Source organism: Shewanella sp. 5S214, from assembly GCF_041439795.1.
GTDB lineage: Bacteria > Pseudomonadota > Gammaproteobacteria > Enterobacterales > Shewanellaceae > Shewanella > Shewanella vesiculosa.
Genome location: NZ_JBGOOV010000009.1, coordinates 1 through 57,671 on the forward strand (window position 1 = coordinate 1; position 57,671 = coordinate 57,671).

42 protein-coding genes, 3 tRNA genes and 1 other RNA gene (1 of these 46 running past the window's edge) are annotated in these 57,671 nt (G+C 41.0%); 28 read left to right on the plus strand and 18 right to left on the minus strand.

All coding sequences use genetic code 11. The features are described from left to right. Positions 1-214 precede the first annotated feature (214 nt). From panP to ACED29_RS07860, 8 genes are all read right to left on the minus strand, one after another. Positions 215-1,855 (minus strand): pyridoxal-dependent aspartate 1-decarboxylase PanP, encoded by a 1,641-nt coding sequence (gene panP, locus ACED29_RS07825; RefSeq protein ID WP_371697407.1) that lies wholly within the window; start codon positions 1,853-1,855, stop codon positions 215-217. A gap of 370 nt (positions 1,856-2,225) precedes the next feature. Further along, on the minus strand, positions 2,226-3,395 hold the full coding sequence (locus ACED29_RS07830; protein WP_371697408.1) for a glycerate kinase: 1,170 nt from the start codon (positions 3,393-3,395) through the stop codon (positions 2,226-2,228). A gap of 20 nt (positions 3,396-3,415) precedes the next feature. Continuing rightward, a complete protein-coding gene (locus ACED29_RS07835; protein WP_182722111.1) occupies positions 3,416-4,774 on the minus strand; it encodes a GntP family permease in 1,359 nt (452 codons plus the stop codon). Positions 4,775-4,904: 130 nt separating this feature from the next. Next, positions 4,905-6,062 (minus strand): sugar diacid recognition domain-containing protein, encoded by a 1,158-nt coding sequence (locus ACED29_RS07840; RefSeq protein ID WP_124016375.1) that lies wholly within the window; start codon positions 6,060-6,062, stop codon positions 4,905-4,907. 472 nt (positions 6,063-6,534) lie between these two features. Next, positions 6,535-8,622, minus strand: a complete 2,088-nt coding sequence (locus tag ACED29_RS07845; RefSeq protein WP_371697409.1) for an MtrB/PioB family decaheme-associated outer membrane protein — start codon at positions 8,620-8,622, stop codon at positions 6,535-6,537. A gap of 12 nt (positions 8,623-8,634) precedes the next feature. Next, positions 8,635-9,624, minus strand: coding sequence for a DmsE family decaheme c-type cytochrome (locus tag ACED29_RS07850; protein WP_124016377.1), 990 nt, complete (start codon positions 9,622-9,624; stop codon positions 8,635-8,637). Between the two features lie 96 nt (positions 9,625-9,720). After that, entirely contained in the window at positions 9,721-11,682 is a 1,962-nt protein-coding gene (locus ACED29_RS07855; RefSeq protein WP_371697410.1) for an OmcA/MtrC family decaheme c-type cytochrome, read from the minus strand. A 289-nt stretch (positions 11,683-11,971) separates the two neighbouring features. After that, positions 11,972-14,146, minus strand: a complete 2,175-nt coding sequence (locus ACED29_RS07860; RefSeq protein WP_371697411.1) for an OmcA/MtrC family decaheme c-type cytochrome — start codon at positions 14,144-14,146, stop codon at positions 11,972-11,974. Positions 14,147-14,737: 591 nt separating this feature from the next. Here ACED29_RS07860 and ffs point away from each other — a divergent pair. Then, an RNA gene (gene ffs, locus ACED29_RS07865) (signal recognition particle sRNA small type) lies at positions 14,738-14,834 on the plus strand. 170 nt (positions 14,835-15,004) lie between these two features. On the opposite strand, the gene ACED29_RS07870 is transcribed toward ffs, so the two are convergent. The 6 genes from ACED29_RS07870 to dinG all read right to left on the minus strand — a co-directional run bounded on the left by ACED29_RS07870 (position 15,005) and on the right by dinG (position 20,514). Beyond that, positions 15,005-15,301 (minus strand): late competence development ComFB family protein, encoded by a 297-nt coding sequence (locus ACED29_RS07870; RefSeq protein ID WP_124016380.1) that lies wholly within the window; start codon positions 15,299-15,301, stop codon positions 15,005-15,007. Between the two features lie 71 nt (positions 15,302-15,372). Then, positions 15,373-16,284, minus strand: a complete 912-nt coding sequence (locus tag ACED29_RS07875) for a histone deacetylase (RefSeq protein WP_124016381.1) — start codon at positions 16,282-16,284, stop codon at positions 15,373-15,375. A gap of 2 nt (positions 16,285-16,286) precedes the next feature. Continuing rightward, on the minus strand, positions 16,287-16,988 hold the full coding sequence (locus ACED29_RS07880) for a DUF2057 domain-containing protein (RefSeq protein ID WP_124016382.1): 702 nt from the start codon (positions 16,986-16,988) through the stop codon (positions 16,287-16,289). Positions 16,989-16,997: 9 nt separating this feature from the next. Further along, positions 16,998-17,660 (minus strand): primosomal replication protein, encoded by a 663-nt coding sequence (locus ACED29_RS07885; RefSeq protein WP_124016383.1) that lies wholly within the window; start codon positions 17,658-17,660, stop codon positions 16,998-17,000. Then, positions 17,657-18,430: a TSUP family transporter gene (locus tag ACED29_RS07890; protein WP_182722120.1), complete on the minus strand. Its 774-nt coding sequence runs from the start codon at positions 18,428-18,430 to the stop codon at positions 17,657-17,659. The genes ACED29_RS07885 and ACED29_RS07890 overlap by 4 nt, the downstream gene beginning before the upstream one ends. 8 nt (positions 18,431-18,438) lie before the next feature. Next, positions 18,439-20,514, minus strand: a complete 2,076-nt coding sequence (dinG, locus tag ACED29_RS07895; RefSeq protein ID WP_124016385.1) for an ATP-dependent DNA helicase DinG — start codon at positions 20,512-20,514, stop codon at positions 18,439-18,441. 93 nt (positions 20,515-20,607) lie between these two features. On the opposite strand from dinG, the gene ACED29_RS07900 reads away from it, so the two are divergent. From ACED29_RS07900 to glnS, 14 genes are all read left to right on the plus strand, one after another. Continuing rightward, positions 20,608-23,028: a DNA polymerase II gene (locus tag ACED29_RS07900; protein WP_371697412.1), complete on the plus strand. Its 2,421-nt coding sequence runs from the start codon at positions 20,608-20,610 to the stop codon at positions 23,026-23,028. Positions 23,029-23,565: 537 nt separating this feature from the next. After that, positions 23,566-26,541: a TonB-dependent receptor domain-containing protein gene (locus ACED29_RS07905; protein ID WP_371697413.1), complete on the plus strand. Its 2,976-nt coding sequence runs from the start codon at positions 23,566-23,568 to the stop codon at positions 26,539-26,541. 1,913 nt (positions 26,542-28,454) lie between these two features. Continuing rightward, on the plus strand, positions 28,455-29,237 hold the full coding sequence (locus ACED29_RS07910; RefSeq protein ID WP_124016389.1) for a DUF3450 domain-containing protein: 783 nt from the start codon (positions 28,455-28,457) through the stop codon (positions 29,235-29,237). Next, entirely contained in the window at positions 29,237-30,592 is a 1,356-nt protein-coding gene (locus tag ACED29_RS07915) for a MotA/TolQ/ExbB proton channel family protein (RefSeq protein WP_371697414.1), read from the plus strand. The genes ACED29_RS07910 and ACED29_RS07915 overlap by 1 nt, the downstream gene beginning before the upstream one ends. Further along, positions 30,592-31,119, plus strand: a complete 528-nt coding sequence (locus ACED29_RS07920) for a MotA/TolQ/ExbB proton channel family protein (protein WP_124016391.1) — start codon at positions 30,592-30,594, stop codon at positions 31,117-31,119. Before ACED29_RS07915 ends, ACED29_RS07920 begins: the two co-directional genes overlap by 1 nt. A gap of 13 nt (positions 31,120-31,132) precedes the next feature. Continuing rightward, complete coding sequence (locus ACED29_RS07925) at positions 31,133-31,537, plus strand: biopolymer transporter ExbD (RefSeq protein ID WP_124016392.1); 405 nt, start codon at positions 31,133-31,135, stop codon at positions 31,535-31,537. A 1-nt stretch (position 31,538) separates the two neighbouring features. Next, the gene (locus ACED29_RS07930) at positions 31,539-32,156 is read left to right on the plus strand and encodes an energy transducer TonB (protein ID WP_371697460.1); all 618 of its coding nucleotides are present in this window, start codon (positions 31,539-31,541) and stop codon (positions 32,154-32,156) included. Positions 32,157-32,159: 3 nt separating this feature from the next. Continuing rightward, positions 32,160-33,407 (plus strand): tetratricopeptide repeat protein, encoded by a 1,248-nt coding sequence (locus ACED29_RS07935; RefSeq protein ID WP_371697415.1) that lies wholly within the window; start codon positions 32,160-32,162, stop codon positions 33,405-33,407. A gap of 356 nt (positions 33,408-33,763) precedes the next feature. Continuing rightward, complete coding sequence (locus tag ACED29_RS07940; RefSeq protein ID WP_182697036.1) at positions 33,764-35,593, plus strand: DUF885 family protein; 1,830 nt, start codon at positions 33,764-33,766, stop codon at positions 35,591-35,593. Positions 35,594-35,686: 93 nt separating this feature from the next. Continuing rightward, entirely contained in the window at positions 35,687-35,965 is a 279-nt protein-coding gene (locus ACED29_RS07945) for a peptidylprolyl isomerase (RefSeq protein ID WP_124016395.1), read from the plus strand. Between the two features lie 69 nt (positions 35,966-36,034). After that, positions 36,035-36,571 (plus strand): GNAT family N-acetyltransferase, encoded by a 537-nt coding sequence (locus ACED29_RS07950; protein WP_182722124.1) that lies wholly within the window; start codon positions 36,035-36,037, stop codon positions 36,569-36,571. Positions 36,572-36,767: 196 nt separating this feature from the next. Further along, on the plus strand, positions 36,768-37,007 hold the full coding sequence (locus ACED29_RS07955) for a FeoA family protein (protein ID WP_011638067.1): 240 nt from the start codon (positions 36,768-36,770) through the stop codon (positions 37,005-37,007). Next, a complete protein-coding gene (gene feoB / locus ACED29_RS07960) occupies positions 37,000-39,312 on the plus strand; it encodes a Fe(2+) transporter permease subunit FeoB (RefSeq protein WP_182754664.1) in 2,313 nt (770 codons plus the stop codon). Before ACED29_RS07955 ends, feoB begins: the two co-directional genes overlap by 8 nt. Before the next feature lie 158 nt (positions 39,313-39,470). Beyond that, positions 39,471-41,141, plus strand: a complete 1,671-nt coding sequence (gene glnS, locus ACED29_RS07965; protein WP_371697416.1) for a glutamine--tRNA ligase — start codon at positions 39,471-39,473, stop codon at positions 41,139-41,141. A gap of 65 nt (positions 41,142-41,206) precedes the next feature. Here the strand turns inward: glnS and ACED29_RS07970 are convergent, their stop codons facing one another. Next, complete coding sequence (locus tag ACED29_RS07970; protein ID WP_124016399.1) at positions 41,207-41,803, minus strand: Yip1 family protein; 597 nt, start codon at positions 41,801-41,803, stop codon at positions 41,207-41,209. Between the two features lie 355 nt (positions 41,804-42,158). Here ACED29_RS07970 and miaE point away from each other — a divergent pair, with 355 nt between their 5' ends. Next, the gene (miaE, locus tag ACED29_RS07975; protein ID WP_371697417.1) at positions 42,159-42,926 is read left to right on the plus strand and encodes a tRNA isopentenyl-2-thiomethyl-A-37 hydroxylase MiaE; all 768 of its coding nucleotides are present in this window, start codon (positions 42,159-42,161) and stop codon (positions 42,924-42,926) included. Positions 42,927-42,990: 64 nt separating this feature from the next. On the opposite strand, the gene ACED29_RS07980 is transcribed toward miaE, so the two are convergent. Then, entirely contained in the window at positions 42,991-43,716 is a 726-nt protein-coding gene (locus ACED29_RS07980; RefSeq protein ID WP_182697031.1) for a UDP-2,3-diacylglucosamine diphosphatase, read from the minus strand. Positions 43,717-43,718: 2 nt separating this feature from the next. Continuing rightward, on the minus strand, positions 43,719-44,213 hold the full coding sequence (locus ACED29_RS07985) for a peptidylprolyl isomerase (protein WP_124016402.1): 495 nt from the start codon (positions 44,211-44,213) through the stop codon (positions 43,719-43,721). A gap of 143 nt (positions 44,214-44,356) precedes the next feature. On the opposite strand from ACED29_RS07985, the gene cysS reads away from it, so the two are divergent. After that, entirely contained in the window at positions 44,357-45,736 is a 1,380-nt protein-coding gene (cysS, locus tag ACED29_RS07990) for a cysteine--tRNA ligase (protein WP_124016403.1), read from the plus strand. A 71-nt stretch (positions 45,737-45,807) separates the two neighbouring features. On the opposite strand, the gene folD is transcribed toward cysS, so the two are convergent. Further along, positions 45,808-46,662, minus strand: a complete 855-nt coding sequence (gene folD / locus ACED29_RS07995; RefSeq protein ID WP_182697030.1) for a bifunctional methylenetetrahydrofolate dehydrogenase/methenyltetrahydrofolate cyclohydrolase FolD — start codon at positions 46,660-46,662, stop codon at positions 45,808-45,810. Positions 46,663-46,952: 290 nt separating this feature from the next. On the opposite strand from folD, the gene ACED29_RS08000 reads away from it, so the two are divergent. The 11 genes from ACED29_RS08000 to ACED29_RS08050 all read left to right on the plus strand — a co-directional run. Then, a tRNA-Pro gene (locus ACED29_RS08000) sits at positions 46,953-47,029 on the plus strand. 87 nt (positions 47,030-47,116) lie between these two features. Continuing rightward, positions 47,117-47,193: transfer RNA gene (locus tag ACED29_RS08005), tRNA-Arg, on the plus strand. Between the two features lie 8 nt (positions 47,194-47,201). Further along, positions 47,202-47,277, plus strand: a tRNA-His gene (locus tag ACED29_RS08010). A 392-nt stretch (positions 47,278-47,669) separates the two neighbouring features. Next, complete coding sequence (gene tig, locus ACED29_RS08015; protein ID WP_124016531.1) at positions 47,670-48,974, plus strand: trigger factor; 1,305 nt, start codon at positions 47,670-47,672, stop codon at positions 48,972-48,974. Between the two features lie 91 nt (positions 48,975-49,065). Beyond that, entirely contained in the window at positions 49,066-49,677 is a 612-nt protein-coding gene (clpP, locus tag ACED29_RS08020) for an ATP-dependent Clp endopeptidase proteolytic subunit ClpP (protein ID WP_124016405.1), read from the plus strand. 130 nt (positions 49,678-49,807) lie between these two features. Then, positions 49,808-51,088 (plus strand): ATP-dependent protease ATP-binding subunit ClpX, encoded by a 1,281-nt coding sequence (clpX, locus tag ACED29_RS08025; protein WP_124016406.1) that lies wholly within the window; start codon positions 49,808-49,810, stop codon positions 51,086-51,088. A gap of 131 nt (positions 51,089-51,219) precedes the next feature. Beyond that, positions 51,220-53,571 carry an endopeptidase La gene (gene lon / locus ACED29_RS08030; protein ID WP_124016407.1) on the plus strand — a complete coding sequence of 784 codons (2,352 nt, stop codon included), beginning with the start codon at positions 51,220-51,222 and terminating at the stop codon, positions 53,569-53,571. Positions 53,572-53,832: 261 nt separating this feature from the next. Continuing rightward, positions 53,833-54,108, plus strand: a complete 276-nt coding sequence (locus ACED29_RS08035) for an HU family DNA-binding protein (RefSeq protein WP_124016408.1) — start codon at positions 53,833-53,835, stop codon at positions 54,106-54,108. A gap of 216 nt (positions 54,109-54,324) precedes the next feature. Continuing rightward, positions 54,325-56,202, plus strand: a complete 1,878-nt coding sequence (locus tag ACED29_RS08040) for a SurA N-terminal domain-containing protein (protein ID WP_124016409.1) — start codon at positions 54,325-54,327, stop codon at positions 56,200-56,202. Positions 56,203-56,280: 78 nt separating this feature from the next. Next, a complete protein-coding gene (locus ACED29_RS08045) occupies positions 56,281-56,904 on the plus strand; it encodes a pentapeptide repeat-containing protein (RefSeq protein ID WP_371697418.1) in 624 nt (207 codons plus the stop codon). Between the two features lie 125 nt (positions 56,905-57,029). Next, on the plus strand, positions 57,030-57,671 hold the 5' portion of the coding sequence (locus tag ACED29_RS08050) for a GyrI-like domain-containing protein (RefSeq protein ID WP_371697419.1). It continues 288 nt past the right edge of the window; the window shows 642 of its 930 coding nt (coding positions 1-642); it begins with the start codon at positions 57,030-57,032; its stop codon lies off the right edge, out of view.

Below are 57,671 nucleotides of genomic sequence, written 5' to 3' on the forward strand. Positions count from 1 at the left end.
AGCCGTTGGTTTCCTCTTGGTCTGGTGTGGGCGAAGCGCCACGACGTTAGTGGCCGTAGGCCATGAGTACAAAAGTACAAAAGTACAAAAGTACAAAAGTACAAAAGTACAAAAGTACAAAGAAAACACCGGGATCACGGCTTAAAAACACTGCCGGGATGACGAGAAGGTCGCTAATAAGCTATAAACATCGAAGTTATTATGAGTCGGTGCTCTACAACGCCAACAGTTGTGGTAAATATTCATTGTCTAATGCGGCAATCTCAACTTGCTCGCTCAGGACATCATGTAATATTTGATGACTGGTCAACGGATTAGCGAGTACCACACGAAATACTGTGGTTTGTTGGCGCAAGTATTTTGCCGGTTTGATCCGTGTTCGTGACACAAATGATTTGCCTTGTTCACGTTGATGTTTTTGAATGAATTGAGTTAATCCATCCAGTAGTTCGTTGATTGTTGCAACTAACTCTGTGTCTTGATTCGATATGGCTGTTGTTAGTATTGCTTGTACCGATGCGGGGACGTAGCGATAGGTTAGTAAACATAACTCAGGCGCAGTGACTAATTCAAAATCCTTATGTTGCTCAATAATCGTTGCAAAATAACGGGCTTTTTCTAGGCTGTTATTAATGAGTATTTCATAGCCATCGCGACCAATTATCTGTAGGCAAGCGTGCACTAACATCGCCATACCTGGGCGCGAACCTTCCAGCGTTTGACTGCCTAAATCTTTTGAACCCACGCGTAAAATATATTCAGCATGATGCACAATGGCTTTGGCCAATTCTGGGTCTTTAAATAGCACCATACCGGCGCCCATTGGCACGTACATTTGCTTATGGGCGTCGATAGTGACTGAGTCAGCTAGCTCGATGCCTTTTAGTAAGTGGCGATATTTGTTGGATAATAAACTCGCGCCGCCCCAAGCTGCATCGACATGAAAGTGACAATTTAACTCGCAGGCTAAAGCGGCTAACTCAGTTAATGGATCGACATTACCGGTTTCGGTTGTGCCAGCCACGCCGACAATCGCCATCACTTTGATATTTTGTTGTGCTAGTTTAGCCGCGGTTGCACGCATGGCAGCAACATCGACTTTATGATGTTCATCCGTAGGGATACTAATGATGTTATCTCGGCCAATACCTAATAAATCGGCCGTTTTACCTAATGAGTAATGACCCCGATCAGACACTAATATGGCAAGGTCATCATAACCATAAAATCGTAATGCTTTGGTCATGCCTTCACGAGTAATACCTTTAAATTCGCCGCTAGGTTGCAATAATCGGTTTCGGGCTATCCACAGGGCGGTAATGTTGGCTACCGTGCCACCTGAACAAAATGCGCCTAGCGAATGATTTGCGCTGTGCATCCATTGGTCATAAAAGTCGTTTGATTGTTGATAAACCAAGTGGTGCATCATGCCTAATACTTGGCGCTCAAGAGGCGTAAAGGCTTTCGATGTTTCGATTTTAACCAAGTTTTGGTTCAGTCCCACCATCATCTTCGACAGCGGTAACACAAAATAAGGCAATGCTGATGTCATATGACCAATAAAACTCGGTGCAGCGGTATGAACTGAGTGCGCCACTAAATTTTGCATGATTTCGTCGGCATAATCAGAAACGAACTTAGGATCGGTGGGGATCTGATAAGCATTAAAATCGGTTTCTATTTCTGATAGCGGCTTTTCTAGTGCGGCGATGCTGTTACCTAAAAACCCTGCAAGGTCTTGTGACAACTTCTGTTCAATAATGCTCAACGTCGAGGTTGAATCTTCAGGTGCGGTAAAAATACGCAGTAAGCTGTCTTCTGAAGCGTATGCTTGACGGGTGATTTTCGAGGTCATTTTGCTTGCCGTAATGATGAAAACTCCATCCTGTTAGCATTGACTGATGCATTACGATTAACGCTGCACCTTCAGGACGAAATGAGGGTGCTAACTTTACTGTATGGCTGGTTAGGCTTCAAGTATTTATCGTGTTAATGCTGATGGTTAGGGTAGAAAAAATACTGATGACTGCTTATCTGTTGTGGTCAGAATACTCTTGGTGATAATGCAGATGACATTGTGGTTATTGGTCGGCGCATGTATGACTCGAGATCAATACTAGGTTATTCATCTAAAATGGATATCAATAGGGGATCCATACTGCGATAAATGCTGCTTAGCATTGTAAAGTCAGCATAAATATCAATTGATATTTATGCTGACAGGATTACTTTTTCACTAATGATAATGACAACATTGCCGCAATATTACGGGCGGTATTGGTGAGATTCACCTGTGCTTCAGACAACACTTGTTCTAATGGCTGTAGTGCCGGAATAATAGCGAAAATAGCGTGCATGCCTTCGGCTAAAATCGCATCTGCATTTGGGCCTAGGCATCCAGAAATGCCAATCACTGGGATATTGAGCTGTTTAGCGACATGTAATACGCCCATGGGGGTTTTACCAAACACAGTTTGACCATCAATACGACCTTCACCTGTGATGACTAAATCGGCATTGTGGCAATACTCTGCTAATTTTACACTGTTAGTGACAATATCGACTCCAGGTTTTAAGGAGGCATTTAATATTGTCATCACGCCAAACCCCATACCTCCAGCTGCGCCAGCCCCAGGGTGCAGTTGGCAGTGAGTATCAACAGATTGATAAAGTTGTTGATTAACCGTGTGAGCAAAATGGCCTAGAGCATGATCGAGCTGTTCAATCATCTCGGTTGTGGCCCCTTTTTGTGGACCAAAAATCGCACTGGCACCGCGAGGACCACACAATGGGTTATCGACATCGCAAGCGACCTCAATAACACACTCTTTTATGGCAGGATGGCACGACTGAACATCAATATGATGCAATGCGGCAAGGGCTGCGCCACCAAAAGGCAGTGGCTCATTAGCCATATTGCTCAGTGTTACCCCTAAGGCTTGCATCATTCCTGCGCCTGCATCATTGGTGGCACTGCCACCTAAACCTAAGATGATATGACGGATGCCGCGATTTAACGCATCGGCAATTAATTCACCTGTGCCAAAGCTGGTGGTCATTAACGGATTGCGTTGATTGACGGGCACCAGATGTAGCCCAGATGCCGCAGCCATTTCAATCACTGCAGTTTGCTTACCGTCTTCATCGAGTTGCCCCAACACACCGTAAAAAGCGTCAACAGGTAACCCCAGCGGGCCAGTAACAGTAAGATTAATGATTTGCCCTTGAGTAGCATCAACCATGGCTTGTACTGTACCTTCACCGCCGTCAGCCATCGGCACTTTGCAATATTGTGCATCAGGAAACACCTGTTTAAAGCCATCTTCAATGGCATTAGCCACTTCAAGGGCGCTTAAGCTTTCTTTAAATGAATCTGGAGCAATAACGATTTTCATATAAGACTCTGAATAATAAATTACAGTAAAATTAAGCTCAGTAGATAAACGGTGATCATCGCCGTGATACCTTGAATTAATGTCGCCATAGTTTGCGCGCGGTAAGCTTGTTTGACGCTCATGCGGCTAAACTGAGTCACAACCCAGAAGAAACTGTCGTTGGCATGTGACACTGTCATTGCCCCTGCGCCAATGGCCATAACGGTAAGGACGCGGCCCATTTCTGAGGCTAAGCCTATATCGCCTAATAATGGAGCCACTAAGGCCGAGGTGGCGACTAAGGCAACGGTTGATGATCCTTGTGCCGATTTGAGCGCGGCCGCGACGATAAATGGCATAAAAATACCCACGCCCAATGCCGATAAACTGCTACCCAAAAATGCACCAATTTCAGTGGCTTTTAACACTGCACCGAAGGCACCACCAGCACCGGTGATCAATAGAATTGGCGCCGAAACTACTAAGCCTTGGCTAATACGTTCACTAAACTCTTTAATTTTTTCAGTCCCTTTAAGTAAAAATAATGATAAAAATAAGCCAATCATTAAGGCGTTTACCGGTTGGCCTAAAAAGACTAATAAATCGAATAAACCTTGTTCACCAAGCGGTTTTGAAGGGAAATTGGCAATAGAACCTAAACAAATGAAGATAATAGGCACAAAAATTGGCGCAAAGGCTTTTAGCGGGCTAGGTAATTCGCCGTATGCCTTTTTCAGATCGTCAAAGTCTGGTAGTTGTGCATTAAGTTCTTCAGCCCCTTCGCCGTCAGGTTGTTCGTTGGCAAAACGGTTGGCCCATAACATACCTGCAAAAGCGGCAATCGCGGCAACAAACACACCGACGGCAATAACTAACCCCAGTTGTGATTCAAGGCCTAAGTTACCTGCAGCTGCAATTGGGCCTGGCGTTGGCGGTACAAAGGTATGAGTAGCATATAACCCAGTTGCTAAGGCGACACTCATGGCAACCTGAGACACTTTCATGCGGTTAGCCATTGATTGCTTTAATGAGTTTAAAATCACAAACCCTGAATCACAAAACACAGGGATAGACACCAAATAGCCAATCATTGACATGGTTAAGGTTGGAAAGCGTTGACCAAACAATTTAATGACAACATCTGCCATGGTGATTGCTGCGCCGCTTTTTTCAAGGATAGTGCCAATAATGGTTCCTAATACAATGACTAGGCCTATATAACCTAAAATTCCACCAAAACCACCTGTGATGGTTTTAGCGATTTCGTTACTGGGTAAGCCATAAGCAAATGCGGTGAGAAACGACGCTAAGATAAGGGTTAAAAAAGGGTGAAGTTTGAATCTGGAGGTGGCGATGACGATGAAGGCGATCACGCCGAGTAAGATCAAGATTAGTCCCATAGAGTACTCGTTATTTATTGTTATTGGAGTGGTTTAGTTATTCATCATAGTAAACCTTTAGTGATAAATTACTTTGTTCATCCGCACTAATAACAATACTCAAATAGACTATTTTTGTACTAATGCACAACTAAGCGCTGGGCTGGTGGATGAGCTGACCTAAATACAAACTCAGTAATCCATTAAAGCTGTGCAAATCAATATTGGTGATGGTTTGAATTTTATCTAATCGATAACGTAATGTGTTTCTATGGATAAATAGACTGTTAGCACAGGTTTGTATATCACCCATATGTTCAAGATACGCGGCGAGTGTTTTTTGTAATTGTTGGTTTTTATCTACTTCAATCAGTTTCATATAGGGACTTGCCAGTGCGTTACCGCGCCAGTGATGACGTAAGCCGGATAACAGCACCTGTAAGCTGTAATCTTGGTATAAATATTTGCTTTTTTGCGGATGCAGTTTCTTGCCAATGTCCATGGTTTCTTTGGCCGTACGGTAAGAGTAACTGATGCCTAAATCACCACTGAAATAATGGCCTAAGGAAATGTGCAAACTAAGTTGCATGTTCGCGGGCAAGCGTTTGAGTAATTTATTGATGCGTTGATTTTCAAGTTCAGGATCAAATTGTTTACCGTCTAAAAAAGCGGGTTTCAAAATAACCAGCTGAGTGAGCGACGTCATGGCAATTAAGTTATCTCGTACCGGATTTTGTAATAAATACAGAACTTGTTTCAATGCCTGGTTGTCTTGCTGATACAAAGGGTTATGACTGTCGAGTTCAATAATCGCCGCCACTCTAGGTACGCTAAAATCGATACCTAATTGCAGCGCCCATTGTTTTAATGAGGGTAAGTCTTGCTCATTTGCATGAATCAACTGAGCAATAAACTCTTCTTTTTGACGGTTTTGCCATTGTAATTGTTCTTGTAGGTTAGCTTGTTCAACAATCATTTCGGCAGTCATTTTAAGTAGCTCACCATAGTGGCTCAATGTGTCTGGTTCACCCGTGATGCCAATCACACCAACAACTTGACCTTGATAATGTAATGGCAAATTAAGCCCGGGCTTCACCCCTTGTAAATTTGAAGCGATGGTTTGATTGATTTCAACATTGCGATTTTGGCTAATAGCCAATAATGCGCCCTCATGTATGGTGCCAATTCGCTCGACTTCGCCTGAACCGAGTATGACGGCTTGCGCATTCATGACATTGATATTATGACCAATAATTTTCATGGTCCGGTTGACAATTTTAGCGGCAATTTGGGTATCAATCTGAAACATGAATTTCTCTGAGTCATCAATATCGGTATTGAATGATACCTGATGTTGCTTAAGTAGTGGGAGTTGGTTGATGTGAATGTGGACTTGATGAGTAAAAAGTCCGTTACTGTTAATCCTAAACAATACGCCTATAAAGCACCTGATCATAACCGATAAGATAATAAAGATTAGCAGAGCTAATTTTGACGGGGGAGGCGAGACATAAAACAATTAAAAATAAAATGGGGGGCAAAATCCTTTTGCCCAATTTTCAATCACAAGCAATTCACTTTGTTAATATAATGTTAAATGCGTGTGGGTTGCAAGTTTTTTATACAGTGAAGCTCTAAAATTAATCGATGAGCTTAAGCGTTAGACGAGAAAGCTATTTACGCGATAGCTAATGTCAAACCGACAGATAGCAAAACGCCAACCTAAAGAGGTTGGCGTTTTCTGTAATATGACTGACTTTGTCACATCATTATTATTTTACTTACAGTTTATAACTGACGTTGAGCATAATCATGTGTGCTGTGTAGTCATGCTGTAAATTGCCGAAACTCATCACATTCCAAATGGTATCGGGTTCGATATCATTGGCGTCGTCATTATCAAGATACTTTTCCATTTTGTAGTCTATTCGCAAGGCTACTTTTTCGGTTGCTTGATACTGTGCATAAACATTAATGTTATGTACTTTGGCAAAATAGTCGCCGTAATCACCACTAATACCTTGTCTGACTTGGGTCGTGCTGTCTGAGTCTGAGTAAGTATAATCTACGCCTAAGCGTAAACGACTGTCCATTAAGTTGTTATAACTTAGGCCAGCACCAACCACATCAACAGTATCTTCTATCTCGGCTTGCCAAGTTGCAATATTCAAATTAGCACTGCCAGATTGAGCGGATGTTATGATTTGATGGTTATAAAATGTGCTCGCATTGATATCGTCATTAATCATGTAGTTAATATTGATATCGTAGTTAGTGTCTTTGGACTCAGTCAAGCCTATCTGGGTGTTGGTATAGTCATCTAGAGCATAACGAACTCCAAAATCGACATTCAAATTATCCATAGGACTATGATTAACGCGGGCCTCAAATTGAGTGCGGTCGCGATCAGCTAAGTAGTAGCGGCGCAATAATGGATTCTGCTCCGCTGATGATGACTCTGATGCTTTATATTCAGAACCATCTCTTTTGCTGAAACTGCCTTTAAGCCACATGTCCCACATATCAAAATTATTAAGGCGTAAACGAGCCCAAACGTTATTGTCGTCAGTGGTTTCTCGCCCTTGATTACTGCGCTCATCGCGCCTGAAATCATAACCAGCATCGAGTTTGATACCATGGCTGATACGGTAGTCAGTTGATAATTTAGCTCTATGAGTGGTGAGATCGTATGGGGTGTTATCCCTTACTTTGCCGGTAACATCGCTAATGCTAATTTGGGTCCATTGTTCAATTTGGGTATTATTTTCACGGTCGTTATAATCATAGCTACCAGTGAGGCGCCATGCACGACTGAGTTTAGTTACCGCTTTAAGTGTCATGCCAGTAATATCGACTTTGGCATCAATACTGTCTGCAGGTAATGAGTAGCTATACCCTAATTGGGTCAATTGCTGATCTTGCGTCATTTGGCCTAAGAGTAAACGACCACTTAGACTGGTAATGGAATCGTTATATTGACCTAACAACGAAATGGTATGAGCTTCGTTATCGGGGTCTAATGCAATGTAACCTCTATTTTGTGCGCCAAAGGTTGGATTAAAAGCACTGTCAAAGCCGAGTTGCTGGTTATTATTACTAAACACTGAACCATTGTAGTTAATACTAGTAAACCAGTTGTCACCGCGGAGTTTAATCCCAGCGTTTAAAATGTCGGTAGTGTAATCAACAGGCTCTGGCAACATCATCGATTGAGTGAAGAAACTGCCTGAGGTGATCTTAGTGCCCGTTTTTTCTTCGCGCTGAAAATTAACATAAGTGGTGAACATTGATTCAGTTTGATATTCAAACCCAAGTCCAGCACGTTCACGTTTAAGCGACAATTCAAATGGGTTTAAACTGCTATACAACATTGGCATGTCTGAACTTGCACCTGCGGTAATCCAGTTACTGGCTAAAGTTAGGTTATCGCTACCGATATTTTGGTAAGGGCTTAATGCATTGTTACTTTGATAGGTCGCAATGGATCGATAGCCAAGGTTAATTCGATACAACCCTAGTTTACCAACATCAATTTCCATGCGGCCGTTGTCCATACCTAAGTTATTGGCTGCCACGTTTGCTTGATAGCCATCACTCCCGCGATAGCGAATATCAGCATCTACTTTGCCTGCAGTTTGATTGCTGCTATGAAATGCATTCGCGGATTGAACATCATCTTCACTGTTGTATCCAATACCCACACCAACAGTGCCAGTGGTACCGGTTGCGATAACACAGCCTTTACATTTCCAGGCATCATATTTGATGTTGTCAGTTTTAGCATTTGCTAGGCCATACCCATCAGCCATAAGACTAAAGCTGGTGCTAGTGAGTAACGCTAAGGTAATGAGGTTTAATTTAGTATTCATAATATTATCTCCTTAGCGCTGCAGTAATTTACCAGAAGGATGGTTTGAACCATGTATCTGAGTATGACAATTTAAGCAGCTGCGACCACCCGTAAAGGTATTGCCATTGACAGTTGAACCCATATCCGTGTTACCGAGATAAGCGTTGCTGGTATGGTTGTCACTTGCATGACATTGCTGGCATAACTGTGGCGCGCGAGTTTTAAGCATAGCGTCGTTGACCGAACCGTGTGGGTTGTGGCAATTGACGCAATTTTCGGTAACGGGTGCATGTTCCCAAAGCTTTGGTCCCCGTTTTTCAGCATGACATGAGTAACAGGTTTCATTAACCGTTGGTTGAACCAGATCTGAGTCACTCAAACTGCCATGTGGATTATGGCAATCACTACAGGTCATTTGGTTCCATTTCATAGGATGACTTGAGCGCTTGTTCATATCGGCTTTTTGTTTGGTATGGCAGCTAGTACACACTTCCATTTCAGTTTGCTTTGACAATACAGGGTCGTGAGCGGCATGGACGCTATGACAAGATGCACAAGCTACATCAGCATTGGCATGATGGCTGCTGTCCCATGCTACTCGCTTATCATCTTGGTGACAGCTCATACACACACTATTTTGCTTATCTGCAGCGAGTGTAGAGGTAGGGCCAAAGGTGATCATGGGTTCTTTACCACCACGATTATGTGAACCTAGTGGGCCGTGACACGCTTCGCACTGCAAGCCTGCCATTGGGCTTTTTGAAGAGTCGATAGCGCCATGAACGCCTTTAAATAAGTCCATCACTTTTTCAGACTTTTTATGGCACATCAGGCATGAGTCGGCGCCTTTAGGCGAGTATTTGCCTTCGGCGAATTTTTTATCTAACGTGGCTTCAACTTCTGCCGGCGTCATGCTGGCATCCCACTTTGCCGCCTGTACGTGAGTCGACACAAAAACAGTCGAAGCTGTTAGACACAGTAGAGCGAAAAATAAGGTATTGATTGAGTTTGTGGTCTTCATAAGTAGACTTCCTAATTTGTCCATTTTGATGATCAACATTTGATGAAGTAAGTCATAGCATGAGAGAGAAGCTGTGCTTCTCTCTCAATGAACAAATTAAAATTTCACTTGTGTGTGATTTTCAATGGTAGGTGCATGGCAGAATAAACAGGTTTCTAACTGCGCAGCATCATTGGCTTCTTGATAGCTACCATTCACAATTGCGCCCTGACTTTCAGCATGTTGTTTAATCGTGTCAAAACCATGACAAGAAGCACATGTTGCTGTGATAGGCGTGGTATACAGGCCAGCAGAAGTGGCGAGTGCACCTTTAACTTTGAATGCATCAAGATTAAAGTCGTTATGACACTGAGTACAGTCTTTGATAATGCCTTGTTCACCATGAACACTGTGAAGTTTCATTTCAATCGCGCCTTGATTAGCGCCAGATGCATAAGTGCCATCGGGAGTATGACAAGCCACACAACCGTCTAAACCTACGGTAAGTTCGCCATTAAGCTCACGGCCTAATTGTTCTGACATGACAAAACCAGCATGGTGACCTTTGTGGAGCTCAAACGTGTCGCCATGACAATTATCACATGAATCAAAATTGACCGAGTCAGTGTGACGATAGCTAGGGGCATTACCAGAGAAAGTACCAACGGTGAGTTCAGCTTTCATGCTGGTGGTTGCTACGCCGTCTGCACAATCAATGGCTTGGATACCATCGTTACACATTTCAAGACCGATAAAGCTAAAGGCTGTATCTGTGTCGCCGGCACCAAACGGTAATGATGGAATGGTATATACCAAGTTACCTGATTCAATGACCACATCCGCTTGTAATAGACCCGCTTTGATAAAGTCTTTGCTGATTTTAGCTAAACCACTGCCTGGGCTAGGGTTATATCCCATAATCGGGAAGTTAGGACCAACGTTAGTTAGCGTTTCAACACGTTGAATTTTGCTGACTAAGCTTGCAGCATCAATGGCTACGCCTTTAGCATCTAAAATCGTTACCGATAGCGTTGCTGATTTGTCTTCAGGGCTAGATTTATTCGCAGTCAATGTGGCGGTCATGCCATATGAGTCGATAAATGCTTTTTTCTGAGTATATGAAGTGGTGTGTATTTCTTCTGTCCAGCTGGCATTATGGCATGCAATACAATTTGAATTGTCCACTTGTTGTGGATGGCCTTGACCTGTTTTAAAGTCAATATTGGTATGGCAGCTTGAACAGGTTTCCATGGTTGGAATTCGAGACCAGTTGTTCGATTCGCTTAGTTGTTCTGAATCGACATGACAAGTGGTGCAATTGTCTTGGACTATCGCATATGCTGCTTCTGCACTCTTGTCTAAGTTGCGGCCATACATTTTGGCATTGTTATGAACATTATGGATCAAATGGCTAAATTCAACTTGAACCTTGTCTTTTTCAATGGCCATTTCGTTGGTATGGCAAGATGTACAGGTTTCTAAGTCAGTGTAGCTATGATAAATGCTTTCACCCTTTGCATGGCAGGTATTACAAGTGGCTCCGCTTACTATGTTTTTGGTGTATTTAGCTTGAAACCCTTCGCCATCAAAATCTTCGGTGATTTCGGTACGCGGAACACTGGTAACCCCGTCTTGCAAAGTAGAAGCACTTGCTATGACGTTGTAACGTTGTGTCAGCTCTTGATTAAAACCTTCAACATTGACGGTAAAACTGTAATTTCCGTTACCGTGGTCGGTAAAGGTTTTTTCGGATCCAATAAATTGCCATTGCGCTGAATTACCCGGTCCGCTAGCGCCAACTGGAATCAATTGAACCACTTTTTTCACTTCCAAGTCTTTAAGGCCTGCAATCGGAAGGTCTTTTTCATTGGTTGCAAAAACTTCAATAGTCGGTTTGTTGTCTTGATAAGTGACTTTGGTGATATCTAAGTTTAGTGTTTTGATCGCTTCAGCAGGCTCGCCGCCAGGGTTGCCAGGATTGCCAGGTTCACCATCATCGCCTCCGCCACACCCTACTAGTGTCATTGACGCTGACATAGCAAGTAACAATGCCATTTTTGTGTATTTTGTATTCATCATATTTTTCCCTGCAAAGGTCATCCATCTAACTTACTGGCAGTATCTTCTGCAATTATCTTTTTCAGTTAAGTTGATGTTGGAATTAATTTTCCCAACACTAAGATTACTTTACAAACGGCAACTCGTCTGTAAAGCGAACGTAATTGTGTGATGGCGATCTGCCTATTAATTAAGGGGTACATAAAATACAGGGGTTGTAGGGGAATGATTGTTCTCGCTAGAAAAAAGACCTTAGCAATATGCTAAGGTCTTTGATGGGTAAAACAATTTAAGTATTTATATATTAAGCTTAGAAACCATGAGTTTTAGTGACTCGTTCAACCGTATGACAGGTTGAACATATTTCAGATGCACGAGTATGAACATCGTCTTCACTCATACCATCAACAATACCGCCATTGGACTCAATATGAGACACAGTGGCATCGGTACGATACTTTTGATGACAGCTTAAACATGCTCCAGTATCTGATGACATCCACACATCTGCACCCGTTTCTATGTCGCCATAACGCCATACTCTGTCAGCGGCTCTACCAAGTTGTATCCCATCAGCCGTGTGGCAGGTTTTACAGTCGGTTTTTAACACAGTGCCAGATTCTACACCGGCATGCTTGAGGTAATGCCCTTCAGCACTGTGAGCTTTAAAGGCAAAGCTGGTTGATTTTTTGCCACCAGGATAAGTGTTGTCAGTCTTAAGAGTCTTATCTGCGGTATGACATGTTTGGCAATTTACACCATTATCATAGTGATACACTTCTTGGTTGTGACAACCTTGGCAGCTTTGGGTATTGATAATATTTCTACGTACGGCAGCGGTTTGGCTATCGTCTATTACACTTGCAGCCATAACAAAATGATAAGGCTCACTTTTGATTTCCACTGTTTGGATATCATCAGCACTGCAGGCCGTGAGTTTAACTTCCGGTCTACCGTAGCCACCATGATTAAAGCAGGCTGTGACTGCTGACCATAGTTCAAATGTTTTACCCACATAATCTGTTGGTAAGGTGACCTTATCCCAAACTAACGTCCAGCTATTATCTGTGTTGGCAGTACCTTCACTTAATTTAATACGACGATTGCTGTAACTGGCATCTTGATACGTAGGGTAGTTTTTGTCACTGTCCCATGCCATGACAATACGACTACCGTCATCAATATACTCAGCGGGTAATATCTGACCACTGGCATCAATAAAGCTCACGTTAGTACTGAACTTGTTATCAGCTGTCACGGTAACATCGCTAAAGACTACCTTCATGGTTTGGGTTTCATTATAGGCTTTCATGACATCGCCATGAGCTTCTTTTGCACTGCGACCATAGCCTTCTTCCACATGGCAAGAAGTACAATTTGTACCGACACCAACATGTTGTTGAGACGCCAACTCTGTATGGCATGCAATACAAGCGGTATCACTTTTATTGGCATTAAACAGCGCGGCATCTTTGGGAGCATTAGTCCCTTCAACATGACATACACTACAATCTGCAGCAGGCTTTTGTGGGTACATAACCTTACCGTAATCGTGCAATCCGCCGCCATAACCAATGACTTTGTAAGGGGCAGCTACTTCGCCGTCTGCGGTACTGGTGACGCGATCTTGACCTTTATGAATCGCATGGATCATATAGGTAAAATCAACACTGTTGCCGGTTTCAGGATCGCCTGATGTTGCGGTATGACAAGAAGCACAGTTTTCAAGATCGATTCGACGACCACCGTGTAATGCTAAGCTTTCCGGTTGATGACAGGTATAACAAGCCGTTATCGATACTACATCCCGTGACGCAATACCTTCGGTTAAGCCGGTTGAAGGTTGGAAATCATAATGGGCATTTGCAGTGATTAGTGGCTGCTTTAATTCTAAGGTAATACGCTGAGTGTCATCAGCTTGGTAAGTAATACTTATTGGGTCTGTTACTTGAGCAATATTAGTTTGAAAAGTGTATGAGTATGAACCATCGAGATTATCCACTAAGCAGTCAACACACTTTGATGCAGCTTCAACCTCAGCTTGATATTGTGCTGAAGGAGATATGTTGGTTTCACCATCAGCTATCCAGCTAGCATTAGGTTGTTTGGCCGAGTTGATATAAGACTGCCATTGATAACCACGGTCTACTTCAACTTTAGCCCCCTCAGCACCAACCATTTCGGTCACTGGGGTTAATTGGGCAATACCAAAACGGAGATCATGATCTTTTGTTAGTCCCAATACCGCAACGCCATTGGCATTTTTAAGGTTAAAGGCAACACTGACTTTCCCATCGACTATGCTTGCGTCAGTAAAAGTTGCTTTTAAGGTCGATGTTGCATCAATATTGACACCAATAATGCCGTCAGGTCCGTCCTCGCCATTAGTTCCATCGCTGCCTCCACACCCTGTAAGCGCAAAAGCAATAAGCCCTGCACTCAATACCGCCTTTGTAGCGGGACTAACTGTTATTGTCTTCATCATGTATTCCCTGCATTTTTTGTTATCTCGCATTCACTGTTGGTTAAACGTATGCGGATTTTATTCAATTCTTATGTTAGCTAACCTTGGCGACTTACTCATTGAATTAAGTCTAGAGTTGTGACTAAGATCTGACTATTCCTTTGTGGGTAACAATACTTGATGAAGATTGGCCTATGTTGATAGGAGATATCGTATTAGCTTAAGACGTGAGTACAGGTATTAATGGATCCATTAAGCTGTAATATGGTTCTTGTTTAATCTCGTCAATGATAAGGCCTATGCAATTACTCTTTGTCGATATCTTCTGCATAAATGGACTGCCAGCTGCTGAGATATGCTGCGTAAATGAGTCTTGTTAGCTAATGAATGGGGGAGTTTGATATAGATGATCTAAAAATGGATAAATTTTTGTCGGTTAACCCTGCAGTTATTACATGTTGAATTTCGCGTTAAGGTTAAGTATTGCGCAGTTAGGTAAGTGATTGAGAACTTATTAAGATAAAGGCTTGATCAAGGCAATAGGTTAGGGGATAATCGCCCCGTTCTGACACATAAACGTTATATTTCATGTTTCAGAAGTCAATGGTGACCCTAGGGTCCCCCCGCAATGATAACTTGTGAACTCGGCCAGGCCTGGAAGGGAGCAACCGCAGCAAGTGACTCGTGTGCCGGGGTGTGGCTCTAGGGGAACCTCCAATATTCCCCCAATGACTTACTCAACAGCATCAATCAGTGCGCTTAATAAATATCTTAATCTAGCGACTATAGAATAATAAATCCCTATTAGTCTATTTCAACCCATACCTAAAGCACCAACTTAACTTGTTAGTTGCCAGTTAAACATGGTTTCGCCATACCTTACTGCTCGCCAGCAAGTTCAGCTTCTTCTTGTAAGCGTTTTTGTAAATTCATTTTTAGAAATTTTCTTGAACGTTCCAGTGCTTCACTTATCTCAGTTTTCATCTGTTTGAGTTCTTGATAATTTTCAAAAAAATAGGTGTCGACTAAATGACGAATGTACCTAACCGGTAACTGATTTAATGTGACACAACATAAATCGGCTAAGTATTCTTCTGGCAACTCGTCCATTAAGCCTTCATCTCTCAGCATTTCCATTAATAGAACTTCATAATAGTTTCGGATCTCTAATTGCATTATTACGCTCCATTGAGACGGTTCGATTTATCGACATTCACTTCGATGTCGAGAGTATTTTTTTTACTCTGCTACAACCATAATTGATTTGCTGCAATTAACAATTGGCTATGTCTGAGTGTTAATTCATCTTCATTACGACTATAGCCTCCACCTATAACCGCTGCAAGTGGGATGTTGTGCATTTTTGCGATCGATATGACTTGTTTATCTCTATCGAGAATACCTTGAGTCGAAATAGCGAAGTAGCCAAGGTCATCATGTTGATGAATATCGACTCCAGCATCATAAATGATCAGGTCAGGCTGATGCAGACGAATGAGGTATGGCAATATTTGTCTTATGTGGTCAAGATAATCACTATCAGTACAGCCTTTATCGAGATCGATGTCGTGATCAGATTGCTGTTTTCTAGATGGAAAATTTTGTGCGCAGTGTATTGAACAACTAATGATGTCCGAGTGACCTTGAGTCAATGTGGCGGTGCCATCACCTTGATGCACGTCGCAATCAAAAATAAGTACTTTATCTGCTTTTTTAGCATCAATGGCCGATCTGGCCGCGATAACTAAGTCATTAAAGATGCAAAAACCACTGCCAAAATCGTAATGTGCATGGTGATAACCACCAGTCAAATGAACCGCTATACCATGCTCAAGCGCTAACTCAGCACACAAACGAGTTCCATTAACGGCGTGTAAAGTTCGCCTGACTAACTCATTGCTCCATGGGAAGCCGATACGTCTCTGGGCTTTGTGATCTAAGGTGCCATTAATAAATTGTTCTACGTACAGAGGACAATGAATGCCATACAGTATTTCTTTATCAATGGGCGAAGGAGTTTGGCGATACTGCTCAAATAACAATTGATGCTTGAGTGCATGCTGGTACAAATTATGATATTTGCTGGTTGGAAAACGATGGGTGCTAGGCAACGCCAGCTGTGAATAGCTGGCGTGATATACAAAGGGAATATACTTCAAGACTAGAGTTGCTTGATGGCCCAGCCCATAAACTCTTTACGGGTTTTATCGTCGGCCTGTAACCACCAATACTGGAGCATTTGTTCTGCTTGGGCTGGGGTGGTTTTTTGAGCCGCTGCTGCAGGCACTGTTGCGATAACTGGTGCACTGATTGTTGTAGCCGATGCAACATCTGATTGCACTGCTACTGTTTGTGTAGGTTGAATACCGCTACCGGTTGCCGAAGCCGATAGGGTTTCAATATCATTTTGGTTTTTTTTGTTAAATAGGCTGGTAATAAATGAGTCTTCAGTAAAATTAGTTTGTTCAACGCTGTAAGTTACAGCCATATTATCTTGACGCTTAATGTTGATTTGTGGTTTTTTTGCAAATGCTTTTGGATTCTTAATCACGTCACCTTGAGCGGGTTGCAATAAGTACTGATGATCGCCATCCACCGTTAAGGTAACAATTAACGGGGTCGATTTTATAAACGTTTGACTATCGCTAAAGGAATCATCGACCACATCATGATAACGAATCGCAATCTTATGGGTGCCATTGGTTAAGGCTAAATCCGATTGGTGATTGAACATGCTCGTTTCAACTTCTGTACCATCAAGTGCAAGGTACTCAAAAGACATTGGGATGGTTAAATTAGCAGCTAATACCGATGATGATGTTAAACATGCCAAAAGCGCACTTGTTGTAAATAAAGATTTCATTGTTTCTCCTTAACGTGGGTAACTTTGGCGAGGTCTTTCAAAAAGTTGAATACGCTCTTCAATATAACTGGTTGCTTGTTTGCATTTCCCTAAGCGACGATGCATTGAAAGGATATCATTTTGCAATTTTATTTTGTCATTACTATGACAGAATTCAAGCGTTGCTTCCATTTGTTGTATTTTTTGCTCTATTTTTTTCGCCCAATTTAAATGTTTATTGAGTTCGGCATAGAGTTGATGGCTGTTTTGCATCACATTACTGGCTATCCAGCCAAAACCACTGTCTTGAATAGCTTGTTGTTGTTTTTTGGCGTATCGAGCCCGATTACTGGCTTTGCGCTGTTGTTCGGATTTAAGATTGATATCTGTGGTGAGCAATGCTCTGCGCAAGGCACTAAATCTGTCTTGAATACGATTACAACTGAGTTGAATAACATTACCACCCAACTTAAGAAATAGTTGTTTTTCAAGTTGTTTAATGTCTTGGCGCAACTGGATGATGCAAGGGCTTAATTGAGCACCTTGTTGAGCAAACAGTTGACTGTTAAAACGTTCAATGTCGATTAATGATTGCCGTTGTGACGGTGCTAAATTTTGGTCGTGGATCAACGCATCTTGCTCAAGTTGTGCAAGTTGCTGTTTTAACATTGAGACCAATTGTTGGGTGTTCATGCCCAGGCACTCCACGTAAGATGGACCGCTATCGACAATACCATAATAATAAATATTGGTTTAATAAAAGGTATTCCAAATCGAATCGCACTTCTTGCGCCGATAAACGAACCTGCCATCATACATATCCCCATCCATAAGCCCAGCATCCATTGCACTTGACCCATCGATGCAAAAATGATTAATGCTGTGATGTTACTCACTGCTGTCATGACTCGTGCTAATCCACAACTCTGCAGAAGAGGCAGCTTATACAGCGAAATAGACGATACCGTCCAAAAAGCACCAATACCTGGGCCGGCAAAACCATCATAGCCACCTAAAATAAATCCTTGGCTAATTTGTTTGTACTTAGATGAGCTAAATTTTGGCGCGGGTATATTTTCTTGGCCCATCGCTTTGGGGCTAAATAAAGTATATATCGCGATACTAATAATGAGCAGTGGCAATATTTTATCTAACCATTGTGGGTCAATCAAAAACACTAGGCCACAACCCGCTATCGATCCAATAAGGGTAGCAAAAAAGCACGTTTTCCATAATGCGGGGGTAAACAATTGTTTTTTGTAGAAGGTGTAACTTGAGGTAAAGGAGCCAAAACAAGCTGCCAGCTTATTAGTTCCTAATGCTAGATGAGGCGGAATACCTACAGTCAGTAATGCAGGAATAGAAAGCAGTCCACCACCACCAACAATAGCATCAATAAAACCAGCAATAATACCGATGACCGCTAATACAGCCCAGTGGCTAGGGTCTAATAATAAATCCAACTCAATACCTATTCAATGACACGTCTAAAAGGAGGAAGGGCATCAATTAATGATTTGCCATAACGTTTAGTGACTAAACGACGATCTAAAATGGTCACTCGACCATAATCTTGTTCTTTTCGTAGCAGTCGGCCACAACTTTGGACTAATTTACGTGAAGCATCAGGAATTGTCAGCTGTAAAAATGGATTACCGCCTTTTACTTTTAAGTATTCCGCGTGAGCTTGTTCAACCGGTGATGTCGGCACTGCAAATGGCAACTTTGTAATGATGAGATTTGTTAAATAATCACCGGGTAAATCAAGACCTTCAGAAAAACTGCCAGTACCGAAAATAATACTCGGTAAGCCGTCATCACAGCGCTTTTTATGTTGTTCTAATATTTGTTGACGTGGAATAGCGCCTTGCACAAAAAGTTGTTCTTTAGAAATTTTTCCTTCAACTAATTCAACCACTTTGTCCATTTGCCAGTAGGAAGCAAACAGCACTAGGGTGGCCATTTCACCATCAATTAATGTCACAATATGTTGTGCCAGTTCTGCAGTGTAATTATCGTCGGTAGGTTCATTAACCATTTGAGGAATGAATAAGGTGGCATTATTTTCATAATCAAAAGGGGACAGTAAAGCTAAAAAACGACTGCCATCGTTGATTGATAATCCAATTTGGTGAGCAAAATGGTTAAAGCTATTTAATGCCCGCAGGGTGGCACTGCACAATACGACTCCAGCGGCTTTTTGCCACAGCATGGACTCAAGCATAAAGCCGACTTCTATAGGCGATGAACAAAATAGATAATCTTGCTGTTTGCCTGTTATTAGTTCAGCCCAACGTGCCATTGGTGCGCCTTTTTTGCTGTCCTCTTTAGCCATCATTTTCCATAACTTATGTAAGTTATCTAGTCTTTGTAAGATGAAGCCTGTTTCAGACAGCAAACCTTCAGATTGATGCTTAGGGACTTCTCCATCCTTGATGGCTTCATTTAACACAGAAACGACTTTATTAAACTGCTTTACAGCAGAACCCGATGCCGTGGCTAGGTTTTCTGCCTGTATTAATAATGATGGCGGTAATTTGCCATGTTCAAACCGAAGCCGAGATTCAGGATTGGCAAATAGCTGCGGCTGAGTATCACAATAATGAGCCACTTGGGTGAGTAAATTAGTTAAATCTGTGGTGTGATCAAGCATCGCTTGCACTGGGGCAATAATATGGGTGGTTTTGAGCTGATTCTGCAGCTTAGAACAGGTCTTTGATGCCTTTTCTAACCAATCACATGCTCCTCGCAATGTTGCTTGAGCACTGGAAAAGTCTCTTGCGACAATGGGGAGATGGTGAGCTTCGTCGATGACATAAAACATGTCTTCCGGTTCAGGTAAAATGACGCCACCACCAAGCTCTAAATCGGCAAATAACAGGCTGTGGTTAACAATTAACACATCCCATGTGTCGACGTCTTCACGGGCTTTATGAAATGGACAATTATGGTGCGCCGATACTTGACGGTGGCAACTGTGTTTGTCACAACAAATTTGTTGCCATAAAAAATCAGGGATAGGGTGCTTCAAAGTATCGATTTCACCATTCCAACGTTTTTGGTGGAAATCTTGATGTAGCTTTTGTAATTCATTAATTTGACTTTGATCGGGCTTAGTTTGCCACATAGCAATTTGCGAGCTGTCTTGTGCGCCGATCATAGCTTCAAGCTTGGCTAAACAGACATAGCGTTGACGGCCTTTTACCAGACCAAATTTAAAATCAATACCGGATTGCTGTAAAAAATATGGCAAGTCTTTATGCAGTAATTGTTCTTGAAGTGCTACGGTTGCAGTGGCAATGCAGACTTTCTTTTTCGTGGCAACGGCTAAAGGAATAGCGCCTAAAATGTAGGACAAGGATTTACCAATACCAGTACCCGCTTCAACCACAATAATCCGACGGTCTTTGTCATATTCACCTGCTAACGTTTTAGATATTTCCGCTACCATATAGTTTTGCTCGCGACGCGAGCGAAATTGCGGCATTGATGTGGCAATTTCTTTATAAATGGTACGAATTTGACTTTTTATCTTATCCGGTAGCATAGGAAGTATGATTTCTACATAGACTGAATTATGCTGTACATAATAACAGTGAATTAGCATGCCACGAAGTAATAAATCAAATTGAGTAAACTGGTGCAGGAATTCAAACCCGAAGTAAAGCCAACAGATAACCCGGCTACTGATCATAATGTTCAGGGTCAAGTATTAACGCGCCATGCGATTTATCGACATGGGCAATTAGTCTTGCAATATTATATTAAAACCGCTCAGGGGCCTGTGCTAGCAGAGCTTTATCACAGTGAGGTGATATGTTTCTGTCGTCAGCAAGATGTTGACCTATTGAGCCAAAAAGTCGGTTTCGTCCTTAAAGCGGAATCAATATCACTGATGAGTTTTGCCCATGAACCGATTAGTGCATTGTATCTAAAGTCTAATACCCAGCTAAAATTAGTCGGTCGCATTGCTCAAGATATCGGTATTACCTTATTTGAAACCGATATCAGGCCAGAACAACGCTTTCTTATTGAGCGCTTTATCGCTTTAGACATTGAGTGTGTTGGTCGTTATCAAGATATGTATTCCGCTTCATCAATGCCAGTGTTATCGATTAATCGTGCCAGAAAAATACCTGCAGACCAAGTGGTTAGCATACCGCTTAAGATGATTTCGTTAGATTTTGAATGCAGCTTTGCAGGAGAGTTATATTCTGTTGGTTTGTATGGCCGCGAATATCAATGTGTGTTTATGGTTGGCGAGCCGCAAGCGGATTGTCATCAATTTATTACTTGGGTTAAAGATGAAGTTGAGCTGATACAGCGATTAATAGCGTGGTTTAGTGAATATGACCCCGATATTATTATCGGTTGGGCAGTGGTCACCTTCGATTTAGCCTTACTGTATAAACGTTGCGTATTACATAACATCCCTTTAATCATTGGCCGTGGAAATACCGAGTTAAGCTGGAAAGTAGCCGAAAAATATCGACCAGAAACCTTATCGCTCCCAGGACGAGTGGTGTTAGATGGCATTGATTGGCTTAAAGCGGCTTTTTATCAATTTGATAGCTTTTCGTTAGAGTCTGTATCGCGACAATTATTGGCAGAAGGAAAAGCCATTGACCATGTTGAAAATCGTGGTCAGGAAATTACCCATTTATTTGAACAAGATAAAAATGCGCTGGCTTTTTATAATATTACCGATTGTCGCTTAGTCTGGGATATTTTTGAAAAAACTCAGTTATTAGACTTCGCACTTGAACGTGCCAAGTTAACCGGTTTGGAATTTGGCCGCGTTGGCGCATCAATTGCGGCATTTTATCACTTGTATCTTCCTCACTTACATCGAAGTGGGTTTGTGGCACCAGCACATCCTGCCAGTAATGGTTTAGAGAGTCCTGGTGGCTATGTTATGTCCTCTATCCCTGGCTATTATAAAGATGTTTTAGTATTAGATTTTAAAAGTCTATACCCATCGATAATCAGAACATTTCTGATTGATCCTAAAGGATTGGTCGAAGGCATGTATATAAATGATGTCACAGGTGACACAAACACAGTAGCAGGGTATTTAGGGGCTCATTTTAGTCGTAACTCGCCTATTTTACCGGCACTGGTTGCTAGTCTTGCAGAACAAAGAGAGTTAGCCAAAAGTGATAAAAATGCGCCTTTATCGCAAGCAATAAAAATTATTATGAACTCCTTATATGGAGTGCTCGGCTCTCGAGGTTGTGTTTTTCATGATGCAAAATTAGCCAGTTCAATTACCATGCGCGGTCATCAAATTATGAAACTGACTAAGCAGTGGATAGAAGAGTGCGGTTATCAGGTGATTTATGGTGATACTGATTCCACTTTTGTGTGGTTAGGCGATAATCATGGCATTACCGATATTCAAGCTGTGGGTAAGCACCTGTCGGTATCGATTACTCAGCGTTGGCTTCAATGGTGCACGCAAGAGTATCAATTAGACAGTTATCTCGAACTTGAATTTGAAACACATTTCGAACAATTTATTATGCCCACACTAAGAGGCTCAGATGAAGGCAGTAAAAAACGCTATGTTGGTGCTGTATTAAATGAGGCTCAACAATTGCTATTAACCTTTAAAGGTATGGAGCAGGTAAGAAGCGATTGGAGTCCCATTGCCCGTAGGATGCAATACCATTTGTACGAACTGTTTTTTAAAGGCGAAGATGTGATTGATTACTTAACCAATGAGCTGGCAGCAATTAATCATGGAGCCAGGGACAATGAACTGATATTTACAAAGCGCTTAAGACGTAATGTCGAAGACTATACCGCAAAATCATCACCTCATGTGAAAGCGGCTAAACAGCTTGCCGATATTCTAGGAGACAAAAACGTTACCCGAAAAGGCCAAAAAATCCGCTATGTCATGACCCTAACGGGAGCACAGGCCATTGAAGCCAAACCGACTAATATTGATTATGAATATTACATCAGTAAACAAATTCAACCCATCGCAGAACCCATCCTACAACTTTGTGGGCATTCTTTTGACTCACAGGTAAATAATCAACTGCTATTACTTTAATCTATTCATCTCAAATATTAGCTTGTCGCCACAAGATAACAGCATGCTTTTAGCTGGAATGGTTAAGTACTCTTCCATAAGAGAGATTAGGCTTTTTACATTTATCAAAAGTAATCCAGTTGATGAAATGTTAAATTACTATCAACATATCTCTTTTTATTAGTCGATAAGATTTTTATATTTGCTCCAAGTGATGAAAAAAGCTTACTTCGAAAAAATGGTAAATTAAAACATAATGTTAACTTTCTCCATTTAGATTTAGCAGAGCCTTACTTAAAAAGCTGCCAAACCTAGTCTATTGTTTTTTATAGTAAAAAAAACACCCTGTTCATAATTGTTAACAGTTGCTTTTGTTACACCTGATTAACTTTTGTGCTTACATCTCATCAGTTGTTGATTAGTTGTTTCAAATGTGATTTTATTGCAACTGTAATTGGGTGGTTGTGATTGTTTTCTGTTGCATCCTCTCATTGAACTAACAACTAAAAAGTTGTTAGCATTATAAGAAAGACATAAAAAAGTCCAGGGAGATAGACAATGCATAAGAACGTATTAGCTAAATCAGTGCGCTTAGCACTGATCAGTGGTGCAGCAGCAGCTGCATTCGCTTCACCAGCAGTTTTTGCTGCTGATGAAGTAAATTCTGAAACAGCAGATAAAGTTGAAAGAATCGAAGTTACTGGTTCTAGATTACGCTCGACAGACTTACAGGGTTTTTCTCCTGTTCAAGTTATCGATGCATCGGACATTGACATGTCTAGTGTTGCCAATATTCAAGACCTTTTATTAAAAAATCCTGCGTTTGGTACACCAGGAATTAGTCGAACAAATTCTAACTTCAGTACAGCTAGTGCAGGCGCAGCTACTGTAGATCTTCGTAATTTAGGTGCATCCCGAACATTAGTTCTTGTGAATGGTCGTCGCTTTGTTGCAGGTGTGCCTGGGGAAAGCTCTGTTGATTTAAACTCAATTCCAACACAGTTCATTGAGCGAATTGAAATTATGACAGGTGGTGCTTCGGCTGTGTATGGTTCTGACGCAGTTGCTGGTGTAGTGAATATCATCTACAAGAAAGAATTTGAAGGAATTGAATTTGACGTCCAAAAGGGTCAAAGCTCTGAAGGTGATTCAGATGAAACTCAAGTTCAGTTCACTATGGGTGCAAATACAGCTGACGGTAAAGGCAATGTAATGATACATGCTGCTTATACTGAGCAGGGAGCTGTTTACTCTAGAGATAGAGATCGCTCTGCAGTTGACCAAGCATCATTAGGCGCCTATTTTACTGGACTGCCTGAAGACATGTTTACTGCAGAAAGACCATACTATTCTAGTTATTCACCTCAAGGACGTTTTTTTGCTGGGGATAAGCAGTTTACCTATAATAGTCAGGGTCAGCTGGTTGAAGGTTTCTCTACTAATGGTTCTGATTCTACCGAAGCGAATGGTTTTAACCGTAGTGAATACCGAACCATCGCAATCCCGACAGAGCGTTATTTATTAGCCATGTCAGGTAAGTACGAGTTTGCAGATGGTTGGAATGCGTTTATGGAAGGCACATATGCTGCAACGTCCACTAAAACAAAATTAGAGCCATTTCCGATGGCTTCAGATGATATATTTTCTGCTTCTGGTGGGCAGATGCCTCTGGAGTATGAGACATTTATTGAGAGCATGACTAACCCAGGGGAATATGAGCGAACTGTTGTTCGTAATGCCTTTGTACCTGATGCTATGTTCGATGCTGCTACTGATGAAGATGGTGATGGTTTAAAAGATATATATTTCACTCGTCGTTTAGCTGATGTAGCTGCCCGAGGAAATGTCGCTGATCGTGATACCTTTAGAGTTTTGGGGGGCATAGATGGTGAGATTACTGATGGGGTTTATTTCGATGCATTCTATGGCTATGGTCAAACTAAAGAATCGCAAGTATCAAGCGGGCAATTTAACTCATTAAATTTTCGCTCTGCTTTAGAGGCTGTTAAAGATGCTGATGGCAATATAGTTTGTCGAGATGCAACAGCTAGAGCTCAAGGTTGTGTGCCTGTAAGTGTTTTTGGTGAAAATTCAATTTCTGCTGCTGGTGCACAATATATTCAAGCTCCAGGTTTGTTATCCACATTGACTAGCCAAGAAACTGCAGGTTTAAATCTTAGTGGTGATATTTTCGATCTTCCTGCAGGTGCCGTAGGACTTGCAGTAGGAGCTGAATATCGTAAAGAATATTCACGTAGTGAATTTGATGCTTTACAGCAATCAGGCTTAAACGGTGGTAATGCGATTCCTCGTACCGAAGGTGAATTTGATGTAACTGAATATTATACAGAAGTAAATGTACCATTATTAGACGGTGTGTTTATGGCTGATCAGTTAAATCTTCGTGGTGCATATCGTTGGTCTGATTATTCAACTGTTGGTAACACTAACAGTTGGAACGTTGCTCTAGACTGGGCACCAATAGAGGAAGTTCGTTTTAGAGCAATCAGAGCTCAATCAACACGAGCTCCTAATATTAATGAATTATACTCACCACCAAGTCAAACTTTTCCTTCAGGTTTAACAGACCCTTGTTTAGGTGTTACCGCAACATCTTCAGGAGCTCAATCTGAAGCATGTCGAGCCGATGCCGGTGTTCTTGACAACATTAATACTAATGGTGAATTTGCTTTAAATCAGTCAGACATACAAGGCATTAGTGGTTATAATCGCGGCAATGAGGAATTAGGCCCAGAAAAAGGTAAGTCATGGACCTTTGGTGTGACAGTTTCACCTGAAGGTATACCTGTATTAGAAGATTTTGATTTTAATGTTGATTATTTTGATATTGAGATTGAAGATGCAATTGTATCAACTCCTCGTCAATTTATTCTTGACGAATGTTATGGTGGTGATGCATCACTTTGTTCTTTTGTTACTCGTAGACCTCAAGCAGCAGGTGCCAACAGCGCTGGTTCGCTTGAGTATATTGACTCAGCAGTGACCAACAGTGGTGGTTATGCAACAGAAGGTATTGATTTTGTTGTAACATATGCAAAAGATTTAGGTGATTATAGTCTTGATGGTCAGTTAAATGCCAGACTTGCTTATACTCATTTATTAGATGGCTACTCAATTCCATTACCCGGCTCTTCGAAAGATGACTTTATAGGTGAAATAGGATCGCCTGAGAATAAATGGTATCTATCAGTTGGATATACTTGGGAAGATGTTACTGTTGCTTGGAATACAACATTTATAGGCGAGTCATTCTTAGATGATAGTTTTCTATCTGGTTATGATTTAGCACCTGAATCAGTTGGTGTTGGCTCAGTAACATATCATGATTTAAATGTTGCCTATCAGCCATGGGATTCCGCTGAGCTTTATATCGGTATAAATAATATCTTTGACAAAGAACCACCTGCAATCATTACAGGGTTACCAGGGAATACTACTGGTGCAGAAACTGATGCTGGTACTTATGATGCAATTGGTCGTAGATATTATGCTGGTGTTAGATTTAAGTTTTAATATTTAGCTAACGTGAAAGAAATAAATAGGTTTTTATTATTCAATAATAAAAAACCAATATATTACTTTAATGCTATTCGAATAAGCACTATTGTTTATATTTAAGTGAATAGTGGCTGGATATATAAAGCACTGAGCGTGGATACGTTCGGTGCTTTCTTTTATCTGAAAGGAAAAAGTGTTTTATATCTGCTCCCATTTGCTTAAGTTTAGGTGGCTGCTTTCTATGCAAAGTAAGTCATCTTAATCGTGTGTCTATAAAGCTTTTTTGCAGCAATATAACTGATTAGGGTTGGATCGACCTTAGCTTCCTTTGTTATGGCTATCATTTCAAAGCGAACCAGATTATAAGCAATAAGTACCTCCCATTATTCTTGCTTAACACCTTCAACAAACTTGCTTCTTGATGACACCTTGCTTAAGTTCACCGTATCCTTTTTCTACATCCTAGCGTTGCAAGTAGATATCAAATAGCTTGCCAGCGGATATTGAACGGGTTCTACTAACTGAGGTAACGAAGCCTTTTATGTCATCTTTTGTCTCTTGTTAAGCAATAAAACGTGCGCGCCATGTTTCAGGGAGCTCCGGTTTTTAATTCTCGCTTGGTAGTATACTGTCATATCAATGAGCAAGTCATTATTCACATACGCTTGGTCACCTCAAAGCGCTTTTCGATTTTACAGGTGTCAGCCAGTGTCGCTATATCCGAGAGTTTTGCCTTTTTAATCGTAGGTCTGCGAGAAATCACAGCGGTCAAATAGGGGGAAGGGGTTATCGGTGGCATCATGTACTATGTCGATAAGTACGAATAATGGAACCGCTAAAAAAGGCCTATTCAAAGTCAGCATCAGATAGCTGTTTGAAAAATGGTTCTAAAACTCCTTTCTTAGACCATAAGTTGAAAAGATTGTATATAGCATTCGAACCACTAAACTCATGATGTAATCACGCTAATGGATCCCTATTCTAATTCGATAGAGTATTCCATCAAAAAGTCATTAGATGTCCAGGTTTATCGAAGATTCGTTCTTGCTACTCATTAACTGAAGTAGTTTCCATCGAATATCGGTTAGCATTGTTATTAGCAGAAGTTCGTGAGTTTTAGTTTTTTGTGAAGTAAATTTTGCTTTTTATCATGTCAAAAAACTCACCAAAGATCATCCGACCTTAGTATTCTCTTGAAGAAAAAAAATAACAAATCTATATTTATTCTTTGTGTAAAGTATCGAATAGGATTGATAAATCTGCTATAAAATCTAGTTTTATATATTAACTTACTCAATAATATAAAATTGATTATTCTGGCCTGTTACAAAAAAGTTAGAGTTTATTGAATTTATTACAATACAAATGGATACGTTAAAATTACGTTTAACTGAATTGGTTGATGCATCTTTTGATGAATCGAAATTGGCTGTTCTTTTGGATAAACTACAACTTAACAATATGATGTTGAATGAGCTTAAATTACTTAAGAATGACCAAAATAGAGTATTAGCTTGGTATTTGCATGCTTCAAAATTAATTTCATAATTAGAAAAAAGGTGAGGTTACAATAAAGTAACTTGGTCATTACTTTGTAAGCTATTGAATAAAAACAAATAAAAATTATCCCTTAACACTTAATTACTACATAATCATCTTGCACATGTTTAATTATTAACCTTTCATCAACATTCGCTCCTATAACGGCTCTTTCTACTAGTTTTTAAACTTTTCAAATGTTGACATAGGTCAACATTTTGTGGAATGATGCTAATGGGTCTGCGCCTTAATAGGTGCAGAAAAAGGAAGAAAAACTAACAATCACAAGAAAAAGACGTACTTAGTTGAAGTAACATTGATCACAATTTTAGATCATCGCTACTTTACAAAGTTGAACTTTTTAATTCACTTCAAATTGGTTGGGAACTATGTCCAAGGTAAGCAATAGAACAAAAATCGCTACTGCACTTGTTGGCGCTCTGGCTTTAGCTAGTAGCAACTTCGTTGTTGCAGATCCTCTAGCTGACGTTCAAAAAGCGGATAGTAGCCTTAATGCTGCTTCTGCTGCGTCACAACAGAAAGTCGACAAATATTTTGACCAAGCACAAGACATGCTTTTTGAGTATGGCAGCGTAGCTGATGAGCGTGAATCATTGAAAGCATACAATGATTACGTTGCAGGCTTGGTAGCTGATCAACAAAATTCACTTGATTTAATTCAAACTGATATCAATGGCGTTGATAAACTTCGTCAAGGTGTTGTGCCATTAATGTTTAAAATGGTTGATGCTCTAGAACAGTTTGTTAATTTAGATTTACCTTTTAATACGGAAGTTCGTCAGAACCGTGTTAAAAATCTAAAAGATATTCTTAATACTGCAGAAGTTACATTGGCAGAGAAATATCGTCTAATCCTTGATGCTTATAGCATTGAGCGTGAGTATGGTAATTTCGTTGCTGTACATACCGGTAAGCTAAGCCTTGATGGCAAAGAAGTGCTAGTTGATTTCTTTAATTTAGGCCGCGTTGCACTTTACGCACAAAGCTTAGACCAAAAAATAGCATGGATGTACGATGCTGATGCTAAGTCTTGGAACAAGTTAGACGACAGCTATCTACGCGACATTACTAAAGGTATCCGTATTGCTCGTAAGCAAGGCGCATTAGACCTATTCGCATTACCAATTCCTGCTGCGGAGACTGCACAATAATGAAGAAGTTAATTACATCAGTGCTAGTGGCTGCAACTTTCTCTTTAACGGCTGGTATGGTTTCTGCTGCAGATGCACCAAAAACCATTGATCAACTATTACAACAAGTTAAAGTTGATCGTGCTAATGAAGGCAAAACAAACGCTAAGCGTGAACAAGAGTTTCAAGCTGAACGTGGTGATAAAGCTGAATTACTTAAGCGCGAGAAAAATGCCCTTGCTGCTGAAAAGCAACGTGGTAAAGATTTAAACCAAGCATTTTTAGATAACGAGCGTAAAATTGCTCAGTTAGAAGAAGACTTAAAAACCGCACAAGGTGACTTAGGTGAGATGTTTGGTGTTGTTAAAGGTGAAGCTGGTGATTTCGCTGGTAAGCTAGCAGCATCTAACATTAGTGCTCAGTATCCAGGTCGCGATACTTTTATTGCTGAACTTGGTGCGCGTAAGTCACTACCTAAAATTGAAGAGTTAGAGCAGTTTTGGGAAGCTCAGCTTTTTGAAATGGTTCAATCTGGTAAAGTTGTTAAATTCCAAGGTGACGTCACCGCGATCGATGGCAATGTTGAGACCACTTCTATCCACCGTGTAGGTCCTTTCAACTTAACTGCTGATGGTAAATATGTTGTTTACAAGCCAGAACTTGGTTTAATTCAACAGCTATCACAACAGCCAGAAGGTTACCAAGTTAGCGCTGTTGGTACATGGGAAGACACTACTTCAGGTGTAGCTCCTTTCTATATCGATCCTGCTCGTGGCGTGTTATTGAATATTTTCACTAACAAAGCTAGCCTAGAAGATCGTTTAGAAGCCGGTGGAACTATTGGTTATATCATTCTTGCTTTATTAGCATTGGGTGCATTAATTGCTATTGAGCGTCTAGTGACTCTTACTATCATTGGCGGAAAAGTTAACAGCCAACGTAAGAACATTGAGAAGCCTGGTAATAACGCTTTAGGTCGCATCTTAAAAGTGTATCAATCAAACAAAGATGTTGATGTTGAAACACTTGAGCTGAAACTTGATGAAGCGATATTAAAAGAAACACCTGCTTTAGAAGCGCGTATTTCTATCATCAAAGTTATCGCAGCTATTGCTCCTATGATGGGTCTATTGGGTACTGTTACCGGTATGATCGCAACCTTCCAATCAATTCAATTATTCGGTACTGGTGACCCTAAATTGATGGCTGGTGGTATTTCAATGGCGCTTATTACGACTGTTCAAGGTCTTATCGCTGCATTGCCTCTAATGTTATTACATGCAATCGTAGTGGCTCGTAGCAAGTCTATTGTTCAAGTTCTTGAAGAACAAAGTGCTGGTATCATTGCAGAACATGCTGAGAAGAGGGCTGACTAATGATGCTAATCCTGATGGACGTATGGGATTCCGTCAGGGGCTTCATGGCCTCCGGAGGCGATGTCCTCTGGCTGGTTGCAGCTGTGCTATTCCTAATGTGGGTGTTAATGCTTGAGCGTTACTGGTATCTCAACTGGATATCACCAAAACAACATCAAGCCGTTATCGCGTCATGGGAAGCAAGAGAAGAAACGACTTCTTGGCATGCTCACCGTATCCGTGAAGCTTGGTTATCCCAAGCGAAGCAAGATTTGAATGCACGTATGCTGTTAATTAAAACCTTAGTAGCCATTTGTCCAATGATTGGTTTATTAGGTACTGTAACCGGTATGATTTCAGTATTCGATGTGATGGCAGTTCAGGGGACGAGTAATGCTCGTTTAATGGCCGCTGGTATCTCTATGGCCACTATGCCAACTATGGCAGGAATGGTTGCAGCTCTATCGGGTGTATTCTTTAGCACTCGTTTAGACTCAAAAATGAGAATCAGTTTAGAAAAGCTAAAAGACAGCATGCCTCACCACTAGAGAGAGATTGAACATGGCACGTAAGAAGCATTCCAGTATGGAAGAGGAAGCGCAGATTGATATGACCCCGATGCTAGACATCGTGTTTATCATGCTGATCTTCTTCATTGTAACAACATCGTTTGTTAAGCCATCAGGCTTAGACTACAACAAGCCTAAAGCGTCACAGGCTACGTCTAAACCATCGGCAAACATCTTTATTGGCATCAGCAAAACTGGCGTCATTATGATGGAAAACCGTCAGGTTGATATCGAGCGTGTAACTGCAAACGTAGAGCGTATGTTAGCGGAAGCACCAGAAGCAGCTGTATTGATTCAAGCAGACAAAGACGCTTTACATGGTTTAGTCGTTAAAGTGCTTGATAATGTTAAAGCTGCCGGTATTGACAAAATTTCAGTATCAGCGGGGAATGAGTAATATGCTAAGAGCACTCGTATCAATAATCATTGGTGCTGCAGTGACTTTTGGGCTGTTTGCTTTCATGGCTTTCCTAGTCGGCGGTGGCGCACAACGCAACGGCGACTCAGTGGAATCCCCTGTTATTGAAATTACGATGGATAAACAGGATTCGAAGGCACAGAAAAAACCAAGGGTTACACCTAAGCCACCTCCACCACCGGAGCAGCCACCGAAGCCGGATACTACTCCGCCAGACTCATCATCTAATATTGACACTAATATGGCGTTCAATATGGGTGGTATCGAAGCTGGTGGACCAAGTACAGGTTTTAAACTTGGCAATATGATGACCCGTGATGGTGATGCTACCCCTATCGTTCGTATTGAGCCACAGTATCCAATTGCTGCTGCTCGTGATGGTAAAGAAGGTTATGTTCAACTTTCATTTACGATTAACGAACTTGGTGGTGTTGATGATGTTTCTGTCATCCAGGCTGAACCTAAACGTGTATTCGATCGCGAAGCGATTCGCGCATTGAAAAAATGGAAATATAAGCCAAAGATCGTTGATGGCAAGCCATTAAAACAAACCGGTATGACAGTTCAGCTTGACTTCACACTAGAGAAAGGGAGGTAGATAATGCGTAAAGTTACTAGTATCGCTACAGCGTTATTGCTTTCAGTCTGTGGAAGTGCACTATTGTCAAACTCTGTAGTGGCTGCTGAACAGTGTGAAATTGATAAGCGTCAATCTCGTGCTGTTGGCGAAAGCGCTGCAAAAAAAGTTCAAAAATCTTTTGAAGCATATACTGAAGGCAATTTAGACCAAGCAATTTCAACTTTGCTTGAGGCTAATGCTAGAAACGATTTCGATAAAGCTTATGTCGATCGTATGTTAGGTAACTTCTATGCCGAAAAAGGTCAGATGAAGACAGCAATCAAATATTTAAAGACTGCTGTTGACGCTGATATTCTTGGTGGTACCGATCATGCTGCAACAATGCGTTTGTATGCTGATTTATTACTTCAGGAAAAAATGTTTAAAGAGGCTATTCCTTACTATTACAAGTGGATGGAGTTTACCTGTAAGGCTGATTCACAAATGTATCGCCGCATCGGTATTGCTTACTCTGAGTTGAAAGATTGGAATAAAGTTCTTCAAGTATCTGACAAAGGTTTATCTTTAGCTGAATCGCCTGACAAGGGCCTATATCAGATGAAGTTAACCGCTTACTTTAACCAGAAAAAATACAAAGAAGCCGTAAAAGTATTAGAAACTATGGTGCCTTTGTTCCAAGACGATAAACGTCTCTGGGTACAGTTAGCTCAGTTTTACTTAATGACTGAAGATTATGATAAGTCACTTGCAACATATGATTTAGCCTATAAAAATGGCTTTTTAGAGACAGACAGTAACATTACCCGTTTGTCTCAGTTGTTAGCACAAAAAGGTTCGCCTTACAAAGCTGCTACCATTTTCGAAAAGCATTTAAAGTCTGGTCTTATTGTTGAAAACGAGAAGAGCTTATCAACTCTTGCTGGTTTTTATCATAATGCTAAAGAGCTAAAAGAAGCCGCTTTCTATTATGGAAAAGCTGCTGCACTTAGCAATAAGGGTGATTTGTATTTAAAACAAGGTCGTATTCTTGCTTTAGATCAAAAGTTCGATGACGCTATTCCTGTGTTTAAAAAAGCACTTGATGCTGGCATCGATAATCCGGGTGAAGCTCAGTTTGAGCTAGCTTTAGCATACTTAAGCCTGAAAAAGTACAAGTCTGCTTATAATCGTGCGGTGCTTGCCGCGAATGATAAGAAGACCGAACGTAGTGCTAAGAGCTATATTTCTTATATCAAAGAAAAAGCTCGGATTCACAACGTAGCGCTTTAATTTAAGCTCGCAAAAAAAGCCCCTTCTAGGGGCTTTTTTATTAGCTATTAAAAAATATTAAATCAATTGGTTATGTCTTTGAAACGGTTTTTATTCCGATGTTTAGCGGTCTGTTATCATAGTTGTAAATACATATCAGTACATATTCACTACCGATTAATTGTTAGTTTGTGTGTTTTTAGTGAAGTTTAGTTTCTTGTCGAGCAAGCCAAAGTTACAATGACATTATTGTACAAGGTTAATAATGTTGTTTAGATTAAAAACTGTACTGTGATACATCGTCATCTTTATATTAAGCCTTTGACCTTTTTAGGATAACAAGGCGTGAGTTAATTTGTGTTTAAGGAATAATAAAAATGAATAAAACATTGTTAGCGTTAACTGTGTCCTTACTCCTAGCTACCCAAGGTTGTTCTGACAATTCAACGGTTACGTCTGTATCTAAAACCACTTCAGAGCCTAGCGCAGCCGTTATGCCTCAATCTGTCTCTGAGCAGTATTTAGCTATGGTAGATAATTTTTTTAATGATCAACTTAAGCTTGAACCAATTTATGCCACTTTTGTAGGCGTAAATGATTATAACGATCAATTTGGTGGTGCATTAACTGATGAATACTTAAAGGCTCGTCATGAGTTGAATAGTCAATATTTCAGTCAAGCCAAAACTATTGATGTTGATAAGCTTCCTGCTTCACTTAAACTCAGTTACGACATGTTTATCTACGATCGAAATATGGAGCTTATTGGCGAAACTTATCCTGAATATTTCTTACCAATTAACCAGTTTTATAGCACAGTATTTACTATGGTTCAGTTAGGAAGTGGTGAAAGTGCTCAACCATTTAAGACGGTAAAAGATTATCAAAATTGGTTGGCTCGTTTACGTGGATTTATTAACTGGACCAAGCTTGCCCAACAACGAATGGATGAGGGCATCGCTAGCAAAGTCGTATTACCACGAGTACTTGTGGAGCGCATCATTCCTCAGTTAGATGCTCAACTTGTTACGGACGCACAGAGTAGTATATTTTATTCACCGATAAACTTGCTACCAGATGATTTTACTGCGGAACAAAAATCACAACTTACTACTGAGTATACTCAACTCATCAATGCCGAATTATTACCTGCTTTAACTCAGTTGCGTGATTACGTAAAGAATGATTATTTACCAAACTCCCGTGCTTCTGATGGTTGGTGGGGATTACCTAATGGTAAAGACTGGTATCAGCATTTAGCCAATAGTCACACAACTACCACTTTGCCTGTCGATGAGATACATCAAATTGGATTATCTGAAGTTGCGCGTATTTTATCCGAAATGGACAAAGTTAGAGTACAAGTTGGTTTCAGCGGTGATCTAAAGGCATTTTTTGCCTCTTTATCTTCAGAACCTCAGTATTTCTTTACAGATAGACAAGATTTAATTGATGGTTATATGACCATTAAAAATAGAATTAACCAGGTGTTACCGCAGTATTTTAATGTGATGCCAAAGGCCGATTATATTGTTAAACCAGTAGAAAGTTTCCGTGAACAGTCGGCAGCAGGTGCATCATATGAATCTCCTGCTGTGGATGGCTCTCGTCCGGGGATCTTTTATATCAATACTTATAACTTAAAAGCGCAGCCGAAATGGGGAATGACAACCCTTTCTTTGCATGAAGCTTCACCTGGTCATCACTTTCAGATTTCAATTAAGCAAGAGTTGACTGAGGTACCGCAATTTCAACGCTTCCAAGGTTATACTGCGTTTGAAGAAGGTTGGGCACTGTATTCAGAGTATTTAGGTGTTGAAATGGGCCTCTTTAACGACCCTTATCAGTATTTCGGTAAGTTATCAGATGAAATGCTTCGAGCTATGCGATTAGTGGTTGATACAGGTCTTCATGCCAAAGGTTGGAGTCGTGAGCAAGCTATTCAATACATGATGGACAACTCACCAATGGCAGAGTCCGATATCATTGCTGAAGTAGAGCGTTATATGGCAATTCCTGGTCAAGCCTTATCATACAAAGTGGGGCAACTGACAATTTTAAGATTGCGTGCTGATGCCGAAAAAGCGCTTGGCGACAAGTTTGACCTTAAAGCTTTTCATGACCAGTTGTTAACGTCAGGTTCTTTACCTATGGCGGTGATGGAAAACAAGATTGCTGATTGGATTGAATCTGAATCAACCAAATAATGTTGCACAAGTTTGGTGACTAAATGGTGTCATCATTTTGTCATTATGTTAGTGTTATTTTTTAGTAGATATTACATTTATAGGAGCCATATCATGGTACAAGCAACCGCTAGACACTTACTTGTGAGTAATCAGGAACAATGTGAAACACTTAAGCAACAGATCGAAGCCGGCGCCGATTTTGCTGAGATTGCTAAGGCAAACTCTTCTTGCCCGTCTGGAGCACAGGGTGGTGATTTAGGTTCTTTCGGTCCTGGCATGATGGTCAAAGAATTTGACGAAGTAGTGTTCAGTGCGCCGTTAAATGTTGTTCAAGGACCTGTAAAAACTCAATTTGGTTATCATTTACTTGAAGTGACCAGTCGCGCCTAGTGTGTATTAATTAAGTATCAAAAATGGCAGCCTAGGCTGCCATTTTTCTTGATAAGAAATAGAGGGTGTATGGACATAAATCTTTTTAGCGATCGGTTGATATTACGAAATTTACAAACGAAGGATTGGCCGAACTTTCTTCGCTTGCACCTCGATAAAGATATAAATCAATATATTCGCCGTATTGAATCTGAGTCAGATATCGTTGCTAAATTTGAGCAACGTAAAGCCGCTTGGCAATTTGAATCTGGTGAATGGTTATCTCTGGTCATTGAGCAGATCGACACGAATGAGTTTGTCGGCCTTATTGGCTTTCGATGTGATGATGCTCAATTAAACAGAGCAGAGGTGGGTTACCTTATTGCACCAGAAAAGCACGGTTTTGGATTCGCTACTGAAAGCTTGCGAGCCGTAACCGACTGGGGAGCTTTGCAATTTAATATGCATAAATACATCGGTATTTGTGACCAACACAATACCGCTTCACGAAGAGTCCTTGAGAAAGTTGGTTTCATTCTTGAAGGAACGTTAAGACATAATAACTGTATTGATCAAATATGGTCAGATGATTGCTACATGGGATTGTTGACAGCGCAAAGAGAGTAACGCTTTTACTCATCGCGTCTTTAAATAAAATTAAATCTTCTTGGTACTATATTCTAGCGTGCATTTGTCACATAATACGTAATACAACTGAAAACTATTCTCGTTAACAAGTGAAACTTTGATCTAGATTTGAGTTTGACTGGTTCAGTTCAGATAAAATTTTTAGTGTTATTAATGTTGTTGAAGGTAGTGTTACATGAAGCTGAGTGAACTTAAGCCAGGTGATCAGGCAATTATTTCTGAAATCGGTCAATTAACTTTACCGCAAACGGTTAAACGTAAATTGTTATCCATGGGCATTACTCCCAACACTCGTTTTCATTTTATTCGCCGTGCCCCTATGGGCTCGGGTGTTGAGTTAGATTTACGTGGCAGTAAACTATGTATGCGTTGTGATTTAGCCGATATTATCGAGGTAGTTCTAAAAAATGACTAAACAATTTCATTGTGTCACTGTGGGCAATCCAAACGCGGGTAAATCGACTCTTTTTAATGCCCTTACTGGCGCTAGCCAGCAGGTGGGTAATTGGTCCGGTGTTACCGTAGAAAAGAAGACTGGGAAGTTTAGTGACTCTGGTATAGATATTTTTCTCACCGATTTACCCGGTATTTATGATTTATTACCAGCCGGAAATAGTTGTGATTGTTCACTCGATGAACAAATTGCGCAAGCGTATCTTTCAAACCAACAAGTGGACGCTATCATCAACTTAGTTGATGCAACCAATGTTGAGCGTCATCTGTATTTGACTACCCAATTACGTGAGTTAGGCATTCCTATTATCGTTGTCATTAATAAAATTGACGCAGCGAAAAAGCTGGGGATTAACATTAATGTTGACGACATGTCGGTCCGCCTCGGTTGTCCTGTCATTGCAATTTGCTCTCGAAATCAAGCCGATGTTAAGCATCTACAAACTGAACTATTGTCATTATTGAAAAAAGGTAATACCGCAGCATCTTTATTATTGCAGTATCATGCTGATATAGAAGCAAGTGTTATTGCTTTACAGATACAAAATGATGCACAAGGACTTGCAGAGCTAAGTCGTGGACAAGCACTGGCTATTTTAGCTAACAGCCATGGTAATGACTGTGGTTCCAGTGAAACCCAATTACATGACACGGTAAGACAATGTACTCAACGGGTTGAACAAGCCGGTCAAGACATCGATATTATGATCGCCACCACCCGTTATGATTTTGTTCAACAGGTGTTTGAGGCATCAGTAAGTACTGGCACACATGTTAGTGTCACAGATAGGCTTGATAAAGTCGTGTTACATCCACTGCTGGGTATCCCTATCTTCTTGTTTGTCATGTACCTAATGTTTTTATTTAGTATTAATGTTGGCAATGCATTTATTGATTTCTTTGATATTACTGCTGGCGCTATTTTTGTGGATCATTTTGGTGCCTTGTTGTCGTCAATAGGCTCGCCAGATTGGATTGTAACCATTTTGGCTGGCGGCGTTGGCCAAGGTATTCAAACCGTTGCGACCTTTATTCCTGTTGTTGCCGCACTATTCTTGGCTCTCTCGGTACTTGAAGGCTCAGGCTATATGGCTCGAGCAGCTTTTGTTGTTGATGGTCTAATGCGTCGCATTGGTTTACCGGGTAAAGCTTTTGTGCCTATGATTGTTGGTTTTGGTTGCTCGGTGCCTGCCATTATGGCAACGAGAACCTTAGGCAGTGAGCGTGAACGTATCGTTACTGGAATGATGGCGCCATTCATGTCTTGCAGTGCTCGGCTACCTGTTTATGCATTATTTGCCGCGGCATTTTTCCCGCAGTCTGGTCAAAATTTAGTATTTTTACTGTACATTATTGGTATTTTTGCCGCGATTGGTACTGGGTTATTATTACGAAAAACAGTTTTGCCTGGAACCAGTAGCGCTGTTGTCATGGAATTGCCAAGTTATGAAATGCCTAAATCTAAAGCGGTTTTCTCTCGCACCACGAAACGCACTAAAAGCTTTATTATGGGCGCAGGTAAAACTATCATTATCGTCGTCACACTGCTTAACTTTATCAATGCTATCGGTACTGACGGCTCCTTTGGACATGAAGATAGTAAAGAATCCATGCTCAGTGTTGCCAGTCAACAAATTACCCCATTGTTTAGGCCTATGGGAATAGAGCAAGATAACTGGGCGGCAACTGTAGGTATTATCACCGGTATTTTTGCTAAAGAAGCTGTCGTCGGTACATTGAATAGTTTATATAGCAATGATGAAGGCGAACAAGTTGAACTGGTTTCAATTTGGGATAGCGTCAAAATAGGTTTAGCCACTATTCCTGCAAATTTACTTGGTATTGAGGCTGGTGATCCATTATCGATTGCTATCGCGGGTATTAGTGATTTAGATGAAGCTGCCATCGCATTATCTGTTGACTCTACGACCTTCAGTGCGCTGCAAACAGGCTTTAAAAGTCAGATAGCGGCGTTCTCATACTTGTTATTTATTTTGCTTTATACCCCGTGTGTGGCGGCTATGGGAGCTTTGGTGCATGAGTTTGGTACCAAATGGGCGCGTTTTGCTGCTATTTGGACATTCTCATTAGCCTACGGCTCAGCTACAGTTGTATATCAAGGGGCTACCTTTACTCAGCATCCTCTGCAATCTGCCAGTTGGATCGGCTTTTTCGTTATGGCTTTGATTGGTTTTTATTTTTGGTTAAACAAAAAGGGCAGAAAGGCTCAACAAATTATTCCTGGAATACGCATCATCACTGAGTAGTTAAGCTAAAACGTTTTGATTTACTCGATAAACCCAGCAAAGCTGGGTTTATTTGCTTTATCGGGTTAACTTTTTCAAGCCTAGGAGTTGTAACTACATAAGATCTGTAGGATCATCTATTTTTATTCATATTGCCATTGTGCGCCAAGAGGAATTCCATGAGTCATATGGACACTGAAGTACGTCCAAGTAACTTCATTCGTAATATCATAGACGAAGACCTAAAAAGCGGTAAGCACAGCCAAGTACATACACGTTTTCCACCGGAACCAAACGGGTATTTACATATTGGCCATGCTAAATCTATTTGCTTGAATTTTGGTATCGCAAAAGATTACCAAGGTCAATGTAACTTACGTTTCGATGATACTAACCCTGAAAAAGAAGATATTAACTATGTTAAGTCTATTCAGGAAGATGTGCGTTGGTTAGGGTTTGAATGGTCTGGCGATATCCGTTATTCATCAAATTATTTTGACCAATTACATCAGTATGCCGTTGAGTTAATCACCAAAGGTCTCGCTTATGTTTGTTTCTTAAATGGGGAACAAACCAGAGAACATCGTGGTACCTTAAAAGAGCCGGGTAAAAATAGCCCTTATCGTGATACTAGTGTTGAAGAGAACCTCGCATTATTTGAAAAAATGCGTCTAGGCGAATTCAAAGAAGGTGAATGTGCTCTGCGCGCAAAAATAGACATGGCATCGCCATTTATGTGCATGCGCGATCCTATTATTTACCGTATCCGTTTTGCTCACCATCATCAAACAGGTGATAAGTGGTGCATTTATCCAATGTATGACTTCACCCATTGTATTTCTGATGCGATCGAAAATATCACCCATTCGATTTGTACGTTAGAGTTCCAAGATAACCGCCGCTTATATGACTGGGTACTGGATCATTTAGATGATTTTCAAGCACCAAACCGTACTCGTCAATATGAGTTTTCGCGTTTAAATCTTGAATATACTCTGATGTCTAAACGTAAATTAAACGATTTAGTTACCCGTAACTTAGTCGACGGTTGGGATGATCCGCGTATGCCAACTATCGCTGGTCTTCGTCGTCGTGGCTATACTCCTGCATCAATTCGAGAGTTTTGCTTGCGTATAGGCGTTACTAAACAAGAAAACTTAGTCGAAGTAGGCATGCTAGATGCGTGTATCCGTGAAGAGCTTAACGAACATGCCCCTCGTGCAATGGCTGTTTTAAGACCGATTAAAATCGTGATTGAAAACTATCCTAATGCACAACCAGAAGCCATTACGGCGCCTGCTCATCCTAATAATGAGGCTATGGGCACTCGTGAGTTATTTTTTGGCAAAGAACTTTTTATTGATGTAGAAGATTTTAAAGAAGAGGCTAATAAGCATTTCAAACGTCTTGTACTCGGTAAAGAAGTCCGCCTACGTAATGCTTACATCATCAAAGCTGAACGTTGTGATAAAGATGCTGATGGCAATATCACTACCGTTTATTGTAGTTACGATGCAGATACTTTAGGTAAAAACCCTGCCGATGGCCGTAAAGTTAAAGGCGTGATTCATTGGGTTGACGCGGCAACGGCGAAACCAGCTGAGTTTCGTATCTATGATCGTCTATTTACCAAAGAAAATCCTGCGACGTTTGAAACTGTCGATGAGGTCATTAATCCACAGTCTTTGGTGGTGTTAAATGGCCTAGTGGAACCTAGTTTAGTCAATGCTCCTGCTGAGAAATCTTATCAGTTTGAGCGTGAAGGTTATTTCTGCGCAGACAGCAAAGACTCCAGCGCTGATCACTTAGTATTTAACTTAACGGTACCGTTAAGAGACACCTTTGCTTAATGAGTGTTGAATGATATAAAAAAGGCGCTTTAAGCGCCTTTTTTATTATCTTTTTAACTAAATGATTATTGCATCATTGGGCCTAAACCAATACTCCATAAAATGACACTACTTGCCATCAGTGCAACCAGTAATACTAAACCTGCTGTAACAACTGAGCTGGCATAAATAAAACCTTTTTCTTCAGGTATATTCATAATGATGGGCACTCCTGCATAGAGCAGATACACCGAATAGGATAATCCGATTAATCCAATGACCATTATGAACCATAATACAGGATAGAGTGCTGCAAGACCGACCATGAATAAGGGGGTTGCAGTATAGGAAGCCAATTCGAGCGCTTGAGTATAGGTTGGATCTGCATCAAATGTTCTACCCATCCAAAAAGCTAAGTAGGCGAGTGCCAGAACGCCAATAATTAAGCCAAAATACATCGCAATTGACATTAATAGTGCGCTTTGTGATGTCAGAAACAGTGGTTCTCCGACGCCTGGATGCCATCCAATATGAGCCGTTGCAAAATAAGCACAAACGGCGGGAATAAGCGCGATAAGCAAGATATGACTCAAGCTGCTTTTCAGTGCTTCATGATTTTTTTCAATTGTTTGCCACTCTTTTTTCGGATGAGTGTAAAGCCCCATTAAGTGATTCAATACCATTATCGTTATCCTTGTTTAGCATTTTTGACCTAGCTCGCCAAACAACGACGAACTGACTACAGCTTTTTATCCATCGCCTTAATCAGTCCACATCAACTTAACAACCTATTTTGTATTGGCAGTAAACTCATTCCATCGTTGCCAATATCTATGTTGTTCAGTTATGACCCTATCCCACACTAGAATCATCATTTAAGGTGATCGATTGCATCTGTTATAAAAGCGTTAAATTAGATGCTTAGCTTATTTATTGAACATAAATAGACTTTCGTCAAGGAGTATTACGTTTTTGGCTTCAGAAATGATCACTCTACAGGTAAACTGAGCGTAGATTCTCGACTGAGTTATTCATTCTATGCAGCAATTACTTGCGCCAATTCATGACTTTTTAGGTTGTGAGACCCCAGACCTTTGGGTTGAAAAAGCAAAACAACCGTCGCAATTAATCCCATTGCTTATTGACCATTGCAACTGCGAGCTCAAAGCTGCGCAAACGGCTATTTTAATGCTCCGCAAATATGCGATTGATAAAAATAGCGCTCATCTATTAAAGGCTTGGGCAAAGCCCTACGAGGATTTTGTTTACCAACAAGACCGTGACGCACATGCCTTCTTGGCTCGCGATAGTAAAAAGAATGATATCACTAGTGAATTAGTCGCCAATGAGCAGTTAGCTTATAGCGCTGATGTCATGAGTAAAATGGTGCGCCTGATCAAAGAAGAGTTCCATCATTTTGAACAAGTACTACAGATTATGACGGCACGAGGTATTGATTACAGTAATATTCGCGCAGGCGGTTATGCCAGGCAATTGATCATTCATGTGCGAACCCATGAGCCACTGACCATTATTGATAAATTAGTTATTGGGGCGTTTATTGAAGCGCGTTCGTGTGAGCGATTTGCTAAAATTGCGCCACACTTAGATGATGAGCTGGCTAAGTTTTATACCTCATTACTACGCTCTGAAGCTCGGCATTTTCAAGATTATTTAGCCCTTGCTCAAGATATAGCAGGCGTTGATATCAGCGAACGAATTGATTACTTTCGACAAATTGAGAAGAGATTGATTTTGGCTGAGGACAGCGAATTTCGTTTTCACAGTGGTGTACCGAGTCAATAGCTCAATGGTTGAGCGCGTCTCATTAAGGCTCACAGATAATGTGTCATCATTATCACAAGTGAGCCTATTTGGTGTCTGAGAAGGGCAGTGTAACTAACTCACACCCATGTTCATTCACATTTAAGACGCTACCTTGAGTATACCAGTCGCCCACTACTACGCGTTGATGCGTTGCAGATAATTGATGAATCGCCGGACGATGCGTATGACCATGGATCATGCGTTGGCAGCCAGTACTCGCCAGCAGAGCAGTCACTGCGCTTGGTTCAACATCCATAATTTCGTAGTGTTTTTGTTGATTACCTTGGACACTTTTTTGACGAATTTTTGCAGCAATGTTTAAGCGTGTCTTTTTAGGTAAGCGAGCATATAACCAGCGCACGACTCTAAAGCTTCTAAAGCGTCTGAATCGCTGATAGTCAACATCAAGTGTGCAAAGGCTATCACCATGCAAGATAACAGTATTCACACCGTACAAGTCGATACAATACACTTCAGGTAATACTTGCATGCCTGCTCGTTGGCAAAATTGTTTACCCACCATAAAGTCACGATTACCATGAATAAAGTACACAGGTAGCGTGTTTGATACCATTTTGATTGCATCAGCGATAGCAACACTAAATGACTCAGCAATATCATCACCCATCCACACTTCGAATAGATCGCCAATGATATAAAGCGCTTCAGCATCGTCTAAACCATGATTTAGAAAATACACGAAGGCTTGAGTAATATCTGGGCGATCAGCACTTAAGTGCAAATCGCCCACAAAGATTGTTTTTTTCAAAATTACGCTTTAACGCTAACGCTTTTGATCACAATAGCTTCTAATGGTACATCTTGATGCATACCATTATTTCCTGTTGGGACATTTTTGATTTGCTCAATGATGTCTAACCCTTCAACGACTTCACCAAACACACAGTAACCCCAGCCTTGCGAGGTTTCTGATTTAAAATCAAGGAACGTATTGTCTTTGACGTTAATGAAAAACTGTGCAGTTGCTGAATGAGGATCAGAGGTTCGCGCCATTGCAACAGTGCCTTTGCGGTTAGATAAACCGTTGCTAGCTTCGTTTTTGATTGATGCTTTAACACTTTTTTGGCTCATGTCTTCAGTGAAACCACCACCTTGGATCATAAAACCGTCAATAACACGGTGAAAAATAGTACCTTCGAAAAAGCCATCTTCAACATACTGCATAAAGTTAGCGGCAGTAATAGGCGCCTTTTCTTCATTTAGTTGTAAAGTAATATCGCCCATATTGGTATGTAAAGTAATCATGTTATCTCACTTGAAAATATTAATTTGCGCGATTCTAACTTATCTTAACTGCCGCTTAAAGTGCAGTGTTCAAAACAGGTGACATCATGTTAGAATCTGCATTAACATTTACCGTTATAAATTAGTGTAAAAGAGAACAATCGATGTTGAAGATTTACAATAGTATTAGCCGTGATAAACAAGAATTTAAACCAATAAATCCAGGTAAAATCGGAATGTACGTCTGTGGCGTGACCATTTACGATTTATGTCATATTGGTCACGGGCGTACCTTTGTTTCGTTTGACATGATAGTACGTTATTTACGTTACATAGGTTATGAGGTGAACTTTCAGCGCAATATTACTGACGTTGATGATAAAATTATCAAACGTGCTGCTGAAAATAATGAGTCATGTGAGTCACTTACTGAGCGTTTAATTGGCGAAATGCATCAAGATTTTGATGCGCTGAACATGAAACGACCTGATTTTGAGCCGCGAGCTACGTTACATATTGAAGAAATTATCGATATGGTTCAGCGTTTGCTTGATCGCGACCATGCTTATGTTGCCAGTAATGGTGATGTATTATTTAGTGTTGCGTCGTTCCCTCAATATGGCCAGCTTTCTGGACAAAACCTTGACCAACTTCAAGCTGGTGCTCGGGTTGAGATTGATAATGCTAAACGCAATCCTATGGATTTTGTGCTATGGAAAATGTCTAAACCCGGTGAGCCTACATGGGAATCACCTTGGGGTCCTGGTCGCCCAGGTTGGCATATTGAATGTTCTGCCATGAACAGTAAGCATCTAGGTTTACATTTTGATATTCATGGTGGCGGATCTGATTTACAGTTTCCACATCATGAAAATGAAATTGCGCAGTCTTGCTGTGCCCATGACACGCCTTATGTGAATTACTGGATGCACACCGGAATGGTGATGGTTGACCGTGAAAAGATGTCTAAATCATTAGACAACTTTTTTACCATTCGTGACGTGCTTAAGCATTATGACGCTGAAACTGTACGTTATTTCTTATTGTCAGGTCATTACCGTAGCCAGTTAAATTATTCTGAAGATAATTTAAAGCAAGCACGTGCAGCATTAGAGCGTTTATACACAGCCATTAAAGATTTAGATTTGACTGTCGACGCCGCGCCTGCGGAAGCGTTTGTTGCCAAATTCAAATCTGCTATGGATGATGATTTTAATACGCCTGAAGCCTATTCGGTTTTATTTGATATGGTCCGTGAAATTAATCGTCTTAAAATAACCGATATGGCAGCTGCATCGGCATTAGGTGTCAGCTTGAAGCAATTAGCCGATGTACTTGGTCTTATCAGCCAAACGCCTGAGGCTTTCTTTAAGGGTGAGGGCAGTGACGATGAAGTGGCAGAAGTTGAAGCGCTTATCGTTGAGCGTAACCGCGCCCGAACTGAAAAAGATTGGCCTGCAGCCGATATCGCGCGTGATCGCTTAAATGAGTTAGGCGTTGTGTTAGAAGACGGCCCTAGCGGAACGACATGGCGTAAAAAGTAATTTAATTTGCCCATAAAACAAAAAAGCCTGCAATAGCAGGCTTTTTTGTTATTCATCCGCAGCCAGCTGGGTTAGCTATGATACTGCTCGCAAGCATAAAGAGTATTCTCTAATAAGCTCGCAATGGTCATTGGACCAACGCCGCCAGGAACCGGAGTTATAAATGCGGCTTTTTCGGCGGCAATATTAAATTCCACATCACCGACTAAACTGCCGTTTTCCAAGCGATTAATACCGACATCAATCACAATAGCGCCAGGTTTTATCCACTCACCAGGAATGAAACCAGGCTTACCCACAGCAACAACCAATAAATCGGCTTGACGCACTTTTTGCTCTAAGTTTTTGGTAAAACGATGACAGGTGGTTGTAGTACAACCAGCTAATAAGAGTTCCAGTGTCATTGGACGGCCGACAATGTTCGACGCTCCGACAACAGTAGCATCCAAACCGTAGGTATCAATACCGGTAGATTTGATTAACGTCATAATCCCCATCGGCGTACAAGAGCGCAGAACCGGGATACGTTGAGCTAAACGGCCAACATTGTATGGATGAAAACCATCAACATCTTTATCTGGACGAATATGTTCAATGACTTTTGAATCATCAATATGATCAGGTAAAGGAAGTTGTACTAAGATCCCGTCAATATTGGGATTAGCATTACACTCATCGATTAATGCTAATAGTTCAGCTTGGGTTGTACTTGTGTCCAGGTCAAAAGATTGAGATTCAAAACCGACTTCTTCACAAGCTCTGCGTTTACTGCCGACATAGACTTGAGATGCGGCATCACTGCCCACTAAAATAACCGCAAGACCTGGCGCGCGGAATCCAGCTTGTCTTCGAAGTGCTACTTTTTGTTTTAGTGTGGTGCGGATAGATTGTGCAATGGCTTTACCGTCAATAAGTTGAGCAGTCATGGCTGTAGAGTTTCCTTTGAGTGACGCAGGTGTTGAAGTCGATGGTCGAACGGCGGTTATTCTAGCAGGCGCAATGAAGAGTGTCATTTGCTAGACGATGAAAATACAGTGAATAAACTATTCGCGCTATGATGCTAATCATGGTTTTTGCTGCTAAATTCGTCATATAGCATCCAGAGTTAAAAAAATCGTTGACGATATCAAGGTGACTAGTTAAGATGCGCTCCGTTCTCGAGACAACAAGGTTACTGTATAGCAGTAATAAACATTTCGAAAACAAAGTAAGATTTCGGTGATTAGCGCAGCCCGGTAGCGCATCTCGTTTGGGACGAGAGGGTCAGAGGTTCGAATCCTCTATCACCGACCAAATTAAATGTTATTTGCTATTACTAGCGAGTAATAGAACAAGTAAACTTGTTCAGCCAGACAGGAAACAGCTTATTGCTGTAACCATGCGCCCGTAGCTCAGTTGGATAGAGCACCCGCCTTCTAAGCGGGTGGTCGCAGGTTCGAATCCTGCCGGGCGTACCATTTCAATGGTGATTGTAGCTCAGTTGGTAGAGTCCCGGATTGTGATTCCGGTTGTCGTGGGTTCGAGCCCCATCAGTCACCCCATTTTTTTCTGTTCAAATCAACGTGTATTTTGAGACACTCATTGTGTTGCTGATAAATGTATTTGTTTACCACAGTTGATTTACTGCAATCCATATCCAATCTGATAAAAACTCATTTCGCGCATTAAACGTGCAAACACATCAAAATTGACCATCAGTTAGCTCTTTTATCACGTAAATCGACCTTTTCAGGCTCGACTCTGTTAAAAACGGTAGCTATAATGTCGCGTCTTGATAAATATCAAAAATAAGCTACCTATACCAACAGCGTCTTCAGCATCGATATTATCGCTGTGCTGGGTATCAGAGCTAAACCCGTAGTCAAGAAACGAATATCTAATGGTTGAGTTGTCGACCATTCAAAGAACGTTAGACATATTTCGAGGTAAAAAAATGCAAGTTTCTGTTGAAACAACTCAAGGCCTAGAGCGTCGCCTAACTATTTCTGTACCTGCTGAGCAAATCGAGAAATTGGTTAAAGACAATGTATTGCGTGAAGCTAAGCGTGCTCGTCTTCCAGGTTTCCGCCCAGGTAAAGTGCCTATCGGCGAAATCAACAAGCGTTATGGTAAAGCCATTCGTCAAGACATCACTGGTGAAGTGATGCAACGCAACTTCATAGAAGCTATTGTAGCTGAGAAGTTAAACCCAGCAGGCGCACCAGTATTTACTCCTGGTTCAACTGAAGGTGATTCTTTCGAATTCGTTGCAACATTTGAAATCTACCCAGAAGTTGTTTTAACGGGTTTAGATAGCATTGCAGTTGAACAGCCTAAAGCTGAAGTAAATGATGCAGACGTTGATGTAATGATTGAAACGTTACGTAAGCAACATGCTACTTTTGCTGCTGTTGAACGTGAAGCTACAGCTGACGACAAAGTTAAAATGAACTTTATTGGTTCTATTGATGGTGAAGAATTTGAAGGCGGAAAAGCTGATGATTTTGAACTTCAATTAGGCAGCAATCGTATGATCCCTGGTTTTGAAACCGGTATCATTGGTCATAAAACGGGTGATGAATTCGAAATCGAAGTGACTTTCCCTGAAGATTACCACGCTGAAAACTTAAAAGGTAAGGCGGCTAAGTTCGTTATTACCTTAACTGAAGTTCAAGCAGCTAACTTACCTGAAGTGAATGATGAGTTTGCTTCTTTGTTTGGTATTGCTGAAGGTGGCTTAGATGCACTTAAAGCTGAAATCCGTAAAAACATGACTCGTGAACTAGAGCAAGCGCTGAAAGCGAATGTGAAAGAGCAAGTTATTACTGGTTTATTAGCAGCAAATGACATCTCTATCCCTAAAGCACTTGTTGAAGGTGAAGTGAATGTACTTCGTCAACAAGCAATGCAGCGTTTTGGTGGCCAAACTGAAAATATGCCTGAACTTCCGGCTGAACTTTTCACTGAGCAAGCAGAGCGTCGTGTTAAAATCGGTTTGCTACTAGGCGAAGTGATTAAGACTAACGAGCTAAAAGCTGAAGATGATCGTGTTAATGCATTGATCGAATCTATGGCTTCAGCGTATGAAGATCCATCTGAAGTTGTTTCATACTACAACTCAAATAAAGAACTCATGCAAAACATGCGCAACGTAGCGCTTGAAGAGCAAGCTGTTGAAGCATTGTTAAAATCAGCAAAAGTAACCGTTAAAGACGTTGCTTTTGAAGAATTTATGAACAAGGCTACTGGACGAGCGTAAGCTAAGCTTGACTTAACAAGTGGTTCGCCATTTATAATGGCTCGTATGAGGTTCCTCATGCGGGCCATTTTTATTTTTAGGGAAATGAATAATGCATAAAGCACCAGAATCAGTACTCAATGCTCTTGTACCTATGGTTGTTGAACAAACAGCTAAAGGTGAACGTTCTTATGATATTTACTCTCGTCTATTAAAAGAGCGAGTCATCTTCTTAGTTGGCCAAGTAGAAGAACACATGGCTAACCTTATTGTTGCTCAGTTATTATTCCTAGAGTCAGAAAGCCCAGATAAAGATATTTATTTGTACATTAACTCTCCTGGCGGTTCAGTTACAGCGGGTATGGCAATCTACGACACCATGCAGTTTATTAAGCCTAATGTCAGTACAGTGTGTATGGGGCAAGCTGCTAGTATGGGTGCATTCTTACTCGCCGGCGGCGCTAAAGGTAAACGTCATTGCTTACCTAACTCTCGTGTGATGATCCATCAGCCATTAGGTGGCTTCCAAGGTCAAGCATCAGATATCGCCATTCATGCTCAGGAAATCCTAGGCATCAAGAATAAATTAAACCAAATGTTGGCTGATCATACTGGCCAACCGTTGGAAATCATTGAACGCGATACTGACCGTGATAACTTCATGAGTGCTACTCAAGCTGTTGATTATGGTATTGTCGATTCATTACTAACAAGTCGCGGCTAAAACCGATAGCTGATTTTCTCTAATCTTTCAGGTATTCTGTACTGAAAGACGTTAAGTCATCTATGTGGTTATGATAAGTATCTACAAGCAGCGCTTAGGGTTAACCTAAGTTGGAAACAGAGGTAGAATAATGGGCGATAACAAAAATAACGGTGACAGCGGCAAATTGCTGTACTGCTCTTTTTGCGGAAAAAGTCAGCATGAAGTCAGAAAACTGATTGCTGGCCCATCAGTTTATGTATGTGATGAGTGTGTTGATTTATGTAATGACATCATCCGTGAAGAAATCAAAGAGATTTCACCTAAGCGTGATGAAGACAAGTTGCCGACACCGCATGAGCTACGCAAACATCTTGATGACTATGTAATCGGTCAGGATCAAGCCAAAAAAGTGCTTTCTGTTGCGGTATACAATCATTACAAGCGTTTACGTAATGGCGCAATAAAAGACGGTGTTGAGCTTGGTAAAAGTAATATCCTGCTATTAGGTCCAACTGGTAGTGGTAAAACATTATTAGCTGAAACACTGGCACGCTCACTCAATGTTCCTTTTGCTATGGCAGATGCAACCACGCTAACCGAAGCAGGTTATGTGGGCGAAGATGTTGAAAACATCATTCAAAAGTTACTGCAAAAGTGTGATTACGACGTTGAAAAAGCTGAACGCGGTATCGTCTATATCGATGAAATTGACAAAATCAGTCGCAAATCTGACAATCCTTCTATTACTCGCGATGTGTCGGGTGAAGGTGTTCAGCAGGCGCTTCTGAAGTTAATTGAAGGTACTGTAGCTTCTGTTCCTCCACAAGGCGGACGTAAGCACCCACAGCAAGAATTTTTGCAAGTGGATACCTCTAAAATTCTGTTTATCTGTGGTGGTGCGTTCGCTGGACTTGAAAAAGTCATTGAACAACGAGCTCACACAGGAACCGGGATTGGCTTTGGTGCAGAAGTAAAAGGCGAGGCGGATAAAGCCACCATTTCACAAATACTAAGCCAAGTAGAGCCTGGTGATTTAGTGAAATTTGGTTTGATCCCTGAGTTTATTGGTCGTTTACCTGTTGTTGCTACGCTAACTGAGTTAGACGAAGCTGCACTGGTACAAATTCTATCTGAGCCTAAAAATGCGTTAACCAAGCAATATAGCGCGTTATTTGAGATGGAAAATGTCGAACTTGAGTTCCGTGATGATGCATTACAAGCGATTGCTCAAAAAGCGATGTCACGTAAAACGGGTGCACGTGGATTACGTTCAATTGTAGAAAGCATTTTGCTTGATACCATGTACGATATTCCATCGACTCAGGGAGTGATTAAAGCGGTTGTTGATGAATCCGTTGTTAAAGGTGAATCAGCTCCAATTTTGATTTACGAAAATACAGAGACTCTGGCCGCTTCAGGCGAGCAATAATTGTACTGATAACTAGTAAGTTGAAAAATAAGGAGTCCATTGGACTCCTTTTTTCGTATTGACCATTGAAACTGATAACATCACCCCAATATAATCAGTATTAAGTCTATTTCATTAAACGGAATCGAGCCATGACTAAAGAGCGTGAAGCGCATATCGAACTCCCCGTATTACCACTGCGAGATGTGGTGGTTTACCCGCATATGGTAATTCCGCTATTCGTAGGACGGGAAAAATCAATTCGTTGCCTGGAATCGGCAATGGAACAAGACAAGCAAATTTTATTAGTTGCTCAGCGAGATGCAGATCTTGACGAACCGACCAAAGACGACATTTTTGATATTGGTACCGTTGCCTCTATTTTACAGCTTCTTAAACTTCCTGACGGCACGGTAAAAGTATTAGTTGAAGGTGGCCAACGTGCCAAAATCAAGAAATACACTCAAGAAGAAGAGTTTTTTGCTGCTACGGCTGAATACCTAGAGTCTGAGCAGTTAAGTGATAAAGAAGAAGAAGTCTTAGTACGCAGTGCTATTGGCCAATTCGAAGGCTACATCAAGCTAAATAAAAAGATCCCACCTGAAGTATTAACCTCATTATCGGGTATTGATGAAGCGGCTCGCTTAGCTGATACCATGGCTGCACATATGCCATTGAAGCTTGAAGATAAGCAATCTGTGCTTGAGATGATCAATGTCGGTGAGCGTCTTGAATATCTGATGGCGATGATGGAATCAGAAATTGACTTGCTGCAAGTTGAAAAACGCATCCGTACCCGCGTTAAAAAGCAGATGGAAAAAAGTCAGCGCGAATACTATTTGAATGAGCAAATGAAAGCCATTCAAAAAGAATTAGGCGATATTGATGAAAGCCACGACGAATTTGAAGTATTGGCGCGTAAGATTGAAGACGCTGGTATGCCAACCGACGCGAAAGAAAAAGCCATTGCTGAATTAAACAAGCTTAAAATGATGTCGCCTATGTCTGCTGAAGCCACGGTTGTGCGCAGCTATGTTGACTGGATGACAGCTGTGCCTTGGAAACAGCGCTCAAAAATTAAGCGTGACTTAGCCAAAGCACAAGAAGTACTTGATACCGATCACCACGGACTTGAAAAAGTTAAAGAACGTATTCTTGAGTATTTAGCGGTTCAAAGTCGTGTTAAACAGCTTAAAGGACCTATCTTGTGTTTAGTTGGACCACCGGGCGTAGGTAAAACCTCACTGGGGCAGTCAATTGCTAAAGCCACTGGACGTAAATATGTCCGTGTTGCACTAGGTGGCGTGCGTGATGAAGCAGAAATTCGTGGTCATCGCCGTACGTACATAGGTTCAATGCCAGGTAAAGTCATTCAAAAAATGGCCAAAGTGGGCGTTAAAAACCCATTGTTCTTGCTCGATGAAATCGACAAAATGAGTTCAGACATGCGTGGCGATCCATCGTCAGCCTTGTTAGAAGTACTTGATCCAGAGCAGAACGCGACATTTAACGATCATTATCTTGAAGTTGATTACGACTTATCTGATGTAATGTTTGTGGCTACGTCAAACTCTATGGATATACCGGGTCCTTTACTTGACCGTATGGAAGTGATTCGCTTATCGGGTTATACCGAAGATGAAAAGCTTAATATCGCGAAGAAGCATTTACTAACCAAGCAAATTGAACGTAATGGCCTTAAAGAAAAAGAAATCATTGTCGATGACAGTGCTATTTTAGGGATTATTCGTTATTACACTCGTGAAGCGGGTGTGCGTTCATTAGAGCGTGAATTATCAAAAATTTGTCGTAAAGTAGTTAAGCATATTCTGCTTGATAAAACAGTCAAAGTGGTTGAAGTTAACCAGGATAATTTAAAGTCATTCCTTGGCGTACAACGTTTTGATTTTGGTAAAGCTGAATCAAATAACCAAATAGGTCAAGTGACCGGACTTGCATGGACTCAAGTGGGTGGTGATTTATTAACCATCGAAGCAACATCTGTAGCAGGTAAAGGTAAATTAACCTATACCGGTTCACTCGGTGATGTCATGAAAGAGTCTATTCAAGCTGCGATGACAGTCGTTCGTGCCCGCGCGGAAAATTTGGGTATTAATAACGACTTTTATGAAAAACGTGATATTCATGTCCATGTACCTGAAGGGGCAACACCAAAAGATGGCCCTTCAGCAGGCGCGGCTATGTGTACTGCGTTAGTGTCGAGCTTAACGGGCAATCCAGTGCGTAGTGATGTTGCCATGACAGGTGAAATAACCCTTCGCGGTGAAGTTCTGCCAATTGGTGGTTTAAAAGAAAAGTTATTGGCTGCACATCGTGGCGGAATCAAGCACGTATTGATCCCTCAAGAAAACGAACGCGATTTGGAAGAAATTCCAGCGAATGTGATTGCAGATTTAACCATTCATCCAGTACGTTGGATTGATGAAGTCCTGAAATTGGCGCTTGAGCGACCAGTTGAAGGCTTCGAAGTGGTCAAAAAATAGCTTGTTAGTCAAAAAATTGCTATAGAGCATAAAAAAAATCAAAAAAGGGGCTTAACAAAACGCTGACCTGTGGTAGCCTAGGTTGGTGGAGAGTCAGACGCACCAAGCCCTTGGGGCATCTGACGTTGAGCTGTATCCAATTTCATTTTTTGGTTTTCGTACTAAGTTTGGTGTGTTATCAAGCTTATAAAATAAAGCCTCCGCAGACCGCTCTAAACATAGATTTGGTTGCGGCGCGACAATAACATTCAAGGGGATGACATGAACAAATCTGAACTAATCGAGAAAATCGCATCTGGTGCTGATATTTCTAAAGCTGCTGCTGGCCGCGCACTGGATTCTTTTATCGCTGCTGTAACGGAAGGTCTTAAAGATGGCGATAAGATTTCTCTAGTTGGTTTTGGTACATTTGAAGTACGTCAACGTGCTGAACGTACTGGCCGTAACCCACAAACGGGTAATGAAATTAAAATTGCTGCTGCGAACATTCCTGCGTTCAAAGCTGGCAAAGCGCTAAAAGACGCGGTTAACTCATAGTTAATAACGTTGCCTTTGTAAGGCATTCGTAATACAAGCACTGCTTAGGCGGTGCTTTTTACGAAAAGCAATATTGTTATGTTCTGCATAATCAATATTGGGAGTATTGGGTCATACCCGTGGTAGCGTCTGATAACTCCATATAATTTACAATAAGGCGCATCCACAAGGTGATGCGCCTTTTTATTTTATTAATCGCAACAAGCGAGAATTCAGATGTTAGAAAAAATTCGTGAAGGATCACAGGGGATTGTTGCAAAAACAATTCTAGTACTTGTGATACTTTCTTTTGCTTTTGCCGGTGTGAGCAGTTATTTAGGCTCAAACACGGGTGTACCTGCTGCTGTTGTTAATGGTGACGAAATTAGTGCCAACGAGCTAGAGCAGGCTTTTCAAAATGAACGCTCTCGTATAGAGCAACAGCTTGGTGAAATGTTTACAGCATTAGCCGCTGACGAAAGTTATATGAATGGCATTAAACAAAACGTACTGGATCGTTTAATTGCTGACAAACTCATTGATCAAGCAGCCAATAAACTCGGCTTGCGTGTATCTGATGAGCAAATTAAAAAAGCTATTATTGAAGAGCCTGCATTTCAAACTGACGGTAAATTTGATAATGAGCGCTATCTAGCGGTATTGCGTCAGTTAGGCTATCAAACCACAAGTTTTAGAAACATGATGCGCGTCGATATGACCCGTCGTCAGTTATTAAATGCACTCGTGGGCAGTGAGTTTGTGTTAGACGGTGAAGCTAAGCAACTTGCTGAAGTCCAAGGTCAAACTCGTGATATCCGTTATCTCGTTGTTGATTCAACGCCTTTCTTATCAACTGTTTCTGTGTCTGATGAAGAAGCGCAAAGCTATTATGATGCTAACGTGTCGCAATACATGAGCCCTGAAAAAGTTAGCCTAGAGTATGTTGAATTAAATGCTGCTGACATGGCTAAAAACAGTGACGTCTCTGACGAAGAAGTGAAAACTTATTACGACGAGAACAAAGCACAATATCAAACAGCCGAAAAACGTCTTGCAGCGCATATTTTTGTTGCCGCAACAGATGATGACAGTGCCGACAAAGCTAAAGCTGATGCAATTGAAGCCAAGTTAACCGCGGGTGAAGATTTTGCCGAAGTGGCTAAAACGGATTCTGATGATAACCTTAGTGCACAAGAAGGCGGTAAGTTAGATTGGTTTGAACAAGGTGTGATGGATCCTGCATTTGATGAAGCGCTTTTTGGATTACAAAAAGGTCAAGTTTCATCTATTGTAAAAAGTGAGTTCGGTTATCACATTATCAAGCTATTAGATGTTCAAGCAAGTCAAGCTACTGCTTTTGAAGATGTTAAAGCAAAAATTGTTGCTCAACTTCAAGAAAAGAAAGCACTTGATGTGTTTTATAGCTTACAAACCAAATTAGCTGATACCAGTTACGAAATCCCGGATACTTTAGCCGAAACAGCCCAAGCAGTTAATGCAAAAGTGCAATCAACGGCGTTATTTTCTCGTGATGATGTACCCGCTGAGTTCAATAACCCTGAGTTCATCAAAGCAGCATTTTCTGACCAAGTATTAGCGAGCGGTTTGAATAGTGATGTCATTGAGCTTGCGCCAAACCATGTTGTGGTTGTGCGCATGAAAAAACATCAGACTGCTGGCATCATGAGTTTTGCTGATGTTAAATCGGGTATTGTTGAACGTTTGAAGCAAGATAAAGCCAATGATGGTGCTCGTGATAAAGCTGCTGAGTATATGGCACAGTTAAAAGCGGGTAATGATACCTTAACAGGCGCATCATTAACCACGTTAGCTAAGTTAGGTCGTTTTAATCAGGATATCGATCAAGCTATCACCAATAAAGCCTTTAAGATTGCTGCACCTGCTGAGAATAGTGTCACTATTGATACCGCAGCGTTAGCAACTGGTTATGCGGTGATTGTAGTTGATAAGGTCAATGAAGCCGAAGGCATTAATGACAATCTGATTAAGTCGCTTAAACAGCGTATTGCACCTCAATACAGCGAAGCTGATTACCGTGCTGTAGTTGCCTCACTTAAAGCTGATGCTCAAATTGAGTATCCTGTAGCAGACTAATTACGTTTTTGTAGTCAATAAAATATTAAAGACCTAGGCTCACGTCTAGGTCTTTTTGTTTCTAAGGGGATATCAACCATGAGCAAGGTAACTAGAGAACAAACGAGTAAATTGTTTGCCTTATCGCACTATAATGATGATTCATTCGAGTCCCTTAAAGGAGTGGATTTACAGTTCAACAACATTACGTTTGAGCGCTGTTACTTCATGCAATGTGATTTTAACCAGAGCGATTTCTATCATTGCCAATTTATCGATTGTACTTTTAGTCAGTGTAACTTAAGTGTGTTGTCTGTGATTGGTACTGAGTTTGATGCAGTTATTTTTCGCGACTGTAAAGCTATAGGTATTGATTGGACTAAAGCCCATTGGCCACAATTTATGACCCAAACTACGATTCAGTTTGAACGATGTTTGCTCGACGGCAGTAATTTTTACTCACTTAATTTACCCGAGCTTACACTTGTTGATTGTCGTGCCCATGATGTCGACTTTAGAGAGGCTAATTTAACTAAAGCCGATTTGCGCTTAACCGATCTTAATCTAAGTCAATTTAGTCATACTAATTTAACTGGCGCCAATTTTACTGATGCGTCGAATTATCAAATTGATATTACGGCTAATACCGTTAAGCAAGCCATATTCAGTCGATTTGAGGCTCTGAGTTTGCTAGATGGGTTGGATATTCAATTAGTCGACTAGTTTATATCGTCATCTTTTTAACCCCCAAATGCGCTGATTAGACGCGCAGAAACCACAGGTTAATTTACATTTGTGTCGTTATGATAAATATTAGGCTGCGATAATTTACTTCAAAAGGAGAGGGCATGAGCCACAGACTAGATCAAGCATTTGAGCGGGCACTTGCCTATTTAGATCAACACTTCAATGAGCCTGTTGACCTCATCAAGTTGGCCAATATTGCCCAGCTTCCCCAAAGCCACTTTGAAGCGTTATTTTATGCGCTGTACCACATATCAATTGAAGCTTATGTCGAACTGCTTAAAAGCTTAGAGGCCGCCCATTTATTAGGTTTTGGTAAGCAGGTACCTTTTGCCACTATAGCGGCAAAACTGGCTTATCGTAACCAACAACACTTTATCGAATCGTTCACTCGCAGTATTGGTCAAAGCCCTGAATCGTTCCAACAAGCGCCTGATTGGGGCAATTTTTTTGCTAAGCAACAACCACTAAAATCGTTTCAAACAGAAGTTAATCAGCAAGATGAGCTATCTTATTCAGTTGAGATTGTATCGTTTGCTGCGCAAACATTAGCTGTGATGGAACATCATGGTGATCCCTCATTATTACCTCAAACCATTGCGCGATTTATTGAATGGCGTCGCCAGCATGGCTTATCTCCAATAGGTAGTAAAACCTTTAATCTGTTTTATTCAACCTCTGAGTCAGCTGCTAAAGCGCAATATCGAATTGATATTGGTGTCTCGTTAGCTAACGAGACAATGACA

Excerpts from the sequence above, each read along its gene's own strand:
- panP (WP_371697407.1), bottom strand. The coding sequence starts at position 1,855 with ATGACCTCGAAAATCACCCGTCAAGCATACGCTTCAGAAGACAGCTTA.
- ACED29_RS07830 (WP_371697408.1), bottom strand. The coding sequence starts at position 3,395 with ATGAAAATCGTTATTGCTCCAGATTCATTTAAAGAAAGCTTAAGCGCC.
- ACED29_RS07835 (WP_182722111.1), bottom strand. The coding sequence starts at position 4,774 with ATGGGACTAATCTTGATCTTACTCGGCGTGATCGCCTTCATCGTCATC.
- ACED29_RS07840 (WP_124016375.1), bottom strand. The coding sequence starts at position 6,062 with ATGTTTCAGATTGATACCCAAATTGCCGCTAAAATTGTCAACCGGACC.
- ACED29_RS07845 (WP_371697409.1), bottom strand. The coding sequence starts at position 8,622 with ATGAATACTAAATTAAACCTCATTACCTTAGCGTTACTCACTAGCACC.
- ACED29_RS07850 (WP_124016377.1), bottom strand. The coding sequence starts at position 9,624 with ATGAAGACCACAAACTCAATCAATACCTTATTTTTCGCTCTACTGTGT.
- ACED29_RS07855 (WP_371697410.1), bottom strand. The coding sequence starts at position 11,682 with ATGATGAATACAAAATACACAAAAATGGCATTGTTACTTGCTATGTCA.
- ACED29_RS07860 (WP_371697411.1), bottom strand. The coding sequence starts at position 14,146 with ATGATGAAGACAATAACAGTTAGTCCCGCTACAAAGGCGGTATTGAGT.
- ACED29_RS07870 (WP_124016380.1), bottom strand. The coding sequence starts at position 15,301 with ATGCAATTAGAGATCCGAAACTATTATGAAGTTCTATTAATGGAAATG.
- ACED29_RS07880 (WP_124016382.1), bottom strand. The coding sequence starts at position 16,988 with ATGAAATCTTTATTTACAACAAGTGCGCTTTTGGCATGTTTAACATCA.
- ACED29_RS07885 (WP_124016383.1), bottom strand. The coding sequence starts at position 17,660 with ATGAACACCCAACAATTGGTCTCAATGTTAAAACAGCAACTTGCACAA.
- dinG (WP_124016385.1), bottom strand. The coding sequence starts at position 20,514 with ATGCTACCGGATAAGATAAAAAGTCAAATTCGTACCATTTATAAAGAA.
- ACED29_RS07905 (WP_371697413.1), top strand. The coding sequence starts at position 23,566 with ATGCATAAGAACGTATTAGCTAAATCAGTGCGCTTAGCACTGATCAGT.
- ACED29_RS07910 (WP_124016389.1), top strand. The coding sequence starts at position 28,455 with ATGTCCAAGGTAAGCAATAGAACAAAAATCGCTACTGCACTTGTTGGC.
- ACED29_RS07915 (WP_371697414.1), top strand. The coding sequence starts at position 29,237 with ATGAAGAAGTTAATTACATCAGTGCTAGTGGCTGCAACTTTCTCTTTA.
- ACED29_RS07920 (WP_124016391.1), top strand. The coding sequence starts at position 30,592 with ATGATGCTAATCCTGATGGACGTATGGGATTCCGTCAGGGGCTTCATG.
- ACED29_RS07925 (WP_124016392.1), top strand. The coding sequence starts at position 31,133 with ATGGCACGTAAGAAGCATTCCAGTATGGAAGAGGAAGCGCAGATTGAT.
- ACED29_RS07930 (WP_371697460.1), top strand. The coding sequence starts at position 31,539 with ATGCTAAGAGCACTCGTATCAATAATCATTGGTGCTGCAGTGACTTTT.
- ACED29_RS07935 (WP_371697415.1), top strand. The coding sequence starts at position 32,160 with ATGCGTAAAGTTACTAGTATCGCTACAGCGTTATTGCTTTCAGTCTGT.
- ACED29_RS07940 (WP_182697036.1), top strand. The coding sequence starts at position 33,764 with ATGAATAAAACATTGTTAGCGTTAACTGTGTCCTTACTCCTAGCTACC.
- ACED29_RS07945 (WP_124016395.1), top strand. The coding sequence starts at position 35,687 with ATGGTACAAGCAACCGCTAGACACTTACTTGTGAGTAATCAGGAACAA.
- ACED29_RS07950 (WP_182722124.1), top strand. The coding sequence starts at position 36,035 with ATGGACATAAATCTTTTTAGCGATCGGTTGATATTACGAAATTTACAA.
- ACED29_RS07955 (WP_011638067.1), top strand. The coding sequence starts at position 36,768 with ATGAAGCTGAGTGAACTTAAGCCAGGTGATCAGGCAATTATTTCTGAA.
- feoB (WP_182754664.1), top strand. The coding sequence starts at position 37,000 with ATGACTAAACAATTTCATTGTGTCACTGTGGGCAATCCAAACGCGGGT.
- glnS (WP_371697416.1), top strand. The coding sequence starts at position 39,471 with ATGAGTCATATGGACACTGAAGTACGTCCAAGTAACTTCATTCGTAAT.
- ACED29_RS07970 (WP_124016399.1), bottom strand. The coding sequence starts at position 41,803 with ATGGTATTGAATCACTTAATGGGGCTTTACACTCATCCGAAAAAAGAG.
- miaE (WP_371697417.1), top strand. The coding sequence starts at position 42,159 with ATGCAGCAATTACTTGCGCCAATTCATGACTTTTTAGGTTGTGAGACC.
- ACED29_RS07985 (WP_124016402.1), bottom strand. The coding sequence starts at position 44,213 with ATGATTACTTTACATACCAATATGGGCGATATTACTTTACAACTAAAT.
- cysS (WP_124016403.1), top strand. The coding sequence starts at position 44,357 with ATGTTGAAGATTTACAATAGTATTAGCCGTGATAAACAAGAATTTAAA.
- folD (WP_182697030.1), bottom strand. The coding sequence starts at position 46,662 with ATGACTGCTCAACTTATTGACGGTAAAGCCATTGCACAATCTATCCGC.
- tig (WP_124016531.1), top strand. The coding sequence starts at position 47,670 with ATGCAAGTTTCTGTTGAAACAACTCAAGGCCTAGAGCGTCGCCTAACT.
- clpP (WP_124016405.1), top strand. The coding sequence starts at position 49,066 with ATGCATAAAGCACCAGAATCAGTACTCAATGCTCTTGTACCTATGGTT.
- clpX (WP_124016406.1), top strand. The coding sequence starts at position 49,808 with ATGGGCGATAACAAAAATAACGGTGACAGCGGCAAATTGCTGTACTGC.
- lon (WP_124016407.1), top strand. The coding sequence starts at position 51,220 with ATGACTAAAGAGCGTGAAGCGCATATCGAACTCCCCGTATTACCACTG.
- ACED29_RS08035 (WP_124016408.1), top strand. The coding sequence starts at position 53,833 with ATGAACAAATCTGAACTAATCGAGAAAATCGCATCTGGTGCTGATATT.
- ACED29_RS08040 (WP_124016409.1), top strand. The coding sequence starts at position 54,325 with ATGTTAGAAAAAATTCGTGAAGGATCACAGGGGATTGTTGCAAAAACA.
- ACED29_RS08045 (WP_371697418.1), top strand. The coding sequence starts at position 56,281 with ATGAGCAAGGTAACTAGAGAACAAACGAGTAAATTGTTTGCCTTATCG.